The organism is Streptomyces sp. NPDC020884 (assembly GCF_044333935.1).
Lineage (GTDB): Bacteria > Actinomycetota > Actinomycetes > Streptomycetales > Streptomycetaceae > Streptomyces.
The window spans coordinates 513,136-562,474 of the sequence record NZ_JBIRRY010000005.1; the positions used below are offsets into that span (position 1 = coordinate 513,136).

A 49,339-nucleotide genomic window follows, 5' to 3' on the forward strand; every position below is an offset into this window, starting at 1 on the left:
AGTTCGCCGAGGCCACCCGCGGTCTCGCGGACGGCTGCCTGGAGCTGGGCACCCCGGTCACCGGCGGCAACGTCTCGCTGTACAACCAGACCGGTGAGACGGCGATCCACCCGACGCCGGTCGTGGCCGTGCTCGGCGTGATCGACGACGTCAACCGGCGTACGCCGGTCGCCTTCGCGGAAGAGGGCCAGCTCCTCTACCTGCTGGGCGACACCCGCGAGGAGTTCGGCGGCTCGGCCTGGTCCGAGGTCGTCCACCAGCACCTGGGCGGCCTGCCGCCGAAGGTGGACCTGGGCCGCGAGAAGCTGCTCGCCGAGATCCTCATCTCGGCCTCCCGCGACGGCATGATCGACGCCGCGCACGACCTGAGCGACGGCGGCCTGATCCAGGCCGTCACCGAGTCCTGCCTGCGCGGCGGGAAGGGCGCCCGGCTGGTCGTGCCGGACGGACTGGACGCGTTCACGTTCCTCTTCTCCGAGTCGGCGGGACGCGCGGTCGTCTCGATCCCGCGCAGCGAGGAGCTCCGCTTCAACGACATGTGCGGGGCGCGCGGTCTGCCCGTCGCCCGCATCGGTGTCGTGGACGGCGAGGAGATCGAGATCCAGGGCGAGTTCAGCATCCCGCTGAGCGAGCTCCGTACGGCGCACGAGGCGACGATCCCCGCGCTGCTCGCCTGAGAGCCTGTCGGGTCGCGCGTCGACCGGTGGGCCCGAAGCCCCCGCCCGGATGATCCGGGCGGGGGCTTCGGCCGTTCTTTCCCCGTCCTCTTGATAGAGATTACGTAATTACGTAAGGTTGGTGTCATGGAGCTGGAGCAGCGGGTCGCCGAGCTGGAGCGGCGGCTCACGGCACTGGAGCGGCAGGACCCCGCGTCCCCGCGTCTGGGCGACGGCGACTTCTGGGCCCTGAACGGGCTGAAACAGCAGCTCGCCGAGGTCGGCGAGGCCGCGGCCGACGGAGGCGTGCTCTACACGGGCGCGGTCCGGCTGCCCACCGGTGAGAGTTACGAGTGGCAGTACGGCGCCCTCACCGAGGCCCTGGTCGACGGGGACTGGGCGGACGCCGCCGAGTCGTTCGCCGCGCTGGGCCACCCGGTCCGGCTGCGCCTGCTCCGCGAGATCCTCGGCGGCCTCAGGACGGCCGCCGAGCTGGCCGCGCTCGACGGGGTCGGCACCACCGGCCAGATCTACCACCATCTGCGCCAGTTGACCGGCGCGGGATGGCTGCGCGCGGCAGGACGCGGCCGGTACGAGATCCCGCCCGCCCGGGTGGTGCCGCTGCTGGTGGTGCTGACGGCGGCGACGCCGTAGGGCCGACGACCGAAGACGACTACAGGGGGAGAGCCGAACATGTCCGTCCGTAAAGCTGTGGAGAGGGCCCACCGGGTTTCCTGGGTGGTGCTGCTCGCGCTGGTGATCGCCGAGTTCTTCGTCGACCTGCCCGGTCCGGGGTGGGCGACCACGCTGCTGCCCGCGACGGTCGTGGCGGTCCTCCTGCTGACGGTGATCGTGCTCCAGAGCCGGGCCGCCGCGCCCCGGGGCGCGGCGCCGGACCCGGTGGAGGTCGCCCCGCCGGTGACCGGGCGCTGGTCCGCCCTGAACAGCCCGGCGGACAAGGTGCCGAGCCACGGGACGCATGTCTACGGGCAGACGTACGCGATCGACATCGTGGCCGAGCCGGACCCGGGGGAGGGCGGGGCCCCGGCCCGTCCGCCGTTCCGCCCGGTGTGGCCCCTCTTCCGCCGCAACCGTCACTTCCCGGCCTTCGGCGCTCCGCTGCTCGCGGTGGCCGATGCCACGGTGGTCCGGGCGAGCGACGGCCAGCGCGACCATCTGAGCCGCAACTCACTGCCCGCTCTCGCCTATCTGCTGCTCGTCGAGGGCAACGTCCGCTCGACCATGGGCGCGCACCGGATCATCGGCAACCACGTGATCCTCGATCTGGGCGACGGGACGTACGCCGTCTACGCCCACGTCCAGCGCGGCTCGCTCCAGGTCCGCGCCGGGGACACGGTCCGCGCCGGGCAGCGGATCGCCGGCGTGGGGAACTCCGGGAACACCACCGAGCCCCATCTGCACTTCCACCTCATGGACGGCCCGGACCCCGACGCGGCCCGGGGCGTCCCGTTCACCTGGCGGGGCGTCGGAGTCCCCGCGAGCGGCGAGACGTTCACGGTCGAGGAGCAGGTGACACCGGCCTGACCGGGCGATGTCGCAGGGGCCGGTTAGTCTCGGCCCCATGCCCCCGGCCAAGAAGCGTCCGCGCACCTACGACCACCTCAGGACCCGGACCGCGGTCCTCGCCCAGTTCGCCCATGTGCGCGACGCCGTCCGCAGGTTGACGCCCGACCAGCTCGCCCGGCCGACCCGGCTGGGCGAGTGGACGGTGCGGGAGCTCGCCGCGCATGTCGCGATGGGCCTGAACAGCGTCACCCGGTCGCTGGCCCTGCCGGAGCCGCCCGGCCCCAAGCCCGAGGTCGTCCTGCTGGAGTGGCCCTCGGCCACCGTCGCGCACGCCGCCCGCATCGCCGAGGACGTCGAGGACCTGGCGGTCGAGCGGCCCGACCTCGGCACGCTGTACGAGGAGGTCGAGGCGGGATTCCTCGCGGCCGTCCCGGCGTCCGGCGCGGGGGAGCGGCTGCTGACCACCCGGGTCGGCGCCATGCGGCTGGCCGACTACCTGGTCACCCGGACCGTCGAGCTGACCGTCCACACGGACGACCTCAACGAGGCGCTCGGGCTGGAGATCCCGTACGACCGGCAGGCGCTGGCCGCCTGCACCCGGCTGCTGGCCGACGCCCTCGCGGACCGGGCCCCCGGCGGATCGGTCGAGGTGCGCGTCCCGCCGTTCGCGGTGGTCCAGTGCATCGGCGGGCCCAAGCACACCCGGGGCACCCCGCCCAACGTCGTGGAGACCGGTGCGCTGACCTGGATCCGGCTCGCCACCGGGCGTACGGAATGGGCGCGGGCCCTGGCGGACGCCGAGGTCAGCGCCAGCGGCGAGCGGGCGGATCTGGCCGAGCTGCTGCCGCTGATGGGCTGAGACGGCCCGCCCCCTGCCGGAACGGGCGGAACCGGATCGGGCCCTCGTACCGTCACATCGCCATGCGCACCCAACGTACGACCCTCAGCGTCAGTGTCCTGGCCCTCCTCGCCCTCGCCGCCTGCGGTACGGAGTCGGGTTCCGGCTCCGCCAAGGGCTCCGGCGACGGCGGCGACACCGTGCAGAGCGATGTCCCCGTCACCGGGGTGGCGTGGAGCGTCGACTCCGTGACCGTCGGCGGGAAGAAGACCGAGGCCCCGAAGGGGGCCCGGCTGGAGATCGATCCGAAGGGCCGGGCCAAGGCCCACTTCGGCTGCAACCACATCAGCGTGGACGCCCGGGTGAAAGGCGACCGGATCACCCTGGGCAAGCCCGTGACCACGCAGATGGCGTGCGAGGAGAGCATCGAGAAGTTCGAGAAGGCCGCCATCGACGCGATGGGCGGCGAGCACACCGCGAAGCTCTCCGGCGACCGGCTCACCCTCACCACCGAAAGCGGCGACACGATGGCGCTCAGCGAGGAGAAGCCCGCCGATCTGGTCGGCACCCGATGGGCGGTGACCACGCTGCTCAGCGGAAAGACGGCCACCTCGGTGCCGGCGGATCTGCCGAAGGAGCGGGCGCCCCATCTGACCCTCTCCGAGGGCGGCGCGGTCCAGGGCAACTCCGGCTGCAACTCCTTCCGCGGCAAGGCGACGGTCAAGGACGACACGATCACGTTCGGTCCGGTGGTCGGCACCCGGAAGATGTGTCCGGAGGCGGAGATGGAGGTGGAGCGCGCCGTGCTCGCCGCCCTCAAGGGCTCGACGACCTACACGATCGTGGGCAGCACGCTCACCGTCACCGCGGCCGACGGCAAGGGGATCGGCGCGTCGGCCGCATCCCCCGGGGCCGGGAAGGGCTCCCAGCACGGCTGAAGCCGGCTCCCCGGTGTGAGGCTCACCACGAAACAAGCGTTCGGCCGACGGCCGGGGCGTAGATCGGGTGGGTTCACCGAGCGCCACGGCCGGCCGTCCGCCGCCCCCGACCCCTACTGGCCGGTAACTGGCCTCTCGGCCCGGCACTGACCGCCGCCGCCGCCCCGCGGAGCCGGGGCGGCCGGCCCGGCGGTCACGCAGCGTGATCGCTCGAAGTCCCGCGAATCGCCCGCCCCGGGCGGCGGGCGGGCCCGTTTTCCGTGCTCCACCGCGCGTTTGCCCACCGGTCCCCAATTCGGACCAGTGGTCGATCTCGCCTACACTCGGTGCCGTGCCCCGTGGTGATGGACGACTCAACCACGACCTGCTCCCCGGAGAGAAAGGCCCCCAGGACGCTTGTGGCGTCTTCGGTGTCTGGGCTCCGGGTGAAGAGGTCGCCAAGCTCACCTATTTCGGACTGTATGCCCTGCAGCACCGCGGACAGGAATCCGCGGGCATCGCAGTGAGCAACGGGTCCCAGATCCTGGTCTTCAAGGACATGGGACTGGTCTCGCAGGTCTTCGACGAAACGTCTCTGGGTTCCCTCCAGGGCCATATCGCGGTCGGTCATGCCCGCTACTCCACCACCGGCGCCTCGGTGTGGGAGAACGCGCAGCCGACGTTCCGTGCCACCGCGCACGGCTCGATCGCCCTCGGCCACAACGGGAACCTGGTCAACACCGCCCAGCTCGCGGAGATGGTCGCCGACCTTCCGCGCAAGGACGGCCGTGCCACCCAGGTCGCCGCGACCAACGACACCGACCTGGTGACCGCGCTGCTCGCCGGGCAGCGCGACGAGAACGACAAGCCGCTCACCATCGAGGAAGCCGCCGCCAAGGTGCTCCCCGACGTCAAGGGCGCCTTCTCCCTCGTCTTCATGGACGAGCACACGCTGTACGCCGCCCGCGACCCGCAGGGCATCCGCCCGCTGGTGCTGGGCCGCCTCGAGCGCGGCTGGGTGGTCGCCTCCGAGTCCGCCGCGCTCGACATCTGCGGCGCCAGCTACGTACGCGAGATCGAGCCGGGCGAGCTCGTCGCCATCGACGAGAACGGTCTGCGCACCACTCGATTCGCGGAAGCGAAGCCCAAGGGCTGTGTCTTCGAGTACGTCTACCTGGCCCGTCCCGACACCGACATCGCCGGGCGGAACGTCTACCTCTCCCGGGTGGAGATGGGCCGCCGGCTGGCCGCCGAGGCTCCCGCCGAGGCGGATCTCGTCATAGCGACCCCGGAATCCGGCACTCCCGCCGCGATCGGGTACGCGGAGGCCAGCGGCATCCCCTTCGGCGCCGGACTGGTGAAGAACGCCTACGTCGGCCGGACCTTCATCCAGCCCTCGCAGACCATCCGCCAGCTCGGTATCCGGCTCAAGCTGAACCCGCTGAAGGAAGTCATCAAGGGCAAGCGCCTGGTGGTCGTCGACGACTCGATCGTCCGCGGCAACACCCAGCGCGCCCTGGTCCGGATGCTCCGCGAGGCGGGCGCCGCCGAGATCCACATCCGGATCTCCTCGCCGCCGGTGAAGTGGCCCTGCTTCTTCGGGATCGACTTCGCGACCCGCGCCGAGCTGATCGCCAACGGCATGACCGTCGACGAGATCTGCACCTCGATGGGCGCCGACTCCCTCTCGTACATCTCGATCGACGCGATGATCGAGGCGACGACGATCGACAAGCCGAACCTCTGCCGCGCCTGCTTCGACGGGGTGTACCCGATGGAGCTCCCGGACCCGGAGCTGCTCGGCAAGCAGCTGCTGGAGACCGAGCTGGCGGCGGGCCCCGCGGCGACCGCCGCGGCCGACGCGCTGCGCCGTCCGTGACCCGGACGCGCCGCCGCCCCTCCCACCAGCCCCGTATCTCCACACGAAAGATCCCAGGCCATGTCTGAGACAACAGGTGCTTCCTACGCGGCGGCCGGCGTCGACATCGAAGCCGGTGACCGTGCCGTCGAGCTGATGAAGGAGTGGGTGAAGAAGACGCAGCGGCCCGAGGTCGCGGGCCTCGGCGGTCTCGGCGGCTTCGCCGGCCTCTTCGACGCCTCGGCGCTCAAGCGCTACGAGCGTCCGCTGCTCGCCTCCGCCACCGACGGCGTCGGCACCAAGGTGGACCTGGCGCGTCAGATGGGCGTGTACGACACCATCGGCCACGACCTCGTCGGCATGGTCGTGGACGACCTCGTCGTCTGCGGCGCCGAGCCGCTGTTCATGACCGACTACATCTGCGTCGGCAAGGTGCACCCCGAGCGTGTCGCGGCCATCGTCAAGGGCATCGCCGAAGGCTGTGTCCTGGCCGGCTGCGCCCTGGTCGGCGGCGAGACCGCCGAGCACCCGGGCCTGCTGGGCCCGGACGACTTCGACGTCGCCGGCGCCGGCACGGGCGTGGTCGAGGCCGACCGGCTGCTCGGCCCGGACCGTATCCGCAAGGGTGACGCGGTCATCGCCATGGCGTCCTCCGGTCTTCACTCCAACGGGTACTCGCTCGTCCGCCACGTGGTCTTCGACCGGGCCGGCTGGACGCTGGACCGGGAGATCGAGGAGTTCGGCCGGACGCTCGGCGAGGAGCTCCTGGAGCCCACCCGGATCTACTCGCTGGACTGCCTGGCGCTCACCCGGACGACCGAGGTGCACGGCTTCAGCCACGTCACCGGCGGCGGCCTGGCGAACAACCTGGCCCGGGTCGTCCCGGACGCTCTGCACGCCACCGTGGACCGTTCCACCTGGACGCCCGGCGCGGTCTTCGACCTGGTCGGCACCGCAGGCAAGGTCGAGCGGCTGGAGCTGGAGAAGACGCTGAACATGGGCGTCGGCATGATCGCGATCGTCCCGGCCGACTCGGTGGAGGCCGCGCTGACGACCCTGGCCGACCGCGGGGTCGACTCCTGGGTCGCCGGGGAGATCACCGACCGCGGTGACCACGCCACCGGCGCGGCGCTGACCGGCAACTACGCCCGATAGGCAGCCACGGACAGCCGTGACGCCGCTGTGCACCGGGCGGGCCGCCCCGAGCGACCCCGCCCGGCGCACACCGCACCTGCGGGACCGCTCCGGATCGGGACAGCACAGAACCCGGCCCGGGGCAGGCCCGGACCGGGTTGATGTGTCAGCGCGAGGTCAAGCGCCGCGGCGCTGTGACGATGGACCGGACTGATCGTCCTGATCCTCGTCCTCGTCCTCGTTGTAGCGATCCGCGTACTGTGCGTACGGGTCATCTTCCTCGTCGTCGTCCTCGAACGGCTCTGCGTTCGGTGGTTGACTCGAAGGCGATGCGCCCAGCTCATTGGCCAGACGCGACAGGTCAGTCCCGCCGCTGCTGTACTTCAGCTGGCGGGCGACCTTGGTCTGCTTGGCCTTTGCCCGGCCGCGCCCCATGGCTCGACCCCCTCGGTGACGGGGCTCGACGGCCCCAGAGTCTTGACACGCGTTCATGTTTCAGGACGGACTCTCGACAGAGAGACCGCGCCCGTAGGGCTTTAACGGTACCTGCTTCCGTGGCCATACGGTACGCCGCCCGCATTCCGGTCCCGGCACAGGGCCAGCGAGGAGCCCCGTCCTCCCTGGTCAACTGCGATTTTAACCTCTTGTGGAGGTACGACCCGCCGACCGGCGTGAGTCTTGTCTCGCCGGTCGGCGGGCCGCTGGGGCCGCCCGGTCAGCGGGAGCGCGCCTCCGCCATCCGCTGCTCGGCCAGCCGGTCGGCCGCCGCGGCCGGCGGAATGCCATCCGCCTTCGCACGTGCGAATATTTCCAGCGTGGTGTCGAAGATCTTCGTGGCCTTCGCCTTGCACCGGTCGAAGTCGAACCCGTGCAGCTCGTCGGCGACCTGGATCACGCCGCCGGCGTTGACCACGTAGTCGGGTGCGTAGAGAACCGACCGGTCGGCCAGGTCCTTCTCCACGCCCGGGTGCGCCAGCTGGTTGTTGGCCGCGCCGCACACCACCTTCGCGGTGAGCACCGGCACGGTCCGGTCGTTCAGCGCGCCGCCGAGCGCGCACGGCGCGTAGATGTCCAGGCCCTCGGTGCGGATCAGCGCGTCGGTGTCCGCGGCGACCGCGACCTCCGGGTGCAGGTCGGTGATCCGGCGCAGCGACTCCTCGCGGACGTCGGTGATCACGACCTCGGCGCCGTCGGAGAGCAGGTGCTCGACGAGGTGGCGGCCCACCTTGCCGACCCCGGCCACGCCGACCTTGCGGCCGCGCAGCGTCGGGTCGCCCCACAGATGCTGGGCCGAGGCCCGCATGCCCTGGAAGACGCCGAACGCGGTGAGGACCGAGGAGTCGCCCGCGCCGCCGTTCTCGGGGGAGCGGCCGGTGGTCCAGCGGCACTCCCGGGCGACGACGTCCATGTCGGCGACGTAGGTGCCGACGTCGCAGGCGGTGACGTAGCGGCCGCCGAGCGAGGCCACGAACCGGCCGTAGGCGAGGAGGAGTTCCTCGCTCTTGATTTTCTCCGGGTCGCCGATGATGACGGCCTTGCCGCCACCGTGGTCGAGACCGGCCAGGGCGTTCTTGTACGACATCCCGCGCGACAGGTTCAGCGCGTCGGCGACGGCGTCGGCCTCGGAGGCGTACGGGTAGAAGCGGGTGCCGCCGAGGGCCGGGCCCAGGGCGGTGGAGTGGAGGGCGATGACGGCCTTGAGGCCGGTGGCACGGTCCTGGCAGATCACGACCTGCTCGTGACCTCCCTGATCCGAGTGGAACAGGGTGTGCAGGACGCCGTTAGTCACATCGGTCACTGTGGTGACTCCCAAGTACGAAGCGGCGGAGGCCCTCCTGGGGGTGGGGAGGGCCCCGGACCGACCGGCACGGCCGGTCCGATGGGCAAGAGCGTAAGTCCTCCGGGGGCGCGGATCTGCCCCCGTGCGGAGGATCACTCCTTGGGGGTGCACCGCCGTGACACGATGCGCTGCATGTCGGTGGTGTCTTCGGTGCTCGTCCCTTACACGTCCTACCTTCGGGTCTACGAGCCGCTCGCCGCATTCGCCGAGCCCGAGCGGAGTCATTGGGCGCGCTACGCGCAGCGCGATGATCTCCCCACGGCCCAGGACGAACTGCGCCGCTCGCTGGCCGACTTGGCGTCGACGCCGCCGGTCGGGGTGCCCGTGCACGAGAGCGGCGACGCGTTCGTGGCGGAGCTGGCCGGGGTGGTGTGCGTCTGCCCGTGGCGGACCAGACTGCGGGGCTGGCTGGCTCTGGCGGAGCTGGGGGGAATGTTTCCGGCCAACGTGCTCGACGCCGTGCTGCCGGCGGTGGTGCGCGGCCAGGCGGCGGCGGACCACGAGCGCTGGCAGCGGCTCCACCCGGACGCGAGGCCGTGGATCCGCACCACGGTGTGGCAGGTCCCGGTGCGCTGGTTCGTCCTCTTCCACGACGAGGAGCGGGAGTACACGGCGGCGGACGGCGAGGGGGCCGGTCCCGTCCTGCGCTACCGCACCCCGATGGTCGAGGCCCGGCGGCGGCTGGCGCGGGCGCTGCGGACGCTCCGCGAGAACGCTCCCGAGGGGCCGCTGACCGAGGGCCTCGTGGACGTGGGGCGCTGGCTGGAGGAATTCCACCCGCGTTCCCTGGTCGAACTGGACTACGGGGGCCTGGTGCACGCGCTGCCGGCGGAGCGGCTCGCGGGGGACCGGTCGGCGGCGGATGTGGCGGAGGGGCTCACCGCGCTGCGCGACGGCGACACCGAGGGCGCGGGGGAGGCGTACGCGCGGCTCGCGGAGCGCTGGCGGGCCGTACGGGACCTCCAGTTCACCAATTGACGTGAAAAGGCCCACAGCGGCATCAAGGTGATGGAACCGGGGCATCCTTCATCCAGGACGGCCGAGAGGCCGACGGGCGGGCCGCGAGGCCGGGTCGTACGGGAGGAGGAGGGAGCCGGGTCGCCTCGACGGAGGGCGGCGAAGGCGGATCGGCAAAGAGTTGACGGGCCGTGAACCTGCGTCCTGTGTGATGCGTGTGATGTGTGAGGCGGAAGCGTACGCCGCTGGGCCCAGGACCTACGTCCCGAACCGGGCCTTTGCCTCAAGCGTGATGGACAGCACTTACGGGGCCCTTGCGTCTATCCCTACCCCTCATGCCAAAATAGGACAAGGAGTCCGGGGAGGGCTCCTTCTGTCCAAGTAAGGGCAGAATGCTCGACATTGCCTTCTATGGGGGGTCTGACGACTCCTGTTCGCTCTGTGACTGATCGTCACTGGAGTGTGACTGTCCGCTATGGCATGGTCCATCGGCTTCCGTCGCTGATGAACACCTGGAGGGCAATTCCATCGGTTTGGCCGACGTGGCTGGACGGATGGTGTAGTTGTAGTGCCGAGGACAAGCCGTTCGTCCTATAACCGACTCGGCCCGCGTCCGCCATTTCGGGCAACGCGGGTCAAGGTGCAGAATTTAGAGGAAAGAACCGAGAAGGTTCGGTTCTCCCGAGGAGGCCGCTCATGACCGCTCGCACCCCTGATGCCGAGCCGCTGCTGACCCCGGCTGAGGTTGCCACGATGTTCCGCGTGGACCCGAAGACGGTCACCCGTTGGGCCAAGGCTGGCAAGCTCACGTCCATCCGCACGCTCGGTGGACATCGCCGGTACCGCGAGGCAGAGGTCCGCGCACTGCTTGCGGGTATTCCGCAGCAGCGCAGCGAGGCCTGACACACCCCTGCCGCGCAGCAACACAGCAGCACAGCATCACAACCCGGGCAGCTGCCAGGTCCCCCAACCCCAGCCGCCCACCCATAGCTCCACTCGACGGACGCCTGCCCCAACGGGCGTCGTGCCTGTGTTCCACGGGTGCCGTCGTATCGATCGCGCTGGACTCCGCCGGGTCCAGCGCGATCTTTTTTGTGCCCTGTGCAGGGGTTCTCCGGGGCTGTCCCGGGCCGCTGGGGCGGGCCTGTCCAGAACCGGGCGGTCGGTCGGCTTCACCGGGCGGGACGCCCTCCGGCGCGCTGTGGGCGACTGTCCGCGAGGGGGCCGGCGGGTTCGGGCCCGGGGGTCTTCGTGGGTCTGTGGGCGGGTCTGTGCGGGAGTGTGGGTGAGCGTCCCGGAGGGGGTGGGGACGCGGTGGGACAGCCCCGGACGGAACGGTCCTCGTGCGCCTGTCACCCCCGTGCAATTGCACATATTAAATTCATCAGTTGTAGGGGAGGCGTAAAATCCCTCGGCCTGAAAACTCTTTCAGTGACTACCATCACACCGCATGATGCTTGCCAACTCCCAGCCTGCCACTGTCGGGACGCGGAAGCATCCGGCCGATGGTCATGTCGCGGAGGGTCTTTCGGCCCCGGCCTCGTCCTCGGCGGGCCGTTCGGCGGAGGTCCGGCGTCCGGCGGCGGCCTGCGGGGCGCCGGAGGGGCCCGTGGGCGCGCTCCGCTCCCCGTCCTCCCCGTCCTCCCCGGGCTCCAGAGCGAGGCGCAGGAGGCGATGGCACACCGCGCAGTGCCGGGTCAGGTGGCGGTAGGCGGAAGCGGCCGCCAGATGGGCGCGCAGCAGCGCGCGGGTCTCGTGTCGTGCCGTGGACGCGGACATCCGAGCCACCTCCCGGTGAGCCCCGCCGTCCCCCGCCGCGAGAAGCACCGGGAGAACAGGGGCAGCAGCCTCTGCTCTACGAGGTACCGGTGGCGGCCGCCGCCGTCAAGACGCGAGAAAGCCCGGATCGAAACGATCCGGGCTTTCTTCTACTGCGGTCCTGACGGGATTTGAACCCGCGGCCTCCACCTTGACAGGGTGGCGAGCACTCCAAACTGCTCCACAGGACCAGGTTTTCGCTGCTTGCCTTGCGGCTGGCTGCGAAACCAGACTGTACAGGAGGTGGGAGGCCCAGGTCGACTTCACTCCTGGTGGTGACTCCGTCACCGCCCCCGGCCCCCGCAGAGGCCCCCGCGTCAGGGCGCGAGGGCGTCGATCGCCTTCACGATCCGCTTGTCCGAGACGGGGAACGCGGTGCCCAGCGCGTGCGCGAAATAGCTGACGCGCAGCTCCTCGATCATCCACCGGACGTCCAGGACCTCCTGCGGCACCGGACGCCCCTGCGGGAGCTGTTCGAGCAGCCAGGCGTACTCGTCCTGCATCTCGTGGACCTTCGCCATCCGCGTGGTGTCCCGCTGCACCGCCGTCGGCATCTGCTGGAGCCGCCGGTCGGCCGCCACGAGGTAACGCATCAGGTCCGGCAGCCGGCGCAGTCCGGTGGCCGTAACGAAACCGGGCGGTACGAGACGGGACAGCTGCGCGCGTACGTCGGTGACGTTGGCCACCAGCGTCGGACTGCCGGTCGCCTTCAGCCGGCGCTCGCACGCCTGCCACGCGGCCAGGATCTGCTGCACCTGGTCGATCGTGCGGACGGCCAGGTCCACCAGATCGGCGCGGACCTTGTCGTACAGCGTCCGGAACGCCTTCTCGTCCCACGCGGGCCCGCCGTGCGCGGCGATCAGCCGGTCCGCTGCGGCGGTGGCGCAGTCCTCGAAGAGCGCCTGGACCGAGCCGTGCGGATTACGGGACAGGGCGAGCTTCTGCGCGTTGGAAAGCCGGTCGGACGCGAACTTCGCCGGGTTCACCGGGATGTTCAGCATGATCAGCCGCCGGGTGCCGCGCCACATCGCCTGCTGCTGCTCGGCCTCGGTGTCGAAGAGCCGTACGGCCACGGTGTCACCCTGGTCGACCAGGGCCGGATACGCCTTGACCGGCTGCCCGGCCCTCCGCGTCTCGAAGACCTTGTTCAGCGCGCCGATGGTCCAGTCGGTGAGCCCGGAGCGCTCGATGGACTCGCCGGACGGCCCGGCGGTGGCCGCGGCAGCCTGGGAGAGCGCCTGCCGGGCCTTCGGCCGCAGCTGGAGCTTCAGCGCCTCCAGGTCCTTGTCCTCGGCGACCTTGCGCCGCCGCTCGTCGACGATCCGGAACGTGATCTTCAGGTGGTCCGGGACCCGGCCGAGGTCGAAGTCGTCCGCCGCGACCGGCACCCCGACCATCCGCTGGAGCTCCCGCGCCAGGGTGAACGGCAGCGGCTCCTGGAGCGGGACCGCCCGGTCGAGGAACTTGTCCGCGTAGTCCGGCGCGGGCACGTAGTGCCGGCGGATCGGCTTCGGCAGCGAGCGGATCAGCTCGGTGACGACCTCCTCGCGCAGCCCCGGAATCTGCCAGTCGAAGCCCTCCGACGTGACCTGGTTGAGCACCTGGAGCGGTACGTGCACGGTCACACCGTCCGCGTCCGCGCCGGGCTCGAACTGGTACGTCACCTTGAACTTGAGCTTCCCCTGCCGCCAGGAGTCCGGGTAGTCGTCCTTGGTGACGGCCCCGGCCTTCTCGTTGATGAGCATGGAGCGCTCGAAGTCGAGGGCGTCCGGCTCCTCGCGCTTCTTGTGCTTCCACCACGAGTCGAAGTGCGCCCCGGACACGACGTGTTCGGGAATCCGCTGGTCGTAGAAGTCGAACAGGGTCTCGTCGTCCACGAGGATGTCGCGGCGCCGGGCGCGGTGCTCCAGCTCCTCGACCTCGCCGAGGAGCTTGCGGTTGTCGTGGAAGAACTGGTGGTGGGTGCGCCAGTCGCCCTCGACCAGGGCGTTGCGGATGAACAGATCCCGTGAGGCCTCCTGGTCGATACGACCGAAATTGACCTTGCGCTGGGCGATGATCGGCACCCCGTACAGGGTGACCCGCTCGTACGCCATCACCGCCGCCTGGTCCTTCTCCCAGTGCGGTTCGCTGTAGGTGCGCTTCAGCAGATGCTCGGCGAGGGGCTCGATCCACTCGGGCTCGACCTTGGCGTTGACCCGCGCCCACAGCCGGGAGGTCTCCACCAGCTCCGCCGACATCACGAACCGGGGCTGCTTCTTGAACAGCGCCGACCCGGGGAAGATCGCGAACTTGGCGTTGCGCGCGCCCACGTACTCGTTCTTCTCGGTGTCCTTCAGCCCGATGTGCGACAGCAGTCCGGCCAGCAGCGAGGTGTGCACCGCCTGCTCGGGGATGGACGCCTCCGCCCCGGGCTCCTCGACGGTGATGCCCATCTGCTTAGCGACCGTGCGCAACTGCGCGTAGATGTCCTGCCATTCGCGGATGCGCAGGAAGTTCAGATACTCCTGCTTGCACATCCGGCGGAACGAGGACGAGCCGCGCTCCTTCTGCTGCTCGCGGACGTAGGCCCAGAGGTTCAGATACGCCAGGAAGTCGGACGTCTCGTCCTTGAACCGGGCGTGGTTCTGGTCGGCCTGGGTCTGCTTCTCCGCGGGCCGCTCGCGCGGGTCCTGGATGGAGAGCGCGGCGGCGATGACCATCACCTCCCGCGCACAGCCGTTCTTGTCGGCCTCGATGACCATGCGGGCCAGGCGCGGGTCGACGGGCAGCTGGGAGAGCTTGCGGCCGAGCGGGGTGAGCCGCTGCCCCTTCTTCCCGTCCGGCGCGGACTTCTCGCCCTGCTCGAGCGCCCCCAGCTCCTGGAGCAGCTGCACGCCGTCGCGGATGTTGCGGTGGTCCGGCGGGTCGATGAAGGGGAACTTCTCGATGTCGCCGAGCCCGGCGGCGGTCATCTGGAGGATGACGGAGGCCAGGTTGGTCCGCAGGATCTCCGGGTCGGTGAACTCCGGCCGGGTGACGAAGTCGTCCTCGGAGAAGAGCCGGATGCAGATGCCGTCCGACGTACGGCCGCAGCGGCCCTTGCGCTGGTTGGCGCTGGCCTGGGAGATCCGCTCGATGGGCAGCCGCTGGACCTTGGTGCGGTGGCTGTAGCGGGAGATACGGGCGTTGCCCGGGTCGATCACGTACTTGATGCCGGGGACGGTCAGCGAGGTCTCGGCGACGTTCGTCGCGAGGACGATGCGGCGTCCCGTATGGCGCTGGAACACCCGGAGCTGCTCGGCGTGCGAGAGGCGCGCGTAGAGGGGGAGCACCTCGGTATGTCTGAGGTTCCGCTTGTTCAGCGCGTCGGCCGTGTCCCGGATCTCGCGCTCACCGGAGAGGAAGACCAGGACATCGCCCGGGGCCTCGTGGCCCAGCTCGTCCACCGCGTCGCAGATCGCGGTGATCTGGTCCCGGTCGGAGTCCGCCGCGTCTTCGTCGGCCCCTTCGAGCAGCGGACGGTAGCGGACCTCGACGGGATACGTACGCCCGCTGACCTCCACGATCGGGGCCTCGCCGAAGTGGCGCGCGAACCGCTCCGGGTCGATGGTCGCCGAGGTGATGACGACCTTCAGATCCGGGCGCTTGGGCAGCAGCCGGGCCAGATAGCCGAGCAGGAAGTCGATGTTCAGGGACCGCTCGTGGGCCTCGTCGATGATGATCGTGTCGTACGCCAGCAGCTCGCGGTCCGTCTGGATCTCGGCGAGCAGGATGCCGTCCGTCATCAGCTTCAGATACGTCGACTCCGGGTTCACCTGGTCGGTGAAGCGGACCTTCCAGCCGACGGTCTCGCCCAGCGGCGTCTTCAGCTCGTCGGCGACCCGCTCCGCGACCGTACGGGCGGCGATCCGCCGCGGCTGGGTGTGCCCGATCATGCCCCGGACGCCGCGCCCCAGCTCCATACAGATCTTGGGGATCTGCGTGGTCTTCCCGGACCCGGTCTCCCCGGCGACGATCACGACCTGGTGGTCGCGTATCGCCTCCAGGATCTCGTCCTTCTTCTGGCTGACCGGCAGCTCTTGCGGGTACGACAGGGCCGGCAGCCGGGCCGCGCGCGCGGCGAGCCGTTCGGCCGCCTTGCCCGCTTCGGCCGCGATCTCGTCCAGCACGGACTGGCGGGCCTCGGGCTTGCGGATGCGGCGCGCTCCTTCGAGGCGCCGGCCGAGCCGGTTCGCGTCACGGAGCGAGAGCTGCCCGAGCTGGGACTGGAGATCGGCGAAGGAAGTAGACATACGGCCCCCAGGATCTCACCCGGGCCCGTGGAGTGGCGACCTCATTTCGCGCGGGCTGCGTCACGCGGCACGTACGCTTTCGGGCAAGTCGAACGCACAGCCCCGCCGCTCAGGCGAGAAAGGCCCGTCCCGTGTCCCGTACGCAGTGGTGCTGCCTGACGGCGCTGCTCGCGGTCGTCATGGGGCTGCTGTGCGGACCGGCGGCGACGGCGATGTCCCCGGCCGCCGCGCTCGGGGCCGCCGCGCCGTCCGCCGCCGCGCCGGTGATCCCCGCCGCGCAGGCGCAGACGCAGGCGCAGGTGGTCGAAGCCGTCGACACGGGCGCCCCGGCCCCCGGCTGCGGGAAGCTCCGCGACCACGACGGCGAGCCCGCCGTCCCCTCCCGCGCCCGGACCGGGTACGACCAGGCGCCCGGTCTCGCCCCGTGGGGACTGCCCGCCGCGACGGGCGCGCTGCCGGCCGAGCCGCCGCCGGGGATACGGGTCAGGGCCCCGGTCCCCGCCACACCGACCCCGGTCGAGCTCTCCGTGCTGCGGGTGTAGACGGGCACCCGCCCCCGCCCTTCTCCCCTCTCACTCTTTCCGCACCACCAGCACGGAGTGCCGCATGCCCACGCCCAAGAAGTCCACGCCCGGATCGAAGAAGCCCCTGTTCTACGGCGCGGCGGTCGTCCTCGCCGCCGGTCTCCTCGGCTTCGCCTCCTACCGGGCCACCGCCCCCGACGACACCGCCCCGGACACCGCCTCCGCCCCGGCCGCCGAGGTCTCCGCCGACCCGAACGAGGGCGTCTACCCGGAACTGGCCGGGCTGGCCCGCCGGGACGCGGACGACAAGCTGGCCACCGGCCGCGCGGACGCCCCGGTCGTCCTGATCGAGTACGCCGACTTCAAGTGCGGCTACTGCGGCAAGTTCGCCCGGGACACCGAGCCCGAGCTGATCGAGAAGTACGTGAAGGACGGCACGCTGCGCATCGAGTGGCGCAACTTCCCGATCTTCGGCGAGGAGTCCGAGAACGCCGCGCGCGGTGCCTGGGCCGCCGGGCAGCAGAACCGCTTCTGGGAGTTCCACCGCGCCGCCTACGCCGAGGGGGCGAAGGAGAAGGGCTTCGGCAAGGACCGGGTCGAGGCGCTCGCCGAGGAGGCCGGGGTGAAGGACCTGGACCGGTTCATGAAGGACCTCGACGGGAAGCCCGCCCGCGACGCCGTGGCCAAGGACCAGGAGCAGGCGTACGGGATCGGCGCGACGTCCACCCCGTCGTTCCTGGTCAACGGCCGCCCGATCGCGGGAGCGCAGCCGGACGAGACGTTCGTCCAGGCCATCGAGGCCGCCGCCGCGCAGGCCAAGTCCACCGGCAAGGCGGGCACCGCCGGGGACTCCGCCAAGTGACGGCGGACATCGGCTACTTCGCGGCCTTCCTCGGCGGGCTGCTCGCCCTGGTCAGCCCGTGCAGCGCGCTGCTGCTGCCGGCCTTCTTCGCGTACTCCATCGACTCCACCTCCCGGCTGCTGGCCCGTACCGGCATCTTCTACGCCGGGCTCGCCACCACCCTCGTCCCGCTCGGCGCGGCCGGCAGTTACGCGGGCCGGCTGTTCTACGGTCACCGGGACGCGCTGGTGACGGGGGCGGGCTGGCTGATCATCGTGCTCGGCGTCGCGCAGATCGTCGGCCTGGGCTTCGCCTCGCGGCGGATCGCGGCCCTCAGCGGCCGGATCCGTCCCACCACCGCCTTCTCCGTCTACGCCCTGGGCGCGGTCTACGGGCTGGCCGGATTCTGTGCGGGCCCGATCCTCGGCAGCGTCCTCACCGTCGCGGCGGTCAGCGGCAGCCCGGTCTACGGCGGGCTGCTGCTGGCGGTCTACGCCCTGGGCATGGCCGTACCGCTCTTCCTGCTCGCCCTGCTCTGGGAGCGGTTCGACCTCGGCCGCCGGGCCTGGCTGCGCGGCCGCCTCATCCGGCTCGGCCGGTTCGAGCTGCACACCACGTCGCTGCTGTCGGGGCTCTTCTTCATCGGTCTCGGCGCGCTGTTCCTCGTGTACGACGGGACGACCGCGCTGCCCGGCCTGCTGGGGGTCGACGACTCGTTCGCCGTCGAGCAGTGGGCGCAGAAGCTGGGCGAACAGGTGCCGGACGGGGTGCTGCTCGGTGCGGTGGTGCTCGTCGCGCTGCTGGTCCTGGGCGTACGGGCCCGGCGCCGGCGCGCCGCCGACGTACCGGCGGAGCGGGAGGAGCAGGAGGAGAACGCGAAGGTGTGACACGGCGAAGGCCCCGTCCATCGGACGGGGCCTTCGAGTGGTGGCTGGGGCCGGGATCGAACCGGCGACCTATCGCTTTTCAGGCGATCGCTCGTACCAACTGAGCTACCCAGCCACGCAGCCGCTGGGGCTGCAGCGGTCCTGACGGGATTTGAACCCGCGGCCTCCACCTTGACAGGGTGGCGAGCACTCCAAACTGCTCCACAGGACCAAGCAATGTGCGAAAACAAGTCTCGCACACGGTAAAACGTGCCCCCAACGGGATTCGAACCCGTGCTACCGCCTTGAAAGGGCGGCGTCCTGGGCCACTAGACGATGAGGGCTATTGGCCCGCCTGTTCGCTTTGCAGCGCGTCGGGGACGAGAGAAGCATATGGGATGGGTGGAGCTATCGCCAAAACGGTTTACGGCGAGGGCGTCGGGCGCGTCGGGGAGCGGGTCGGGGCGGGCGGGGAGGCTGCTGAGGAGGTCGGGGACGGGGTGGGTGGGGCGGGGGCGTCCTGCTTCAGGTTCTCCTCCGGAAGATGGCGGCTGACCTCGGCGGTCGTCAGTCCGAGACCGCCCAGCGTGATCTCGTCCCAGGCCTGGAGCCGGCGGCTGGAGCGGTCCATGTAGAGCACCGACGCGTGCACCTTCTCCGGCTTGTCGTTCTGCACGGCGCGCAGCCCGCCGCCGCCCGTGGAGCCCTCGACCTTCAGCCGCGTGCCGAGCTTCAGCTGTTCGTTGATCCGGCGGTGGAGGTGGCCCGAAAGGACCAGCGGGACCGTGCCGTCGGTCTCCCGTGCGGTGTTCGGGTCGTGGGCTACGGCGATGTCGACCGGGGTGCCGGCGCGCTCCTGGTCGCGCAGCGCGGAGGCCAGGCGCATCCCTTCGAGCTGGGCGGCCTCCTTGCCGCCGACCGGGGCGGTCCGGTCCGGGGTGAAGGAGGCGTCGCCGGTGCCCGCGATCCGCAGCCCGCCGACGTCCACCGCCCTGCCGTCGTCCAGGACCCGGACGTTCTTGAACTTCTTCAGATAGGCCTGGGTGACCGGCGAGTCGTGGTTGCCGCGCACCCAGACGTAGGGCGCGCCGAGGTCGCGGATCGGGTCGAGGAAGCCGTTCTCCGCGGCCGATCCGTGATCCATCGTGTCGCCGGAGTCGATGATCACGTCGATCTCGTACTGCTCGACGAGCGAGGCGATGATGTGCCAGGCCGCCGGGTTCAGATGGATGTCGGAGACGTGCAGGGCACGGATGGTCCCGGGGTCCGGCTGGTAGACGGGGAGCGTGGAGGTGGCGTCGTAGAGCCGGGTGACGTTGGTGACCAGGCGGGCCAGTTCCTGCTGGTAGATGTCGAACTCGGTGACGATCGACCGGGCGTCGCCGACCAGGGACGGTGCGCTGGAGAGCAGCCCGGAGAACTTGGGCTCCAGGACGGACTGCGGGTTCCAGGTGGCGTACGCGCTGACGCCGGACGCGGCCAGCAGGGTGAGGGCGAGCCCGCCGGCGGCCAGGGCGCGGCGGGGGCGGCGGTAGACGACCAGGCCGAGCGCGGTCGCGCCGGAGACGACGGCGACGCAGGAGCGCACGGCCAGCTCCCGGGTGCCGGCGGCGACGTCCCGGGTGACCTCGTCCTGGAGGCTGGAGAACCGTTCCGGCTGATCGACCAGGGCCTGGGAGCGTTCGGGGTCGAGGCGGTCCACGTCCACGTCCAGCCGGAGCGGCGCGCTGTGCGAGTCCAGCTCCAGGGCCCCGAGCGGGGCCACGTTGATCTTGCTGCCGCCGGTGAGGGAGGGGCGCAGCGTCATATTGGTGTCCATGGGCCGACCGGTGTACGGATGCTGCCCACGGCGAGCAGCCCCAGCCAGGCCCCCAGCACCACGACGGCGAGCATGCCGAGGGCGCGGAGGCCGGGACGGCGGACGCGACCCGTCAGGTCGCCCGGGGCCGCCGCGCCGGTGCGCACAGCGGTACGGGGGCGGCGGCGGGCGGCGGTACGGCCCCGGGACGCCGGGCGGACGAGCTGGCTGAGGCGGTGCCGGACGCGGTCGGCTGCGGCACGGAACGGGACGCGGACCATTGGGCCCCTATGCCCCGGTACGGCCTCCGTCATGCCGGTAGCGGGCCGGGCGTCCGGGACGGCTGCGGGCGGGAGGGCACGCCTGGGAGCGGTCGCGGCCTGCCCGCGCGGGGCCTTCGTACGGGACAATGGCCGGGTGCTGGAGATGACGCGCGAACAGTTCGAGGAGCTGGTGAGCCAGGCTCTGGACCGGATTCCGCCGGAGCTGACGCGGCTGATGGACAACGTGGCGGTGTTCGTGGAGGACGAACCGGACCCCGGCGACCCCGACCTGCTCGGGCTCTACGAGGGCACCCCGCTCACCGACCGCGGTGAGTGGTACGCCGGAGTGCTGCCGGACCGGATCACCATCTACCGGGGGCCGACCCTGCGGATGTGCGCGACGCAGGAGGACGTGGTCGCGGAGACCGAGATCACCGTGGTCCACGAGATCGCCCACCACTTCGGCATCGACGACGAGCGGCTGCACGCCCTGGGCTACGGGTGAGCGAGCAGGCTCCCGAGGAGCTGCCGGAGCCCGGTCCGCCCGCCGCCCCGCAGGGCCGGGTGCTGGCGGCGGTCGCGGTCGGCGGCGCGCTCGGAGCCCTCGCGCGCTACGCGGCCCTGGTGCTGTGGCCGGGCACCGGCGGCTTCCCGTGGACGGTGTTCGTCGTCAACGTGACCGGCTGCGCCCTCATCGGCGTCCTGATGGTGCTGACCGTCGAGCGGGGCCGGGTGACGCATCCGCTGGTGCGGCCCTTCCTCGGCGTCGGCGTGCTCGGCGGCTTCACGACCTTCTCGACGTACGCGGCCGATGTGTCGGGCCTGCTGGTGCGTCAGGAGGTCCTGACCGCCCTGGCCTACGCGGCGGCGACGGTGCTGGCCGCGCTCGGTGCGGTCCGGGCGGCGGCCGCGGGGACGAGGGCCTGGCTGCGGCGGAGCGCCAGGGGCGGGGAGCGGACCGCGTGAACTGGCTGCTGGTGGCGATCGGCGGGGCGGTGGGCGCGCCCCTGCGCTATCTGACGGACCGTGCGGTGCAGGCGCACCAGGGGCCTGGCGTCCCGTACGTCTTCCCGTGGGGCACCTTCACGGTGAACACGGCGGGCAGCCTGCTGCTCGGGCTGCTGACCGGCGCAGCGGTGTCCTCCCCGGCGCACGCCCTGTTGGCGACGGGCCTGTGCGGGGCGCTGACGACGTATTCGACGTTCTCGTACGAGACCCTCCGCCTGGCCGAGACGGGCCGGGGCTTCCTGGCCGCGGCGAACGTGCTGGCCTCGCTGCTGGCCGGCCTGGGCGCGGTGTTCCTGGGGGCCGAACTGGCGGGCGGGTTCGGGGGGTAGCGGGGGTCTGTCGTGCGGGGCGGTTCGGCGGGGCTGTGCGGGTGGGTGGCGTTCCGGGCGTGTCTCCGGCGGGGTCGGGGGAGTTGGGCACGGTGCGACGCCGTACCGCTCGCTCCCGCCCCGCTCTCCGCCCCCTCGCCCCCGGAGGTGCCACTCGTGCGCCAGTTGTCCGCCCCTGTCCGCTGGGCAGCCGTCACCGCGCTGACGATCGCCGCGTCCACCGGCTGTATGAGCGTCGGCGAGGGCGGCGCGGAGGGTCCGGGGCCCGCGCGGTCCGCCGGCCCGAAGGGGTCGGCCGCCGATCCGGCCGGGGACACGGTTCCCGGCTCCGGGCGGGCCGGGGGGCGCGGCGGGGACGCCCACCCCCACTCGGACCGGGGCGCCCCCGGGAGCAGCCCGAGCCCGGACGCCTCCGGCGCTGTGCCGTCGGTCACCCCCAAGGGCTCGCGCCCCGAGCCGGGCGCCCCGGGGCCCACCCGGGGTGGCCCCCTGCCCACGCCGACGCCCTCGACGCCGGGGCCGGGAGAGCCGCCGCCGACCTCCCCGGAGCCGCCGGCCCCGCCGACCCCCGACCCGGACCCGGTGCCCGATCCGGAGCCCACCGAACCGCCGGAGCCGCCCCCCTCGGCCTCGCCCGCCGCGCAGCTGCGGACCCATGCGATGAGCGGATCGGATGACGCCGGGCCGTTGCGTACCCCGGAGGCATCACCGCAGGTGGGGCCGGTGTAGCGGGGGGTTCGGCAGGGCCGGTTTGCGCAATGTGGGTGAGGGTGCGTATGGTGGTAGATCGTTTGATCCCATTGCCCGGCGCCGACACAGAAGAGCGCCGTGTGGCGCGTACTCTCCCTTGCCGTGGCTGGACCGCATTGAGGCGGTCGAAATTGCGAATCACGGAGTTATGGGCGCGTGCCGAGACTCCGGAAGGTTTCGCATTTCGCATGTCAATTTCCAGTTCTGACCACACCGTCATGCCCGAGAACGTCGACAACGCCGAGCTCGCCGAGCTCGTCGAGGCCGCTGTGACCGAGGCCCCCGCCGGCGCCACCGCCCCGGCCGCCGAGAAGACCGTCATCGTCGAGACGCCCGTCGTCGCCGAGAAGTCGGTCGCCGACTTCGTCGCCGACGCGCAGGCCGAGGCCTCCACCGAGGAGCCCGCCGCTGCCGCCGACGAGATCGCGGACTCCACCGACGAGATCGCCGCCGAGCCGGCCGCCGAGCCGACCATCACCTTCGGCGACCTGGGTCTGCCCGAGGGCATCGTCCGCAAGCTCGCGCAGAACGGTGTGACCGCCCCCTTCCCGATCCAGGCGGCGACCATCCCGGACGCCCTGGCCGGCAAGGACATCCTCGGCCGCGGCCGTACGGGCTCCGGCAAGACGCTCTCCTTCGGTCTGCCGCTGCTGGCCTCGCTCTCCGGTGGCACCACCGAGAAGAAGAAGCCGCGCGGCATCATCCTCACCCCGACCCGTGAGCTCGCGATGCAGGTCGCGGACGCACTGCAGCCGTACGGCGACGTCCTCGGCCTCAAGATGAAGGTCGTCTGCGGCGGTACGTCGATGGGCAACCAGATCTACGCGCTGGAGCGCGGTGTCGACGTCCTCGTCGCCACCCCGGGCCGGCTGCGCGACATCATCAACCGCGGCGCCTGCTCCCTGGCGAGCGTCCAGGTCGCCGTCCTCGACGAGGCCGACCAGATGTCCGACCTGGGCTTCCTGCCCGAGGTCACCGAGCTGCTCGACCAGATCCCCGGTGGCGGTCAGCGGATGCTCTTCTCCGCCACCATGGAGAACGAGATCGGCACGCTGGTCAAGCGCTACCTCTCGAACCCGGTCACGCACGAGGTCGACAGCGCCCAGGGCAACGTCACGACCATGTCGCACCACGTCCTCGTCGTGAAGCCGAAGGACAAGGCGCCGGTCACCGCGGCCATCGCCGCCCGCAAGGGCCGCACGATCATCTTCGTCCGCACCCAGCTGGGCGCCGACCGCATCGCCGAGCAGCTCATCGAGTCCGGCGTGAAGGCCGACGCGCTGCACGGCGGCATGACCCAGGGCGCCCGTACGCGGGTCCTGGAGGACTTCAAGAAGGGCTACGTCAACGCGCTCGTCGCGACCGACGTCGCCGCCCGAGGCATCCACGTCGACGGCATCGACCTGGTCCTGAACGTGGACCCGGCCGGTGACCACAAGGACTACCTGCACCGCTCGGGCCGTACCGCCCGTGCCGGCAAGTCCGGTGTCGTCGTCTCGCTGGCGCTCCCGCACCAGCGCCGCCAGATCTTCCGCCTGATGGAGGACGCGGGCGTCGACGCCTCGCGCCACATCGTCCAGGGCGCGGGCGTCTTCGAGCCGGAGGTCGCCGAGATCACCGGCGCCCGTTCGCTCACCGAGGTCCAGGCCGACTCGGCGAACAACGCCGCCAAGCAGGCCGAGCGCGAGGCCGCCGACCTGACGAAGCAGCTGGAGCGCATCCAGCGCCGCGCCGTCGAGCTGCGCGAGGAGGCCGACCGCCTGGTCGCCCGCGCCGCGCGCGAGCGGGGCGACGACCCCGAGGCCGCCGTGGCCGAGGTCGCCGCCGAGGCCGAGGCCGCCCTCGTGGCAGCCGCAGCCGTGTCCGTGCCGGAGCAGCCGGCCGCTCGCGACGACCGGGGCAACTACGAGCGCCGCGACAACCGCGGTGGCGACCGTGGCGGCTACCGCGGCGGCAACGACCGTCGTGACGAGCGTCCCTCGGGTGGCTTCCGCTCCGGTGGCAGCAGTGACCGTCGCGATGACCGTGGTGGCCGTTCCTTCGAGCGTCGTGACAACGACCGTCCGGCGTTCAACCGCGACCGTCGTGACGAGCGCCCCTCGGGCGGCTTCCGCTCCGGTGGCAGCGACCGCCCGTTCAACCGCGACCGTCGTGACGACCGCCCCTCCGGCGGCTTCCGCTCCGGCGGCGGCAGCGACCGCCCGACCGGCCGTCGTGACGACCACCGTGGCGCCAACACCGGCACCAACACCGGCACCTTCGGCCGCCGCGACGACAAGCCGCGCTGGAAGCGCAACGGCTGACCCCCGCCCGGCCGGCACCCGGCCGAGCAGGTCCGCCTGACAGACCGGCAGGGCCCGTACGCCACCGAACCGACTCGGTGACGTACGGGCCCTGTTGCCGTCCCCGGCCCCACGCGCCCGCCTCCCGGGACCCGCGACGGGCCCGACACCGATACCGGATCGGCTGCCGGGACCGGGCGGGCTATGCTCGGGGGGTGATCCGTCGAGGGCCGTTAGCTCAATTGGTCAGAGCAGCGGACTTTTAATCCGTTGGTTGTGGGTTCGAGTCCCACACGGCCTACTGATCACAGGGCGAGGGGCAATCCCCCTCCGGCCCCACAGTGAAACGCCTCGGTCCGCAGCTGCGGACCGAGGCGTTTCACTGTGCGCTGGCTCTCTCCCCTGTCCCGGCCGAGGGGCCTCAGCCGTGGCTGCCCGTCAGGGTGGCGTAGACGACGACGTTGTCGGCGTAGTGGCGGTCGGCCTCGGAGTAGTCGCCGCCGCAGGTGATCAGGCGGAGCCCGGCGTGGTCGAGGTTGCGGTAGACCTCGACCGTGGGGAACGCGTCCTTGGGGTAGACGGCGGTCCGGTCGACGGTGAACTCCGCGGTGCTGCCGTCCGCGCGCCGGACGCCGATGCGGTCGCCCGGGTCGAGCTCCGTGAGCTCGAAGAACACCGCCGGTGCGCCGTCCCAGGTCACATGGCCCGCGATCACCGCGGGTCCGACCGCCCCCGGCATCGGGCCGGGGGTGTACCAGCCGGCCTTGTCCGGGTCGCGGGGGGTGTCCATCGCCCGGTTCTCGCCGAGCCCCAGGTCCTCCAGCGTGGAGTTCACCTTCAGGGACGGGATGGTGATCCCGACGGGCCGGGAGGCGGGCAGCGCGGTGGCGCGCTGCCCGCTCCCCGGTGACCCGGACGCCCCCCCGTCAGGTGGGGTCGTCCGGGCGGCCGGGGCCCCGGCGCTCCCCTTGTCGGCGGCCGGGGGAGGGGCGGGCTGCTGGCGGCCGGTTCCCAGGGCCAGCAGCAGTCCGCCGGTCAGGAGCAGGGCCGCGATGGCGGCGGTGAGCACGAACGTCCGGCGCCGGTGGGACGTCGTGGGCCCGTCGTCCGGGTCGGTTCCGTTCATCGGGGTCGCCTTTCCCTGCGGACTGCCGTGGCGGGGCGTGGATGGAGCGGGGGCCGGAGCTCAGGCGCCGGGCCGGCCGTCGGCCGTACGGTTCCGGCGGCGTACGGCGAACAGTCCGCCGGCCGCGAGGACGGCCGCGCCGCCCGCCGCGAGGAGGCCCGGTGACTCGACGCCCTCGGTGGTGGTGCCGCCCGTCTCGACGCCGCCCGCCGGCATGGAGCCGACGGCCGCGCCCTTGACCATGCCGCAGTTGGCCGGGGCGGTGGCCTCCTGGGGCAGCTTCGGGTCGAGTTCGCTCTTGCCCGCGCCGAAGTCGTACTTCCCGTCGTCGTTCCGGTCGATGCCGTGCTGCACGATGTGCAGGTCCTTGAGGTGGTCCGCCACGTCCTGCGAGACGGTGATCGTGCGGGAGTACGCCAGCTTGCCGTCCTTGTCCGCGACCGGCATCCGGTCCACCGCGAGGCCGCTGTCCTTGGACGTGTCGCCCTTGGTGGTCAGGGAGATGTTGATGTCCCCGTACATCGGCAGGCCCTCGGCCGTGGTGACGATGCCGTCGCCGTCCTTGTCCGCGCTCTTGTCCGGGCAGCGGAAGTCGTGGCCGTCGGTGGAGCCGTGGATGTGCTGGGCGTGCGGCTGACCGGGGACGAGCCCCTGCGCGTCGATCTTCACGGTCAGCTTGTCGCCCTCGAGGCTCACCAGGGCGGCCCCACTGGCGCCGGAGTCGTTCAGCTGCTCCAGGTCGATCTGGTACGTGTCGCCGTCGGCCGCCTTCGTGGTGCCGGCGGGGTGCCCCTCGTGAGCCAGGGCGGGCACGGCCACCCCGAGGGTGAGGGCGGCGGGCAGGACGAGCAGTGCGGCGAGGCGAGTGGTACGGCGGGCTATCACGAAGACACATCCCCTTCCGGAAGTTCCGGCGCGAACCGGAACAACGTTCGGTCGCTGATGTCGTTCATTCGGAGCTGCCCGCGGGGCGGATTGGCCCGAGCACGACAAATTTGCGCGGGCCGCCGACCGCCGTGGGCCGAGGTGCGGCCGGAGTAATTGGTCGAGGGCCCGCCGGGAGTGCCGTAGAGTGGTGTTTACCGACGCGGGGTGGAGCAGCTCGGTAGCTCGCTGGGCTCATAACCCAGAGGTCGCAGGTTCAAATCCTGTCCCCGCTACTGAAGATCCGGGCCCGGCACGCAGACAGCGTGCCGGGCCCGAGTCGTTTCCGGGTTTCCGGACGGGCTTCGCTGTCCGGCGATGTCGCGCTTGACCTTGACGCAGCGTAAAGATCTAGCGTTTCCGGCATGGAGTGGTCCATTCAGGAAATCGCCAGACTGGCCGGCACCACGAGCCGCACGCTCCGGCACTACGGGGACTTCGGTCTCCTCGCGCCGAGCCGGATCGGGAGCAACGGCTACCGCTACTACGACCAGGACGCCCTCGTCCGGCTGCAGCGCATTCTGCTGCTGCGGGAGCTCGGGCTGTCGCTGCCCGCCATCAAGGACGTGCTCGCCGGTCAGCGGGACACCGCGGTGGCGCTGCGGGCGCATCTGCGGCTGCTCGAACAGGAGCAGGCGCGCATCGGGCGGCAGATCGCCTCGGTGCGGACCACTCTCCACAAGACCCAGGAGGGGATGGAACTCATGGCAGCTGAAGTGTTCGACGGCTTCGACCACACCGCCCACGAGCAGGAGGTGACCGAGCGCTGGGGCCGGGAGGCGTACGAGGAGGGCGACCGCTGGTGGCGTTCGCTCGGGCCGGAGGAGAAGAAGGCGTTCCAGGACGAGCACGAGGCCCTCGCGCGCGACTGGGGCCGGGCCAAGGAGGCCGGGCTCGCCGCCGACGGGGCCGAGGCGCAGGAACTCGCGCGACGGCACTGCGCGTGGCTGTCGCCGGCCAAGAAGCCCGGCCGTTCGTACGTGATCGGGCTCGGGGAGATGTATGTCGCCGATCCCCGCTTCGGAAAGAACTACGATCGCTACGGGGACGGCGCCGCCGCCTTCGTACGGGACGCATTGACGGTCTACGCGGAAAACCGGCTCACCGACTGACCGGGGGCGGCCGGGCCTCCGTCCGCTTCCCCCTATTCGGCCGATGAGGAGTCGCCGCTCGGCGCGGCTCCGGGAAGCCTGGACGGGGCGCGGTACCGTCCGCAGCCGTGGGTGGACCGGGCAGGAGTGCACAGGTGGGGATGGCCGACGAACGGCGTGGAGGCGCGGCGGGGAGCGTCGACGCCGTGAGCCGTGCGGTGTTCGGGACCCGCGAGGGTGAGGCGACGCCCGGCAGGCAGGGCACCGGGCGGTTCGTCCGGATGCTGCCCGCCCTGCTGATCGTCGGCGGGCTGGTCTTCGACTCGCTGGCCCCGCCCAATTTCACCGCGGTCCCGCTGTTCGTGGCGGCCCCGCTGGTCGCCGCCCCGTTCTTCTCGCTGTCCCGGACCGTCCGCACGGGTATCGCCGCGGTCCTCTCGGTCATCGCGATGCGGCTCTCCGACGGGACGTCCACCCAGGTGGTCCCGGTCATCGAGATGATCACCGTGCTCACGGGCTCGGTGCTGGCCGTCGTCATCAACGGCGTCGTGCGGCGCGGCAACGAGCAGCTGGCCTCGGCCCGGGTCATCGCGGAGACGGCCATGCGGGCCGTGCTGCCGACGCCGGCCGAGCGGATCGGCGGGCTCCAGGTGGCCGCGCGGTACGAGGCGGCGCAGGCGGACGAGTTCGTGGGCGGCGACCTGTTCGCCGTCGCGGACACCCCGTACGGCGTACGGGTGGTCGTCGGCGACGTACGCGGCAAGGGCCTGGGCGCCGTCGAGGCCGTGGCGGTGATCATCGGGGCGTTCCGGGAGGCGGCCGAGCAGGAGCGTTCGCTGGAGGGCGTCGCTCAGCGGCTGGAGCGGGCGCTGGCGCGGGAGGGCACGCGGCGGTACGGGCTGGACGCCATGGAGGGCTTCATCACCGCCGTGCTGGCCGAGATCCCGCCGGGCTCGGCCTCGCTCCGCCTCGTCAACCGCGGTCACCCCGAGCCGATCCTGCTGCACGCGGACGGCGCCTTGGAGGTGCTCGTGCCCTCCGTGCCCGCGCTGCCGCTGGGGATGGACCTGGGCGTGTGGCCGGACCGGTCCGACGAGTGGGCGATGCCCGCCGGAGCGACGCTGCTCGCCTTCACCGACGGACTGTCCGAGGCCCGGGACCAGCACGGCGTCTTCTACGATCCGGCGGCCCGGCTGCGCGGCCGGATCTTCCCGGGGCCCGAGGAGCTGCTGTCGGCGCTGACCGACGACGTACGGCTGCACACCGGGGGACGGACCACGGACGACATGGCGCTGATCGCGGTCGCCCGGCCGGCGGAGGGTCAGCCGGTGCGCCGGACGACGGTGAAGATCGTGGGCCGGGGCGATGACACGGTGAGTGACTGAAAGGCACCCCTCCGCATAACATTTGACACACCGTCAGAAAAAGGGGTGTGGTCAAGTGACGGTCAAGTTGCCCGATTCCAACCGCTTGTGACCCGTACATCCCGGTCGTGCTCGTTAATGATCAACAGGAACAGCTTGGAATCGGGCCCGTGTGTCTATTAACGTTCGATAACGCAGTGCGGTCGTCACAGCCGTCGTCAGAGACGGCGCCGCGCGCGAGCGCCGAATTCCGCAAGGGAACCGGGGAACCACCTACATGGGGTGAATCGGACGCCTGCGTCTCGTGAGAGACGGAGGGGCCCGTAGGAGACCTTCCTGCTCCGAACCCGTCAGCTAACCCGGTAGGCGAGAAGGAAGGAAAGGAGTGCGCCCACGTGGCGTCCAACAAGCCTGCCCCTGAGGCCCCGTCACCCTTCAGTGCCGACACCTTCGGTGACGCGGAGCGGTCCTGGGAGGAGTGGAATCCCACCGAGGAGTCCATTCGTCCCGTGCGCGGCAGGCACCGCGTAGCCAAGCAGCGTGGTCTGGCCCGCAGCTCCACCGTCCTCGGGGTCGGCGTCATAGCGGCCGTCGGTGCGGGTGGCATGGCCACCGCGCAGGACAAGGCGCCGGTCTCCATCTCTCTTCCCGATTCCATCGCGGACAACCTTCCCGACGCCAAGTCCCTTCCCGGCGTCGGGTCCTTCATGTCGGACGACGCGGAGCCCGCTCCGGTCGCCGCGTCCGCGCCGCTCACCACCGCCGGCCTCACCAGCGCCGAGGCCGAGCAGGGCACCACCGACGCGGGCGAGGCCCTGCGCGCCCGGATCCTCCAGCAGGCCGAGCAGCAGCAGGCCAGCGCCGACGCCGAGGCCAAGGCCGCCGCCGAGAGCGCCGCGGCCGAGAAGGCGGCGCAGGAGGCCAAGAAGCAGCAGGACGAGGCCGCGGCCGAGGCCGCCGCCAAGAAGAAGGCGGCGGAGGAAGCGGCCGCGAAGAAGAAGGAGGCCGAGCGTCTCGCCAAGCTCGCCGCCAGCTTCTCCCTGCCCACCTCCTCGTACACGATCAGCTCGACCTACGGTCAGTCCGGCGCGATGTGGTCCTCCGGCCAGCACACCGGCCTCGACTTCGCCGGGTCGACCGGTGCGCCGCTCAAGGCCGTGCACGGTGGCACGATCACCTCGGCCGGCTGGTCCGGTTCGTACGGCTACCGCACGGTGCTCCAGCTCGATGACGGCACGGAGATCTGGTACGCGCACCAGTCCTCGATCGACGTCTCGGTCGGCCAGAAGGTCACCACCGGCGAGACCATCGGCCGCATGGGCGCCACCGGCAACGTCACCGGGGTCCACCTCCACCTGGAGGTCCGCACCGCGGGCGGTTCCGCGATGGACCCGATGGCCTGGCTGAACAGCAAGGGCCTCTCGGTCTGAGCCCCGGCCCTCCGGCCGGCGTCCTCCGTCGCCACCCCTGAAACCCCGGCAGCCCTGACGCACACCCCCCGACGTCAGGGCTGCCGGTCCGTCCGGTGGCGGCACGGCCCGCGCGGCGGCGGAATACCACCCCCGCCCCGGCTCGTTGGACCCTCACATGACTTCTCGGCGTATTCTCGGCAGCTCCGACCTCCAGGTCTTCCCCCTCGCCCTCGGCGGCAACGTCTTCGGCTGGACGGCGGACGAGGAAGAGTCCTTCGCCGTCCTGGACGCGTACGTCGCGGCCGGCGGCAACTTCATCGACACCGCGGACGCGTACTCCGCCTGGGTCGAGGGCAATCGGGGCGGCGAGTCGGAGTCCGTCATCGGCAAGTGGCTGGCCTCCCGCGGCAACCGGTCCGACATCGTCGTCGCCACCAAGGCCGGCGCCCACCCCGACCACCGGGGACTCTCCGCCGGCACCGTCAAGGGCGCGGCCGAGGCATCGTTGCGCCGGCTCGGCACCGACCACATCGACCTCTACTACACGCACTTCGACGACGAGACCGTCCCGGTCGAGGAGATCATCACCGCCCTGGACCAGTTGGTGAAGGACGGCAAGGTGCGCCACATCGCCGCCTCCAACATCAGCCCCGAACGCCTGCGGGCCTCCCTCGACTTCTCCGAGCGCGAGGGCCTCGCCCGGTACGTCGCGCTCCAGCCGCACTACAACCTGGTCTCCCGGGACACCTACGAGGGCGCCCTCCAGGACACCGCGGCCCGCGCCGGCCTCGCCGCCGTCCCCTACTACGCGCTCGCCTCCGGCTTCCTCACCGGCAAATACCGCCCCGGCACGACCGTGGAGAGCGCCCGCTCCGCGAAGGCGGGCGGCCACCTGGAGTCGGAGCGGGGCCGCAAGGTGCTCGCCGCCCTCGACCAGGTCGCCGGGGAACGGAACGCCGAGATCGCGACGGTCGCCCTCGCCTGGCTCGCCGGTCGGCCGACCGTCACCGCCCCGATCGCCTCCGCCCGTACGGTCGGACAACTCCCCGCCCTGGTGGCCGTCGCCGACCTGCGGCTGACGGACCGGGAACTCGCCCTGCTCACCGAGGCGTCGGCCTGACGGAGCCGGAGGGCGGTGCCGCCCCGGAGTCCACCCGCCCGCCGTCCGCCGTCCGCCGGTGTCGCTACTGCGGCGGTCGGCGGTGGGTGGGCGGTGCGCTGCCGTACGGGTAGGGGTACGGGGACGGTTGAGGGGCCGGGTACGGGGAGGGCCCCGGGGCCGGGCCGCCGTAGCCGTACGGCTGTCCGTATCCGGGCGCGGGCCCGCTTCCGTACCCGTTTCCGTAGCCGCCCGCGTGCGGCGTCGGCGGGTGGCTGCGGTGGTGGGCGCCCGGACGGGCCGTCAGGCGGGCGGCGTGGGTGAGGGCCGGGGCCGCGACCTCCCGGCGCTGCCAGAGGTGATGCAGCAGCTCCCTCTCCCGCGCGCCGAAGTCCGGGCCCACCGCGCCGTGGCGGGCCCGGCGGCGCAGACCGGCCAAGGAGGTCGCGAACGACTCGTACTCCGCGACCGCGCGGGCCGCCGCCCGGCCCCGGGTCCGGTCCTGCTGCCAGTGGCGGGCCAGGTCACGGGCCATGCCCCGGGCCCGCATGGAGGAGAGGGCCGACGGCTCGGCGGGGGTGAGCCAGCCGGCCGCCGCATACGCGGGCAGCTCGGCCGCGAGGCTGCGCAGCTCCCGCTGGCGCGAATGGATCGCCAGCCAGGTCACCAGGCCGAACGCCGGGACCATGACCATCCCGTACACCGCGTAGAAGCCGTACGGGCCGAAGGCCGACGAGCCGTTCCACAGGGCGTGCAGGCCCATCGCCAGGAGCAGGCCCAGGGCCGGCAGGGCGATCCGGCGGAAGCGGTGGCGGCGGGCGCTGACGGCCGCGAAGCCGAAGCCGAGGCCGGTGAGGACCGTGAACAGGGGATGCGCGAACGGCGACATCACGATCCGCACGAAGAACGTCCCCGCCGTCACCGAGGCGAACCCCGAGCTGCCCAGCTGCTGGTCCTCGCCGAAGGCGTTGCCCAGATAGAGGATGTTCTCGGTGAACGCGAAGCCCGTCGCGGTGAAACCGGCGACGACGACGCCGTCCACCACCCCGCTGAACTCCCGTCTGCGGAACAGGAAGATCAGCAGCACGGCCGCCGCCTTCGCGCTCTCCTCGACTATCGGGGCGATCACCGTCGCCCCCAGGGTGTCGGCGCTCGCCGGGTCGGCCGTCGCGGTGGCTATCCAGCGCGTCGCGAAGGAGTTGGCGATGATCGCGACGAGCGCCGCCGCGCACGCGCCCCAGGCGAAGGAGAAGATCAGATTCCGCCAGGGCCCCGGCTCGACCCGGTCCAGCCAGCGGAACGCGGCCATCAGCAGGGGCACCGGAAGCACCGCCAGGCCGAGGCCGACGAGGAAGCCCTCCGGACCGGTCTGCTCCCGGACGAGGGCCAGGATCACCAGCCCGCACAGCACGAGCGCCACGATCACGGCGCCGGCGCGGAACACCTTGCTGCGCCACACCATGCCGACGCGGCGCGGCCGGTAACGCCCTTGGCCACGCTCCGGCGCGGCGCCCAGGACCTCGTCGAGCCGCTGCTCGTGGAGGACCGGGACGGCCGGCCGCGCCTGCTGATACTGCACGGAAGGGTCGGACACCTTTTGACCTTAACGAGGGGCACTGACACCCGGCGACGGCGCATCCGGCCAGGACACGGCTCCCTGGCCGACGGGCGGGCGGTGGGCGTCAGACGCGGGCGAAGAGCAGGTCGTGGACGACGTGCCCCTTGTCCAGGCCCTGTCCCTCGAAGCGGGTGAGCGGCCGGAACGCGGGGCGCGGGGCGTATCCGCCGTCGGCCGCGGTGTTCTCGAAGCGGGGGTGCGCGGTGACCACCTCCAGCATCTGCTCGGCGTACGGCTCCCAGTCGGTCGCGCAGTGGACGAGGGCGCCGGGCTTCAGCACCGGGGCCACCAGGTCCAGGAACTCGGGCTGGATGAGGCGCCGCTTGTGGTGCCGGACCTTGGGCCACGGGTCGGGGAAGTAGACCCGCAGGCCGTCGAGCGACGCGGGGGGCAGCATCTCGCGCAGCAGGATGACCGCGTCGCCGTTGGCCACCCGGACGTTCGTCGAGCCCGCCGCGTCCGCGAGGCCCAGCAGATTGCCCTGGCCGGGGGTGTGGACGTCGACCGCGAGGATGCCGGTGCCCGGGTCGTCGGCCGCCATCTGCGCGGTGGCCTCGCCCATGCCGAAACCGATCTCCAGGACGACGGGCAGGCCGTCGAAGAGGTCGGCCAGGTCCAGGACGCGCAGGCCGTCGATGTCCAGGCCCCACTTCGGCCACAGCCGCTCCAGGGCATCCTGCTGGCCGGTCGTGACCCGGCTGCGGCGTGGCTGGAAGCTGCGGATCCGGCGCTCGTGGTGCGAGCCGGCGGGGTCGGCGGCGGGGCCGCCGGGGAAGCGGGGCTCCTGGCGCAGCCGGCGCGCGCGCTCGAAGGAGGCGGCCCGCAGCGCGGCGGCGTCGGGGGTCCCGGCGGAGGTGGGGTTCAGGGGCTGCTCAGACACAATGACCGGATTCTACGGCGGGCGGCTTCCACCCCGTCCCCCGAGCCCGGTGCAGCGCGCGCCGCGCCACCTCCCGTCCGATGGGCAGACACGCCGTCGCGGCGGGCGACGGGGCGTTGAGCACGTGCACGGTGTGCGGGGCCTCGCGGATCAGGAAATCGTCGACCAGCGTGCCGTCCTTCAGCACCGCCTGGGCCCGGACCCCGGCGGGCGACGGGCGCAGGTCCTGCGCGGTGACGGCGGGCAGCAGCCGCTGGACGGCCCGGGTGAAGGCGGACCGGGACAGCGAGCGGTGCACCTCGCCCGCCCCGTACCGCCAGTGTCTGCGGGCGATCTGCCAGGTGCCCGGCCAGCTCAGCGTGGACAGCAGTTCGGCGGGGCGGACCCGCGGCCAGGTGTATCCCTCGCGGGCCAGGGCGGGGACCGCGTTCGGCCCGACGTGGACGGAGCCGTCGAAGCCCCGGGTGAGGTGGACGCCGAGGAAGGGGAACGCCGGGTCGGGCACCGGGTAGACCAGACCGCGCACCAGCTCGGGCCGGGTCAGCTCGTAGTACTCGCCGCGGAACGGCACGATCCGCACCCCCGGGTCGTCCCCGGCGAGGCGGGCCACCCGGTCGCAGTGGAGTCCCGCGCAGTTGACCAGCACCCTGGCCCGGACGACCGTGCCGTCCGCCGTGCGCACGGCGACGCCCCAGGGGCGCCGGTCTATCGCGATGACCTCCGCGCCGTACCGCACGATGCCGCCCGCGGCGGTGACCTCGGTCGCGAAGCGGGTGGCGACGGCGGTGAAGTCGCAGACGCCCGTCGTGCCGACCCGGATCGCCGCCAGGCCCCGGACCTCCGGCTCGTACTCCGCGATCTGGGCGGGGCCCAGCTCCCGCACGGGCAGGCCGTGCTCGCGGCCGCGCTGCACCAGGCCGTGCAGCCGGGGCAGCTCCGAGCGCTCGGTGGCGACGACGAGCTTGCCGGTGGTGGCGTGGGCGATGGAGTGCTCGGCGCAGAAATCCGCCAGCTCGGCGGAGCCGCGCAGCGCGTACCGCGCCTTGAGGGAGCCGGGACGGTAGTAGATGCCGCTGTGGATCACACCGCTGTTGCGGCCGGTCTGGTGGCGGGCCGGGCCGCCCTCCTTCTCCAGGACCGTCACCCGCGTGCCCGGAGCGGACCGGGTGATCGCATACGCGGTCGACAGACCGACGATCCCGCCGCCGATCACCAGCACATCGCAGTCGTACGCCGCGTGCGTCATCATCACGCCACCTCCCACCCCGATAGTGCACTGACCCACTGACAACCGGCTCAAACCCCGGGCGGGCAGGGCGTGGCGCACACTCCGCCCGGCGGGTCCCCCGCCGGGGCCCTCCCGACGCCCCGCTCAGACCGGTGTGACCAGCAGCGGGCGGGCCCGCTCCCGCAGCTCGGCGACGCGGGGCTCGTCCCCGTACGGCTCCAGGCGGTGGAGCAGATCGCGGACGTACTCCGTGGTGCGGGCCGAGGAGATCCGCCCGGCGACCTCCACCGCCCGGGTGCCCGCCGCGCAGGCCGCGTCCAGATTGCCCGACTCCAGCTCGGCGACGGCGGAGACGACGAGCCGCAGTCCGTGGCTGCGGACGAACTCCTCGGTCGGCCGGGACAGCGCCTGCTCGGTGAAGCGCCGCACCTGGCGGGGGGCCTTCAGGTCCCGGTAGCACTCGGCGGCGTCGGCGGCGAACCGGTCGTAGCCGTAGAAGCCGAGCCAGGGCGGGTCGGAGTCACCCGCCCGGGACCGCTCCAGCCAGCTCTCCGCGCCCTTGAGGGCGGCCCCCGCGGCCGGTGCGTCGCCGGCCTTCGCATGGGCGCGGGCCTCCACCAGCCGGAAGAAGCTCATGGTGCGGGCGGTGGCGAGGCCCCGGTTGCGCTCGACGGCGGCCTGGGCGAGGTCGACGCCTTCGTCGGCGAAGCCGCGGTAGGTCGCCTGGAGGGACATGGAGGCGAGGACATAGCCGCCGAGCGGGACGTCGGCGGCGGCGCGGGCCAGGCGCAGGGCCTGGATGTAGTAGCGCTGGGCGGCTTCCTGCTGGCCGGTGTCGAAGGCCATCCAGCCGGCCAGCCGGGTCAGCTCGGCGGAGGCGCCGAACAGGGCCCGTCCGACCTCGTCGGTGTACGAGCCGAGCAGCAGAGGTGCGGCGTCGACGCGTAAGCACTCGGGGACCATGGAGGAACGCCAGTCGCCGCCGCCGTACTTGGAGTCCCAGCGCCGGGCGTCCTGGGCCGCCTCACGCAGCTTCGTCACATCGCTGTGGCCGACCCGCAGCGGCGAGGCGTCCGCCGCGGACTCCGGGCCGGGCTGTACGGGAACGGCGCCCGCCGCTCCGGGGCCGCCGCCGGTGTGGAGGATGTGTGTGCCCCGGGCGTCCGGTGCGGCGCCCGGCCCGCGGGCTCCGGCCGCGCCGGGGCCTTCGGGTCCGCCGCCGCGCGCCCCGAGGATCGCCGCCTGTGCCGCCGTCGGGTCCCGGGCCACCGACGGATCGGCGGGGGTTATCAGCCAGCGGGAGGCGGGGGTCGCGTAGGCGCTCACCGAGAAGGATCCCGCCAGCGACTGCCAGATTCCGCCGCCGCCGCGCCGCCCGGCCAGGTCCAGCCGGTACAGCTCGGTGGCCGACCGGACCGCCTCGCCCACGTCCCGGGGGAAGGCGAGGCCGACCTCCGGGGCGGGGTCCGCGTCGGCGAGGCCGATCTCGTGCAGCGGGACCGGCCGGCCGAGCTTGGCCCCGATCGCCGCCGCGATGAGATGCGGCGCCGCGCCCTGCGGCACCATTCCCTTGGCGACCCACCGGGCCACCGAGGTCTTGTCGTAGCGAAGTGTCAGACCGCGCTGTGCTCCGAGGTCGTTGACCCGCCGGGCGAGCCCGGCGTTACTGATTCCCGCGAGGGCGAGAACCGTGCCGAGCTTCTCGTTCGGCCCGCGTTGCTCCCTGGACATGCGCCACCCCTCGACACACAGACAGCCGCCGCGTCACCGAGGACGGCGCGCGGCATTCGTACCGATGCCTCCCCAGGTTCGAACCTCCGTACTCCGCCTGCACACGCATGTGGCCGAGCCCCGAGGAATATGCCCCCCTGCTGAGAACACCAGTAAACACAGCGTAGTTCTCCCTATCCCTACCGTTAAGGGGCAGACGTCCGGATGGCGGGATTGTTGTTCGTGCGGGGGGTCCGGGCCGCCCGGGTGCCGGTGCGCGGGCCGGGGTGCGGCGTGCTCCCGGCGTGTGGCCGTGCGCCCGGCCGTGCGCTCTGGTCCGGCCGCCGCCGGGGCGCTTGTCTGGGTACCGCGTGGGTCGGCCCGCTGCACTGGACTCAGTGGGCTGGGGGAAACCGCCGCTCCATTCCCCGCGGGCGGCGGACCGGTCCGGGAGGTGAGTCCCACCTCCCGGACTGTGCGTGGAAGGGTCTGCCGGGGTGGCGCGGCACGGTATGCGCGCGTGGTGGCGCTTCGAGAGAATGGCCGAATAGCGACGGTCCGGTGAGGGTCTGGCCAACGGTCCGACTATGGCCGGATATCGGCGCTGTTTCCGGGCGGCGCCGGCCCCTCCTGTTCCCTGGGAGTGGGCCGGGGCGGCGCGGAGACCGGACGGCTCGCCTCCTCTAACTCCCGGAACCGGTACTTCCGTTGCTGTCCTCGCGGTGAAGGTCACGCCCGGCCTTTGCCAGGGGCGCATGCTCTTCCGGCGTGCGCTGCCCGTACACCCTCTCCTGCGGCGTTGTCGTGGCAGCATGTCCCGCAGCGGCGTTTTGTTCATCAGGTGCGCCGCCTTTGTCCACAGCCTGTGGAGGCGGCGATGCGTTGGTTGGTGGGATGGAGCAGTATCGCCGCGAGCTTCGGCACCGTCGGAGCCGTCGGAAACGGCGGAGAGGGGCGCACGGTCCACCCCGTGGGCTCCCAACTCCTGTGGGGCGACCCGGATCCGCTGTGGGCGGTCGGCGACTGGCGGCCCGACGAGATCCGTGTCATCGGCGTCGCGACCCCCGAAGGCGCGCCCACCGCCCGCCTCGCGGTCCTCGGCTGCTGCGGCGCCACCGACGAACAACTGCGCGTCGGGCTGCTCGCCGCGCGCGGCGGCGCGCTGCGCCATCTCACCGCCTGGCCCGGCAGTTACACCGCCGTCGTCCAGATCGGCCGCCGCATCACCGTCGCCGGCGACCTGGCCGGCGCCCGGCCCGTCTTCCACACCCCCTGGGCCAACGGCACCGCCTACGCCACCGCCGCCCTGCCGCTCGCCGACCTCATCGAGGCCCAGCTCGACATCGGGCACCTCGCCGCCCTGCTCGCCTGCCCGGAGACCCCCGAGGCCCTCGGCGACGGCACGCCCTACGTGGGCGTGAAGCGGATCCCGCCGGGCCACGCGCTCATCCTGCGGGAGGGCTCGCGGGAGATCACCGGGTACGAAGCCGTCGCCTCGCTCGCCGTCGCCGCACCCCAGTCCGACCCGGTGCACGCCGTGGAGGGCGTACGGGACGCGCTCGTCGAAGCCGTACGCGCCCGGCTCACGGCTCCGCGCCACGCGCCGGAGAACACCCTGCCGGACCCGGGGCCCGTCCCCGGCATGGGCCCCGCCGACCGGCGCGCGGCCCGGGGCGGCCCCGTGGCGGGCATCGGCGCCGACCTCTCCGGAGGCAGCGCGTCCGCCACCCTCGCCCTGCTCGCCTCCGGACTGCCCGGACTGCCCGGCACCCTCCTCGGACACGGCACCGGCGCGGGGGAGCGGCTGCTCGCCGTCACCTTCAACGACCTCACCACCCGTGGCAACGAGGACGAGTTGGAGCGGGCGCGCGCCATCGCCGCCAACCCGCGCCTGCACCACATCGTCGTCGCGGCGGGCGAAGAGGCCCTGCCGTACGCCTCGTTGGAGACCGGGGCGCTCACCGACGAACCGGCCCCCTCCCTCGTCCTCGCCGAACGCCACCGCCGCCGGCTGTCCGCGGGCAGCGCCGACCATCTCGTCGGGCACGGGGCCCGGCAGGTCCTGGACGCCCACCCCGCCCGCCTCGCCGACCTCCTGATGGACCGGCGCAGACGCCACCTCCTGCGCCCCGTCGCCGCCCTCACCAAGGCCGAAGGCCCCACGGCGCACTCCCTGTTCGTCCCGTTGGCCGTCTACCGCGCCGCCCGCCGGCTGGCCCGTACGTCCTACCGCACCGGCCTGGAGTCCGCCGCCGGGCTCCTGCCCGACGCCAACCGCCACGCCCCCGACCTCGCCACCCCCGCCGATGCCTCGCTCGCCGCCCTCGCCTGGTCGCGCCCGGGGCCCGCGGCACGCTGGCTGACGGGGGAGGCACTGGCCGAAGTATCGGTTCGCCTCCAGGCGGCGGCGATCCGGCCCACCTCCGTGCAGCGCCCGGGGGAGGCCCGCGCCCGCGCCGCCCTCGCCCGGGGCGCCGCCGACCACCGGATCCTGGAACAGGCCGCGGAGATCCGCAGCCAGCGCCTGCACGCCCCGTTCCTCGACAACCAGGTCGTCCGGGCGGCCCGCGCCCTGCCCGAGTCGCTGCGCGTCCAGCCCGGCGCCCGCGCCGCGATCCTGCGCCGGGTGCTCGGCGGGGCCGGCATCCACGACCTGCCGCCCGGCTGGGGCGCCCCCTCCCAGGCGACCTCCACCGCCGTCACCCGGACCGGCCTGCGCACGGCCCTTCCCGACCTGATGGCCCTCTTCGACGCCCCGCTGCTCGCCGACGCGGGTCTGGTCGAGGCCCGGGTGGTCCGCAAGGCCCTGCGCGCCGCCTCCGAGGGAGAGCCGCTGCCCCTGGACGGCCTGGCGGACCTGGCCTCCACCGAACTGTGGCTGCGCCGCTTGGTGACCCGCCGCGGCACCTGCTGGACGGGTACCGCCGCCCCGCGCCAGCGCGCGGTCGCGGGCGGCGTGATCCCCGCCCGGCGCACCCTCCAGCCCTGACCGGAACACGCCGCCGGGGAGCCCCGCCGGAGAGCCCCGGAGCCGGGAGCCTCAGGAGCAACTGATCCGGGACTCCGCCCAGTCGGCCAGGGCCACTGCGCCGAACGGCGTCTCCGGCTCCACCACGAGGCGGATCGAGGACTGGCCGACGATGTTCACGTTCACCGGGACGGCGGGATCGCCGCCCGCCATCACCGGGGAGCGCCACAGCCGCGCCCCGTCCCCGTTGAACACGGAGAACCGCACCGCCCCGAGCCCCAGCGTCAGATCGTCCACCCCGACCAGGGCCTCGTAACGCGTGCAGGGCCGGTTCAGCTGGATGGTCACCGAGGAGCGGGCGTGGACGGTCACCCCGTGCGCGTAACGCGTGGAGGCGATGGACACGTTCGAACGCTGCCAGATCCAACTGCTCTGCCCCAACACCACTTCCGGCTCGGTCTGGTCGCCGAACACGGAGTACGCCAGCTCGCTGACCTGATACACCTCCGGGGCGGGCGGGGGCGGCGGCGGGGGTTTCGGAGGCGGCGTCGGCTTCGGGGACGGCGGTGGGCTCGGCGCCGGGGGCGCGGGCTTCGGCGGCGGCTCGGGAGAGGGCGTGGGGCTCGGCGTGGGCTTCGGAACCGGCTCGGAGGGGGCCGGCGCCGGGGGCGCGGGCGGCGCGGGCGCCGGCGGAGGCTTCGGAGCCGGTTTCGGGGACGGCGGGGGAGGCGTGGGCACCGCGGGCGCCACCACCGGAGGCTTCGCGACCGGCTTGGGCTCCGGCTTCGGCTGGTCGTCGCCGACGAGCGCCCACACCAGACCGGCAGCGGCGGCCACGGCCACCGCGGCGGCGATGCCGGCCTTGGCGGGTGCGCCGAGCCCTTCGGAGGCGGCGGCGCCCCCGGCGGCCCCACCGGTGGAGCCGGACCCGGTGGCCGCCGCGGCGGCTCCCGCACCGGCGGCCCCGGCCGCGCCGCCGGCCACGATGCCCGCGGCCTTGAGCGCGTACCCGGTGGCGAACCAGCCGATGACCGCGACGGGCAGCAGCGCCGGAATCCCGGCGTTCACATGGTCCAGCTCGCCTGCGGCCAACCGGCACTTGGCGCACTCGTCGAGGTGCTTGCGCAGCCCGCGTTCGGCCCGGGTCCGCAGCCCGCCCCGGGCATGGGCGCCGAGCCGGTCGGCGTACTGCGCGCAGTCCCCGCCGGTGGTGAGCGCCTGGCTGACATGGGCCTGGAGATACGCCTGCTTGAGCCCCTCACGGGCGCGACTGGCCAGGACGGCCGTGGCGTTGGCGGTGAGACCGAACAGCGGGGCGATCTCGCTCGGCGACTCCTCCTCCACCGTGGTGTGCCACAGGACCGCCTGCCAGCGCTCCGGGAGGGTCCGGAACGCCTGCATCGCCATCGTCTGCTCGGCCTCGTGCATCGCCAGGACATCGGCGCCGAGGTCGAGGGTGTCGTCGTCGGAGAGCTCGGAGGAGCGGGAGGCCTGTGCGGCGAACACCGCGAAGTCGTCGACCAGATGCTCCCGCTTGGCGCTCTTCGTCCAGGCGGCGGCGACGTGGCGGACGGCGGTCATCAGATAGGCCCGGACCGCTTCCGTCGGCCCCTTTCCGCCCCGTACGGCCTGGAGCGTGCGCGCGAACACCTCGGCCGTCAGATCGTCGGCGGTGTGCGCGTCCCGGCAGCAACTGCGGGCGTAGCGGAGGACCGCGCCCGAATGCCGCCGGAACAGCTCCTCGTAGGCCTGGTCGTCGCCCGCCCGCATGTCCTCGATCAGCCGGGCGTCGGAGAGACCGGCTTCGGGGGCCCCGCCGCGGCCCGCGCGCTGCTGCGGAACCGCGTGCGCGCCGACCGGGCCGGCGGCGTCCTCCTCGACGGCTGCGGCGGGCCACGGGCCGGGCAGCACGGTGCCGCCCTCGGCCTCACCGCCCGACGGGCCGCGTACGCCCTGGGGCGGCACCTGTCCGGCGGACGGATCGTCGGCCTTCGTGTCCCTGCCGGCCGCAGCGATCTCGTCGAGCGGCTCTTCCTGCTGCTCGTTACCGCTCATCGCGGAAGCCCCCGTATACACCCTCGGACCCGAATACCGGCCAAGACTGCCACATGGCTCAATCGCGTTGGCCCTTCAGTCCCGCCAACCACTCATCCGGGGCGTTTTCTGGAAAGTGAGTACGGGAGATCCCTCTATCGGGGAATGAGCCCCGCTGATTCGTCTCCCGGCACCCGCTCACCGTCACGCCGGCCGCGACCGCAGCCCCTCCAGCAGGATGTCCAGCAACCGGGCCGAGGCCGCGGCCTGCTGGGCGGCGTCCGGCAGCGAAGGGGCCGCCGTGGCGATGACCAGCAGCACATCGGCCACCGTCACATCCCGGCGCAGCTCACCGGACTCCCGGGCCCGGTCCACCAGCCGTCCCACGACCTCCAACAGCTCGACCGCGCCCGTCTCCTCACCGAGCCCGTCGAGCCCGTCGACGCGGCCGGGGCGTTGGCCGACGACGCGGAAGTCGTCCGGGCCCACGCCCTGCCGCTGCTGCGGAACCCGGGTCTCGTCCACCGCGCCCGGCGCCGTCCCGGAAGCCGCCGGTGCGCCCGGCTCCTCCGCGTCGACCCCGACCCGCAGCACCTGCGGCGGCAGCAGCCTGCCCGCACCCGACGCCACCGACGTACGCAGGAAGCGGGAGAGCGCCGACCAGGGTTCCTCCTCCTGCCCCAGCGCCGTACGCGCCTGCTCGGTCAGCCGGGAGGTCTCCTCCTCGGCTATCCGGCGCACCAGAACGTCCTTGCTCGGGAACCGCCGGTAGACGGTGCCGACGCCGACGCGCGCACGACGTGCCACGTCCTCCATCGGAGCGCCGTAGCCCAGCTCGCCGAACACCTCGCGCGCCGCCCGCAGCACGTGCTCCAGATTGCGCTGCGCGTCGACGCGCAGGGGAGCCGAGCGCGGTGCGCCCGTGGTCCCCGTCGTGGCCGATCCCGCTGTCGTCGATGCCGCGGTCGTCGCCCCGTTCGGGGCCTGTCCGGCAGCGGCCGAACTCATCGCCGCCGCGCTCACCGCGGCCGCCGAGCGAACCGCGTCCGCCGAGCTCATGACGCCGAGCGCTCCCACGGAGCCGAGGCGTCCGTGGTTCTCGGACGCGTGCGAGAGCGCGGCCTGGCCATACGTATCCTGCATATGCATAACTTCCCCCGTTATGACGTCTCCCCCCGGAGACTTCCCGCCGTTTCAGTCGGGGAGCGGAGCACAACGAAATCCGCACCCGACACCCCGACGGGTTAAGAACATAGTTGAGCCCGCGTCAATTCAGAAGGGGGTTGTTCCGCATGGCACGCTCCCCGATCGGACCAAGATCCGATCAGCACCGGAACATCGCCCTCCCGCATACCCCATGCGTAGTGCCTGACCTGCACGGCTGCCGCTTCTCACCTCCCACCGGCCCCGAGTGCCGTTGAGGAACCTCCAGTCACACAATTTGCCGGGCCTGTGGACAAACCACTGACTCCGTTGCGTCATGGGGTGGTGATGGCTCCAGATTCCCGGGGGACGACCCCCGGCACCCGGCCAGGTGTGCGCATTCTCGTCGTCGGCGGTGGCTACGTCGGGATGTACACAGCGCTGCGTCTCCAACGGAAGTTGAAGCAGAGACTGAAGAGCGGTGACGCGGAGATCGTGGTCGTCACGCCCGAGCCGTACATGACGTACCAGCCCTTCCTCCCCGAAGCGGCCGCCGGCTCGATCTCGCCGCGCCATGTGGTCGTGCCGCTGCGCCGCGTCCTCGACGCCTGCACGATCGTCATCGGCGAGGCCCGGAGCATCGACCACGCCAAGCGGACGGCGACCGTCACCACCCTCGCCACCGGCGAGGACGGCACCGGAGCCCTGGAGATCGAGTACGACGAGATCGTCATCGCCCCCGGGTCCGTCTCACGCACCCTGCCGATCCCCGGCCTCGCCGACTTCGGCATCGGTTTCAAGACCGTCGAGGAGGCCATCGGGCTGCGCAACCACGTCATCGAGCAGATGGACATCGCCTCCGCCACGCGCGACCCCGCGATCCGCGACGCCGCTCTCACCTTCGTCTTCGTCGGCGGCGGCTACGCGGGCGTGGAGGCGCTGGCCGAACTGGAGGACATGGCCCGCTACACGGCGCGGTACTACCACAACATCAAGCCCGCGGACCTGAAATGGATCCTGGTCGAAGCCTCCGGGCGGATCCTCCCCGAGGTCGGCGAGGCCATGGGCACGTACGCCATCGGCGAGCTGCGCGGCCGGAACATCGACGTACGCCTCGACACGCGCCTCGACACCTGCCAGGACCGCGTCGCCGTCCTCAGCGACGGCTCCCGCTTCCCCACCCGCACCCTCGTGTGGACCGCGGGCGTCAAACCGGCTCCGCTGCTCGCCGACACCGGCCTGCCCCTCACCGAACGCGGCCGCCTCCGCTGCACCGCCACCCTCGGCGTCGAGGGAACGCCGCACGCCTGGGCCGCGGGCGACGCCGCCGCCGTTCCCGACCTGACCGCCTCCGAACCGGGCCGCGAGACAGCGCCCAACGCCCAGCACGCGGTGCGCCAGGCGAAGGTCCTCGCGGAGAACGTCCTCGCGTCGATCGACGGCCGCCCGCTCCAGGAGTACCGGCACAAGTACGTGGGCTCGGTCGCCTCCCTGGGCCTGCACAAGGGCGTCGCGCACGTCTACGGTCGCAAGCTCAAGGGCTACCCCGCCTGGCTGATGCACCGTACGTACCACCTCAGCCGGGTGCCGACGTTCAACCGGAAGGCACGCGTCCTTGCCGAATGGACCCTGGCCGGACTCTTCAAACGCGAGATCGTCTCGCTCGGCTCTCTGGAGCACCCCCGCGCCGAGTTCGAACTCGCGGCGGGCGGCGGCTCCGGCGCCCCGGGGCTCCCCGGCCCCGGCCGCCCCAAGGGCCCCGGAGAACCGCCGGAGGACCGCCGGTCGGACAGCTGACGGGCGGCCGGGCGGCGACTGTCAGTACGGTCGGTCACACTGGACGTGTGACCATAGGTGGGCCCACGCCTGCGCAGAGTGACCCGGTCGGCCGTGACCAACAGTGACCAGCAGCGACGCACCACCAGCACGCCGAGGCCCGGCTGCGCCTTTCCGGGGGCGTGGCCCCCGGCGCCCCCGAACACGGCAGAAGAAGCAGCCCGCCCGAGCCGACCAGACCGACACACGAGGCCAGAAATAACGTGAACTTCACGCGTTGGAGCGCCCGCCTTCCCGGAACGCAGCGCCGAGCCGCCGCACGGGACGACCGTAGTTCCGTGCCGGCGGCCCGGGGTGAGTTCGCCCGGCCGGAGGGTTCCCCCGCCCTGCCGGACGACGCCGCCCCGGCGCTTTCCGGCCCCGCCTCGACGGGAGCCCTCCCCGGGCCGGCCCTCGACGACCTCTCCGCCCGCGAGATCCTCGGCCGGCTCCCGGCCCCCGTCGCCCTGCTGCACGGACCGGACCACCGCATCGCGTACGTCAACGACGCGTACGAGGCCGTGTTCGGCCCGCGCCCGTCCGGCGTCCCCGCGGCCGAGGCCATGCCCGAGCTCGCCCAGCTCAGCGTGCTGCCCCTGCTCGACCAGGTCCTGCGCAGCGGGACCGCCCGCACGGTCAAGTCCCGCAGGACCGCCGAGGGCGGTTCGTACACCGTGACCTGCACCCCGGTCGCCGCCTGGGACAGCGCGAGGAACAAGGACGACGACAAGGACAGCGATCAGGGGGACGGCAAGCCGGAGGGCAGGGGAGAAGGCAAGGGAGACGGCGGAGAAGGAGGCGTCCTGGTGTACGCCGCCGATGTGACCGACCACGCCGAAGCCGCCGAGCGCCTGCGCACCAGCGAGCGCCGCCACCGCGAAACGGCCGTCACCCTCCAGCGCTCCCTGCTCCCGCAGGAGCTGGAGCAGCCCGACGACCTCCGCATCGCCGCCACCTATCAGCCCGGCGGAACCGACGCCGCCGTGGGCGGCGACTGGTACGACGTCATCACCCTCGGCGCGGGCCGCACCGCCCTGGTCATCGGCGATGTGATGGGCCGCGGGGTCCGGGCCGCCGCCGTGATGGGCCAGCTCCGCACCGCCGTCCGCGCCTACGCCCGACTCGACCTTCCGCCGCACGAGGTGATCCAGCTGCTCGACGGCCTCGCCGCCGAGATCGACGCCAGCCAGATCGCCACCTGCGTCTACGCCGTCCACGATCCGAACGAGGGACAGCTCGTCTACGCCTCCGCCGGCCACCTCCCGATCCTCGTCTGCGACGAGGACGGCACGGTCCACCGCGCCGCGGATCCCACCGGCCCGCCGCTCGGCACCGGCGGCTGGGTCCACACCTCGGGCACCATCGCGCTGCCGCCCGGCTCCACCGCGGTCCTCTACACCGACGGCCTGGTCGAACGGCGCAGCGAGGACATCGACGAGGGCGTCGCCTCACTGGCCCGCGCCCTGTCGGGCGCCAAGGGATCACCGCAGGTGGTCTGCGACCGCCTGATCCGCTCCCTCGGCGTGACGGCCGAGCACGACGACGACGTGGCGGTCCTGGTGGTCCAGCACCCCGCCCGTACGGGGTCCAACGCGGAGCTGTTCCACAACGCCGCGCTCGAACTCCTCGGCGGCATCGAGGCCGCCCCACGGGCCCGCGCCTTCGCCACCGGGGTCCTGACTTCCTGGCGCTTCCCCGTCGAGCTCCGCGACCTGGGCGTCCTCGCCACCAGCGAACTGGTCGCGAACTCCCTCCAGCATGGCACCCCGCCGATGCGCCTGGGGCTGCGGCGCACGGACCGCCGGCTGATCATCGAGGTCACCGACGGCGACGACCACCTGCCGCGCCGCCGCCAGGCCGAACCGGCGGACGAGGCGGGACGCGGCATCTCGATCATCGCGTCGATCGCCACCTCCTGGGGGAGCCGGCGCACGCCGGGCGGGGGCAAGGCGGTCTGGTGCGAGTTCGCCCTGCCGCAGTGAGCAGGGCGTTCCCTCGTCCGGCCCGGTCAGCGACCGGCGGCGGCGGAGGCCGAGGTGGACGCCGGGGCGGTCTCGGGGACGTCTCCGCCCTCGGGCAGTGACACCGCCACCACCCGCGAAGGGAGGTGCGCCAGCGACGGCTGGTCCTGTACGGGGGTGAGCCGGCGGCCCAGCCGCAGCGCGAGCACCGTGATGCCCAGCGAGAACAGCACGAAGGTCACGATGTACGGGCCGTGCAGCGACGCCCCCATCGGCCCGCCGACGGCCGGACCGACCGCGAGCGCGAGCTGCTTGCACAGGGCGAACGCCGAGTTGTACTGCCCGACCATCGACTCCGGAGCCAGATCGGCGACCAGCGGGGCGACGGTCGGCGACAGCATCGCCTCGCCCAGCCCGAACAGGGCGTACGTCGAGATGAACGCGGCCGTCGCCATGGTCTGGCTGCCGTGCCCGAGCCCGGCGTATCCCGCCACGATCCAGGCGAAGGCCCAGATGAGTCCCACGGCCGCGATGACCCGGCTGCGCCGCCGCCGCTCCACGAGCCGCAGCACGACGAACTGCGCCACGACGATGACCGCGGTGTTGGCGGCCAGTGCGAAGCCGAGGGTCGAGGGATCGATTCCGGCGGCCTCCGTGCCGTACGCGGCCAGACCGGACTCGAACTGCCCGTAGCAGGCGAAGAACAGCACGAACCCGAGCACGCACAGCTGCACCATGGCCCGGTGCGAGAGCAGGGCCCGCAGCCCGCCGCCCTTCGCGGCGGACCCGTCCGCCGGGCGGGCGCCGCCGAGCGCGGCGGTACGCGGCATGCGCACGGTGGTCACGATGACACCGAGCACCACGAACATCGCGGCTTCGATCAGGAAGAGCATCGTGAAGCTCGCCGGACGGCTCACGTCCACGAGCTGCCCGCCGACGAGCCCGCCGAGGCCGAGCCCCAGATTCTGCAGGAAGAACTGCGTGGCGAAGGCGCGCGTGCGGGTCGCGGCGCTGGAGCACCACACGAGCATCGTGGCGAGGGCCGGCTGCATGACGGCGGTGCCCGCGCCCAGGAACGCGGCGGCCAGTACGGCGGCCGGAACGCTGCTCGCGTACCCCAGGGCTGCGGCGCCCACGGCAGCCAGCCCGGAGGCCACCACCAGCACGGGCAACGGGCCCCGCCGGTCGATGGCCCGCCCGGTGAACGGCAGAACCGCCAGCGCCGCCATCGCGAAGACCGCCAGGACGACTCCCGCCGTCCCGGCGCCCAGATCCCGTACCTGCGCCACATAGACGTACAGATACGGAACGGTGAACCCGAGTCCGAACGCGCTCAGCGCGCTGCCCAGCTGGATCCGCCGCAGCGCTGCGCCCATCTCCCTGGTCACACTCACCTACCTCAAGATCTCGAAGAAATCAGACTCGAAGACTTTAGCACTAAACTTAGAAGGTGAAAACTACACGTTGAAGGACTTCAAGGGTGCTGGGGGCGTGTCATACTGCCCGCCATGTCTGAGAGCCCCGAGGAGCCCGGCCCCAGTGAGCCGAGCCTCGACGAACAGATCGCCGCCTACCAGCGCGAGTTCCGCGACCTCGACCCGCAGGTCGAACAAGTCGTCTCCGCACTGGGCCGTCTGAACCGCCGGATGAACGTGGCGTACGGGAGACAGGTCGCCGCGCTCGGCATCAGCAACGCCGAGTGGGAAGTCCTCAAGACCCTGGTCCTGTCCGGCGCCCCCTACCGTCTGGGCCCCGGCGAACTGGCGAAGCGCCTCGGTCTCACTCCCGCCGCCATGACCCACCGCATCGACCGGATGGCCGGCGAGGGCCTGGTCACCCGGGACCGCGACGAGAACAACCGGGTCCGCGTCATCGTCGAACTGACCGACGAGGGCCGTACGAAGTGGCTCGAGGCGATGCGCATGGCGAGCGACTTCGAGGAGGACCTCCTCCAGGACCTCTCCGGCGACGAGCGAGGCGTCCTCGGCGAGCTGCTGGTCCGCCTCCTGCGCCGGGTGGAGCACGCCCAGCCGGATGCCGGCGGCCGCCTCACCGACCTGGGCTGAAGGCCACCGGGGAGGTCCCGCGGAGGCCACCGGGGGTGGGTTGACACACCCCTGGTGGATCCGTAAAGTTCTCCGAGTTGTCACGGAGTCGGAATCGATCCGAGGCAGCCGATCCCGCCGCGAACGCGGCAACCAAACTTCAGCACGATCTCCCACTCGGGATGATTTCGGCATGCCGGAATTCATGACGAAGGCCCGATTATGAACGGCCGGGGGAATCCGCTAGAGTTTGGGCGTCGGAACGGCCCAACAGCCGGGAAGACAAGCCCTGCTGACTGGGAATCAGGCCCGAAAGGATCTGATAGAGTCGGACTCGCCGGAAAGGGAAAACGCGAAAGCGAAGAACCTGGAAAGCGAAAACTGCTTGACCCGCTTCGGCCGGGAATCGGACGCGAAAGAGTCTGATAGAGTCGGAAACGC

General features: G+C 72.3%; 38 protein-coding genes, 6 tRNA genes, 1 pseudogene and 1 riboswitch (1 of these 46 cut by a window edge). Of the genes and pseudogenes, 27 read left to right on the forward strand and 18 right to left on the reverse strand.

What is annotated here, in order from left to right:
* From purL to purM, 7 genes are all read left to right on the forward strand, one after another.
* Positions 1-677: the final stretch of a phosphoribosylformylglycinamidine synthase subunit PurL gene (gene purL, locus ACH4UK_RS19205; protein ID WP_398357672.1), read on the forward strand. Its footprint begins 1,573 nt before the window's first position; only the last 677 of its 2,250 coding nucleotides appear in the window; the start codon falls outside the window, past its left edge; it ends in the stop codon at positions 675-677.
* A 126-nt stretch (positions 678-803) separates the two neighbouring features.
* Positions 804-1,310, forward strand: coding sequence for an ArsR/SmtB family transcription factor (locus ACH4UK_RS19210; RefSeq protein WP_398357674.1), 507 nt, complete (start codon positions 804-806; stop codon positions 1,308-1,310).
* A gap of 39 nt (positions 1,311-1,349) precedes the next feature.
* Complete coding sequence (locus ACH4UK_RS19215) at positions 1,350-2,201, forward strand: M23 family metallopeptidase (RefSeq protein ID WP_398357676.1); 852 nt, start codon at positions 1,350-1,352, stop codon at positions 2,199-2,201.
* A gap of 37 nt (positions 2,202-2,238) precedes the next feature.
* Positions 2,239-3,042 carry a sterol carrier family protein gene (locus ACH4UK_RS19220; RefSeq protein WP_398357677.1) on the forward strand — a complete coding sequence of 268 codons (804 nt, stop codon included), beginning with the start codon at positions 2,239-2,241 and terminating at the stop codon, positions 3,040-3,042.
* A gap of 62 nt (positions 3,043-3,104) precedes the next feature.
* Entirely contained in the window at positions 3,105-3,959 is an 855-nt protein-coding gene (locus ACH4UK_RS19225; RefSeq protein WP_398357679.1) for an META domain-containing protein, read from the forward strand.
* A 331-nt stretch (positions 3,960-4,290) separates the two neighbouring features.
* The gene (gene purF, locus ACH4UK_RS19230; RefSeq protein ID WP_398357680.1) at positions 4,291-5,817 is read left to right on the forward strand and encodes an amidophosphoribosyltransferase; all 1,527 of its coding nucleotides are present in this window, start codon (positions 4,291-4,293) and stop codon (positions 5,815-5,817) included.
* Between the two features lie 60 nt (positions 5,818-5,877).
* Positions 5,878-6,951: a phosphoribosylformylglycinamidine cyclo-ligase gene (gene purM, locus ACH4UK_RS19235; protein WP_398357682.1), complete on the forward strand. Its 1,074-nt coding sequence runs from the start codon at positions 5,878-5,880 to the stop codon at positions 6,949-6,951.
* A 156-nt stretch (positions 6,952-7,107) separates the two neighbouring features.
* On the opposite strand, the gene ACH4UK_RS19240 is transcribed toward purM, so the two are convergent.
* Both ACH4UK_RS19240 and ACH4UK_RS19245 read right to left on the reverse strand, forming a co-directional pair.
* Positions 7,108-7,365 (reverse strand): DUF3073 domain-containing protein, encoded by a 258-nt coding sequence (locus tag ACH4UK_RS19240; RefSeq protein WP_398357684.1) that lies wholly within the window; start codon positions 7,363-7,365, stop codon positions 7,108-7,110.
* Positions 7,366-7,645: 280 nt separating this feature from the next.
* The gene (locus ACH4UK_RS19245) at positions 7,646-8,728 is read right to left on the reverse strand and encodes a Leu/Phe/Val dehydrogenase (protein ID WP_398357686.1); all 1,083 of its coding nucleotides are present in this window, start codon (positions 8,726-8,728) and stop codon (positions 7,646-7,648) included.
* A 174-nt stretch (positions 8,729-8,902) separates the two neighbouring features.
* Here ACH4UK_RS19245 and ACH4UK_RS19250 point away from each other — a divergent pair, with 174 nt between their 5' ends.
* Entirely contained in the window at positions 8,903-9,748 is an 846-nt protein-coding gene (locus ACH4UK_RS19250) for a hypothetical protein (RefSeq protein WP_398357688.1), read from the forward strand.
* A 675-nt stretch (positions 9,749-10,423) separates the two neighbouring features.
* The gene (bldC, locus tag ACH4UK_RS19255; protein WP_003949541.1) at positions 10,424-10,630 is read left to right on the forward strand and encodes a developmental transcriptional regulator BldC; all 207 of its coding nucleotides are present in this window, start codon (positions 10,424-10,426) and stop codon (positions 10,628-10,630) included.
* 606 nt (positions 10,631-11,236) lie between these two features.
* Here the strand turns inward: bldC and ACH4UK_RS19260 are convergent.
* The 3 genes from ACH4UK_RS19260 to hrpA form a co-directional block, all read right to left on the reverse strand.
* The gene (locus ACH4UK_RS19260; protein ID WP_398357690.1) at positions 11,237-11,506 is read right to left on the reverse strand and encodes a DUF6274 family protein; all 270 of its coding nucleotides are present in this window, start codon (positions 11,504-11,506) and stop codon (positions 11,237-11,239) included.
* Positions 11,507-11,661: 155 nt separating this feature from the next.
* Positions 11,662-11,736: transfer RNA gene (locus tag ACH4UK_RS19265), tRNA-Asp, on the reverse strand.
* 126 nt (positions 11,737-11,862) lie between these two features.
* Positions 11,863-15,819 carry an ATP-dependent RNA helicase HrpA gene (gene hrpA, locus ACH4UK_RS19270; RefSeq protein ID WP_398357692.1) on the reverse strand — a complete coding sequence of 1,319 codons (3,957 nt, stop codon included), beginning with the start codon at positions 15,817-15,819 and terminating at the stop codon, positions 11,863-11,865.
* Positions 15,820-15,950: 131 nt separating this feature from the next.
* On the opposite strand from hrpA, the gene ACH4UK_RS19275 reads away from it, so the two are divergent.
* From ACH4UK_RS19275 to ACH4UK_RS19285, 3 genes are all read left to right on the forward strand, one after another.
* On the forward strand, positions 15,951-16,361 hold the full coding sequence (locus ACH4UK_RS19275; protein WP_398357694.1) for a hypothetical protein: 411 nt from the start codon (positions 15,951-15,953) through the stop codon (positions 16,359-16,361).
* A gap of 64 nt (positions 16,362-16,425) precedes the next feature.
* A complete protein-coding gene (locus ACH4UK_RS19280; RefSeq protein ID WP_398357695.1) occupies positions 16,426-17,205 on the forward strand; it encodes a DsbA family protein in 780 nt (259 codons plus the stop codon).
* Positions 17,202-18,071 carry a cytochrome c biogenesis CcdA family protein gene (locus tag ACH4UK_RS19285; RefSeq protein ID WP_398357697.1) on the forward strand — a complete coding sequence of 290 codons (870 nt, stop codon included), beginning with the start codon at positions 17,202-17,204 and terminating at the stop codon, positions 18,069-18,071. Before ACH4UK_RS19280 ends, ACH4UK_RS19285 begins: the two co-directional genes overlap by 4 nt.
* A 38-nt stretch (positions 18,072-18,109) precedes the next feature.
* Here the strand turns inward: ACH4UK_RS19285 and ACH4UK_RS19290 are convergent.
* The 4 genes and pseudogenes from ACH4UK_RS19290 to ACH4UK_RS19305 all read right to left on the reverse strand — a co-directional run bounded on the left by ACH4UK_RS19290 (position 18,110) and on the right by ACH4UK_RS19305 (position 20,129).
* Positions 18,110-18,186: transfer RNA gene (locus ACH4UK_RS19290), tRNA-Phe, on the reverse strand.
* A 21-nt stretch (positions 18,187-18,207) separates the two neighbouring features.
* A tRNA-Asp gene (locus tag ACH4UK_RS19295) sits at positions 18,208-18,282 on the reverse strand.
* Positions 18,283-18,321: 39 nt separating this feature from the next.
* Positions 18,322-18,394: transfer RNA gene (locus tag ACH4UK_RS19300), tRNA-Glu, on the reverse strand.
* Between the two features lie 80 nt (positions 18,395-18,474).
* Positions 18,475-20,129 (reverse strand): annotated as a pseudogene (locus ACH4UK_RS19305) (metallophosphoesterase).
* Between the two features lie 136 nt (positions 20,130-20,265).
* On the opposite strand from ACH4UK_RS19305, the gene ACH4UK_RS19310 reads away from it, so the two are divergent.
* The 6 genes from ACH4UK_RS19310 (at position 20,266) to ACH4UK_RS19335 (ending at position 24,781) form a co-directional block, all read left to right on the forward strand.
* A complete protein-coding gene (locus ACH4UK_RS19310; protein WP_398357699.1) occupies positions 20,266-20,616 on the forward strand; it encodes a metallopeptidase family protein in 351 nt (116 codons plus the stop codon).
* Positions 20,613-21,077, forward strand: a complete 465-nt coding sequence (locus tag ACH4UK_RS19315; protein ID WP_398357701.1) for a fluoride efflux transporter FluC — start codon at positions 20,613-20,615, stop codon at positions 21,075-21,077. Before ACH4UK_RS19310 ends, ACH4UK_RS19315 begins: the two co-directional genes overlap by 4 nt.
* Positions 21,074-21,448, forward strand: a complete 375-nt coding sequence (crcB, locus tag ACH4UK_RS19320) for a fluoride efflux transporter CrcB (protein WP_398357703.1) — start codon at positions 21,074-21,076, stop codon at positions 21,446-21,448. The genes ACH4UK_RS19315 and crcB overlap by 4 nt, the downstream gene beginning before the upstream one ends.
* A gap of 156 nt (positions 21,449-21,604) precedes the next feature.
* A complete protein-coding gene (locus ACH4UK_RS19325) occupies positions 21,605-22,177 on the forward strand; it encodes a hypothetical protein (protein ID WP_398357705.1) in 573 nt (190 codons plus the stop codon).
* A gap of 239 nt (positions 22,178-22,416) precedes the next feature.
* The gene (locus tag ACH4UK_RS19330; protein ID WP_398357706.1) at positions 22,417-24,501 is read left to right on the forward strand and encodes a DEAD/DEAH box helicase; all 2,085 of its coding nucleotides are present in this window, start codon (positions 22,417-22,419) and stop codon (positions 24,499-24,501) included.
* A 206-nt stretch (positions 24,502-24,707) separates the two neighbouring features.
* Positions 24,708-24,781 (forward strand) — tRNA-Lys (locus tag ACH4UK_RS19335).
* Positions 24,782-24,901: 120 nt separating this feature from the next.
* On the opposite strand, the gene ACH4UK_RS19340 is transcribed toward ACH4UK_RS19335, so the two are convergent.
* Entirely contained in the window at positions 24,902-25,606 is a 705-nt protein-coding gene (locus tag ACH4UK_RS19340) for a class F sortase (RefSeq protein WP_398357708.1), read from the reverse strand.
* 60 nt (positions 25,607-25,666) lie between these two features.
* Entirely contained in the window at positions 25,667-26,491 is an 825-nt protein-coding gene (locus tag ACH4UK_RS19345; protein ID WP_398357710.1) for an LPXTG cell wall anchor domain-containing protein, read from the reverse strand.
* Positions 26,492-26,692: 201 nt separating this feature from the next.
* On the opposite strand from ACH4UK_RS19345, the gene ACH4UK_RS19350 reads away from it, so the two are divergent.
* The 5 genes from ACH4UK_RS19350 (at position 26,693) to ACH4UK_RS19370 (ending at position 31,517) form a co-directional block, all read left to right on the forward strand.
* A tRNA-Met gene (locus tag ACH4UK_RS19350) sits at positions 26,693-26,766 on the forward strand.
* A 129-nt stretch (positions 26,767-26,895) separates the two neighbouring features.
* Positions 26,896-27,642, forward strand: coding sequence for a MerR family transcriptional regulator (locus tag ACH4UK_RS19355; protein ID WP_398357712.1), 747 nt, complete (start codon positions 26,896-26,898; stop codon positions 27,640-27,642).
* Positions 27,643-27,782: 140 nt separating this feature from the next.
* Entirely contained in the window at positions 27,783-29,006 is a 1,224-nt protein-coding gene (locus ACH4UK_RS19360; protein WP_398357714.1) for a PP2C family protein-serine/threonine phosphatase, read from the forward strand.
* A gap of 210 nt (positions 29,007-29,216) precedes the next feature.
* Positions 29,217-29,369: riboswitch (cyclic di-AMP (ydaO/yuaA leader) on the forward strand.
* An 11-nt stretch (positions 29,370-29,380) separates the two neighbouring features.
* Complete coding sequence (locus ACH4UK_RS19365) at positions 29,381-30,415, forward strand: M23 family metallopeptidase (protein ID WP_398357716.1); 1,035 nt, start codon at positions 29,381-29,383, stop codon at positions 30,413-30,415.
* 157 nt (positions 30,416-30,572) lie between these two features.
* Positions 30,573-31,517, forward strand: coding sequence for an aldo/keto reductase (locus tag ACH4UK_RS19370; protein ID WP_398357717.1), 945 nt, complete (start codon positions 30,573-30,575; stop codon positions 31,515-31,517).
* Positions 31,518-31,581: 64 nt separating this feature from the next.
* Here the strand turns inward: ACH4UK_RS19370 and ACH4UK_RS19375 are convergent, their stop codons facing one another.
* The 4 genes from ACH4UK_RS19375 to ACH4UK_RS19390 form a co-directional block, all read right to left on the reverse strand.
* The gene (locus ACH4UK_RS19375; protein ID WP_398357719.1) at positions 31,582-33,090 is read right to left on the reverse strand and encodes a PrsW family intramembrane metalloprotease; all 1,509 of its coding nucleotides are present in this window, start codon (positions 33,088-33,090) and stop codon (positions 31,582-31,584) included.
* 88 nt (positions 33,091-33,178) lie between these two features.
* Complete coding sequence (gene trmB, locus ACH4UK_RS19380) at positions 33,179-33,994, reverse strand: tRNA (guanosine(46)-N7)-methyltransferase TrmB (protein ID WP_398357721.1); 816 nt, start codon at positions 33,992-33,994, stop codon at positions 33,179-33,181.
* Positions 33,987-35,243 (reverse strand): L-2-hydroxyglutarate oxidase, encoded by a 1,257-nt coding sequence (lhgO, locus tag ACH4UK_RS19385; protein WP_398357722.1) that lies wholly within the window; start codon positions 35,241-35,243, stop codon positions 33,987-33,989. Before lhgO ends, trmB begins: the two co-directional genes overlap by 8 nt.
* Positions 35,244-35,366: 123 nt before the next feature.
* A complete protein-coding gene (locus tag ACH4UK_RS19390; RefSeq protein WP_398357724.1) occupies positions 35,367-36,953 on the reverse strand; it encodes a sporulation protein in 1,587 nt (528 codons plus the stop codon).
* Between the two features lie 856 nt (positions 36,954-37,809).
* On the opposite strand from ACH4UK_RS19390, the gene ACH4UK_RS19395 reads away from it, so the two are divergent.
* Positions 37,810-39,921 carry an asparagine synthase-related protein gene (locus tag ACH4UK_RS19395; protein ID WP_398357726.1) on the forward strand — a complete coding sequence of 704 codons (2,112 nt, stop codon included), beginning with the start codon at positions 37,810-37,812 and terminating at the stop codon, positions 39,919-39,921.
* 51 nt (positions 39,922-39,972) lie between these two features.
* Here ACH4UK_RS19395 and ACH4UK_RS19400 read toward each other — a convergent pair whose 3' ends face one another.
* Together ACH4UK_RS19400 and ACH4UK_RS19405 are read right to left on the reverse strand one after the other, a co-directional pair.
* Positions 39,973-41,955, reverse strand: a complete 1,983-nt coding sequence (locus tag ACH4UK_RS19400) for a sigma-70 family RNA polymerase sigma factor (RefSeq protein WP_398357728.1) — start codon at positions 41,953-41,955, stop codon at positions 39,973-39,975.
* Positions 41,956-42,138: 183 nt separating this feature from the next.
* Positions 42,139-43,083 carry a TetR/AcrR family transcriptional regulator gene (locus tag ACH4UK_RS19405; RefSeq protein ID WP_398357730.1) on the reverse strand — a complete coding sequence of 315 codons (945 nt, stop codon included), beginning with the start codon at positions 43,081-43,083 and terminating at the stop codon, positions 42,139-42,141.
* 342 nt (positions 43,084-43,425) lie between these two features.
* On the opposite strand from ACH4UK_RS19405, the gene ACH4UK_RS19410 reads away from it, so the two are divergent.
* A complete protein-coding gene (locus ACH4UK_RS19410) occupies positions 43,426-44,874 on the forward strand; it encodes an NAD(P)/FAD-dependent oxidoreductase (protein WP_398357732.1) in 1,449 nt (482 codons plus the stop codon).
* A gap of 242 nt (positions 44,875-45,116) precedes the next feature.
* Positions 45,117-46,874, forward strand: coding sequence for a SpoIIE family protein phosphatase (locus tag ACH4UK_RS19415; protein WP_398357733.1), 1,758 nt, complete (start codon positions 45,117-45,119; stop codon positions 46,872-46,874).
* Between the two features lie 26 nt (positions 46,875-46,900).
* Here ACH4UK_RS19415 and ACH4UK_RS19420 read toward each other — a convergent pair whose 3' ends face one another.
* Entirely contained in the window at positions 46,901-48,229 is a 1,329-nt protein-coding gene (locus tag ACH4UK_RS19420; RefSeq protein ID WP_398357782.1) for an MFS transporter, read from the reverse strand.
* Between the two features lie 132 nt (positions 48,230-48,361).
* Between ACH4UK_RS19420 and ACH4UK_RS19425 the strand changes: the two genes are divergently transcribed.
* Complete coding sequence (locus ACH4UK_RS19425; RefSeq protein WP_398357735.1) at positions 48,362-48,919, forward strand: MarR family winged helix-turn-helix transcriptional regulator; 558 nt, start codon at positions 48,362-48,364, stop codon at positions 48,917-48,919.
* Positions 48,920-49,339 lie beyond the last annotated feature (420 nt).

Excerpts from the sequence above, each read along its gene's own strand:
- ACH4UK_RS19210 (WP_398357674.1), top strand. The coding sequence starts at position 804 with ATGGAGCTGGAGCAGCGGGTCGCCGAGCTGGAGCGGCGGCTCACGGCA.
- ACH4UK_RS19215 (WP_398357676.1), top strand. The coding sequence starts at position 1,350 with ATGTCCGTCCGTAAAGCTGTGGAGAGGGCCCACCGGGTTTCCTGGGTG.
- ACH4UK_RS19220 (WP_398357677.1), top strand. The coding sequence starts at position 2,239 with ATGCCCCCGGCCAAGAAGCGTCCGCGCACCTACGACCACCTCAGGACC.
- ACH4UK_RS19225 (WP_398357679.1), top strand. The coding sequence starts at position 3,105 with ATGCGCACCCAACGTACGACCCTCAGCGTCAGTGTCCTGGCCCTCCTC.
- purM (WP_398357682.1), top strand. The coding sequence starts at position 5,878 with ATGTCTGAGACAACAGGTGCTTCCTACGCGGCGGCCGGCGTCGACATC.
- ACH4UK_RS19240 (WP_398357684.1), bottom strand. The coding sequence starts at position 7,365 with ATGGGGCGCGGCCGGGCAAAGGCCAAGCAGACCAAGGTCGCCCGCCAG.
- ACH4UK_RS19250 (WP_398357688.1), top strand. The coding sequence starts at position 8,903 with ATGTCGGTGGTGTCTTCGGTGCTCGTCCCTTACACGTCCTACCTTCGG.
- bldC (WP_003949541.1), top strand. The coding sequence starts at position 10,424 with ATGACCGCTCGCACCCCTGATGCCGAGCCGCTGCTGACCCCGGCTGAG.
- ACH4UK_RS19260 (WP_398357690.1), bottom strand. The coding sequence starts at position 11,506 with ATGTCCGCGTCCACGGCACGACACGAGACCCGCGCGCTGCTGCGCGCC.
- hrpA (WP_398357692.1), bottom strand. The coding sequence starts at position 15,819 with ATGTCTACTTCCTTCGCCGATCTCCAGTCCCAGCTCGGGCAGCTCTCG.
- ACH4UK_RS19280 (WP_398357695.1), top strand. The coding sequence starts at position 16,426 with ATGCCCACGCCCAAGAAGTCCACGCCCGGATCGAAGAAGCCCCTGTTC.
- ACH4UK_RS19330 (WP_398357706.1), top strand. The coding sequence starts at position 22,417 with ATGCCCGAGAACGTCGACAACGCCGAGCTCGCCGAGCTCGTCGAGGCC.
- ACH4UK_RS19340 (WP_398357708.1), bottom strand. The coding sequence starts at position 25,606 with ATGAACGGAACCGACCCGGACGACGGGCCCACGACGTCCCACCGGCGC.
- ACH4UK_RS19355 (WP_398357712.1), top strand. The coding sequence starts at position 26,896 with ATGGAGTGGTCCATTCAGGAAATCGCCAGACTGGCCGGCACCACGAGC.
- ACH4UK_RS19360 (WP_398357714.1), top strand. The coding sequence starts at position 27,783 with ATGGCCGACGAACGGCGTGGAGGCGCGGCGGGGAGCGTCGACGCCGTG.
- ACH4UK_RS19370 (WP_398357717.1), top strand. The coding sequence starts at position 30,573 with ATGACTTCTCGGCGTATTCTCGGCAGCTCCGACCTCCAGGTCTTCCCC.
- lhgO (WP_398357722.1), bottom strand. The coding sequence starts at position 35,243 with ATGATGACGCACGCGGCGTACGACTGCGATGTGCTGGTGATCGGCGGC.
- ACH4UK_RS19390 (WP_398357724.1), bottom strand. The coding sequence starts at position 36,953 with ATGTCCAGGGAGCAACGCGGGCCGAACGAGAAGCTCGGCACGGTTCTC.
- ACH4UK_RS19395 (WP_398357726.1), top strand. The coding sequence starts at position 37,810 with ATGCGTTGGTTGGTGGGATGGAGCAGTATCGCCGCGAGCTTCGGCACC.
- ACH4UK_RS19400 (WP_398357728.1), bottom strand. The coding sequence starts at position 41,955 with ATGAGCGGTAACGAGCAGCAGGAAGAGCCGCTCGACGAGATCGCTGCG.
- ACH4UK_RS19405 (WP_398357730.1), bottom strand. The coding sequence starts at position 43,083 with ATGCATATGCAGGATACGTATGGCCAGGCCGCGCTCTCGCACGCGTCC.
- ACH4UK_RS19410 (WP_398357732.1), top strand. The coding sequence starts at position 43,426 with ATGGCTCCAGATTCCCGGGGGACGACCCCCGGCACCCGGCCAGGTGTG.
- ACH4UK_RS19420 (WP_398357782.1), bottom strand. The coding sequence starts at position 48,229 with ATGGGCGCAGCGCTGCGGCGGATCCAGCTGGGCAGCGCGCTGAGCGCG.
- ACH4UK_RS19425 (WP_398357735.1), top strand. The coding sequence starts at position 48,362 with ATGTCTGAGAGCCCCGAGGAGCCCGGCCCCAGTGAGCCGAGCCTCGAC.